The organism is Actinospica sp., from assembly GCF_035552695.1.
Lineage (GTDB): Bacteria > Actinomycetota > Actinomycetes > Streptomycetales > Catenulisporaceae > Actinospica.
Genome location: NZ_DASZKT010000071.1, coordinates 1 through 56,573, shown reverse-complemented (window position 1 = coordinate 56,573; position 56,573 = coordinate 1). Strand labels below are relative to the sequence as shown.

Below are 56,573 nucleotides of genomic sequence, written 5' to 3'. Positions count from 1 at the left end.
CGCTCCAGTCGTCGTTCTTCTCGCACGCCTACGGCAGCGGTGACACGTTCTTCACCTCGCAGACCCAGTACACCAACGGTTCCGGCGGCGCGGTCGGCCACCCGTCCGCCAACCCGCTCAAGGGCACCTGGCTGGACAGCTCGGCCAAGGCGCCGAGCCGCCCGTCGGACGCGCAGCTGGCCGCCGAGGCGGTCAAGGCCGCGGCGCACTTCGGCGTCTCCGGTGACAACATCCAGATCATCGTCGACTCCCCGCACGGCGTGGTGCCGAGCGGCTTCAAGACGCAGTACTGCGCCTGGCACGACGTGACATCGAGCTCGTCCGGCGCCGACGTGCCCTACACCAACATGCCGTACATCACCGACGCCGGCTCCGCCTGCGGCTCCGGCTTCGTCGCCGCGAGCAACGGCGTCAGCTCCACCGACGAGGGCATCACCATCGTCGGCGGCCACGAGTACGCCGAGACGCTGACCGACCCGCAGGCGGGCAACGGCTGGCTCGACGCCAGCGGCGAGGAGACCGGCGACAAGTGCGCCTGGATCTCCAGCGGCCAGGGCGCGTCGACGGTCATCGCCCTCAACGGCTCCTACTACGCGGTGCAGTCGCTGTGGAGCAACAACTTCGGCGGCGGCGCGGGCAACTGCGTCACCTTCTACACGAGCGCGTCCAACCAGCACTAGGAACGGCTCACCCGGACCGGGTCTCGCCACCGTGGGCGGTGGCGGGGCCCACCCGGAGTTCCTGTGCACATCAACCACGGAAGGACCGCGCCGTGATCGCGCCACGTATCAGCACCCACCGATGGCTGGCCGTCGCAGCCTGCTGTCTCGCGCCGCTCGCGCTCGCCGGCTGCTCGCCCGCGTCGGCCACGACGGCGACCGTCACCTCCAGCCCCTCCGCGCTGCCGGCCTGCAAGGCGCCCGCCGCCGACGGCCTGCCGCACAGCGCGGGCAGCATCACCCAGACCGACACCGGCGTGTACTGCCTCGGAGTCGGGAAGCTCATCGACATCTTCCTGACAGCGCCCGCCGGTTCGGCTTCGCGTTGGAGCGAGGTCCAGATCGCCGATACGTCGGTGCTCTCCTACGGCAACAACGGCGTGATGACCGCGATGCGCGACGAGACTCCGGGCGTCGTCGTCGGCCGGGCCCGCGGCGTGAGCACCGTGACCAGCACGCTGCCCAACGGCCAGTCCTGGACCGCCACCATCGTCGTGAGCTGATCTCTGTGAGCTGATCCGTCAGCCGAGCTTGGCCTCGTCGCGCAGCAGCGAGCCGATCCAGATGTCCTCGCGCACACCGCGTTGAATGCTGTGGGAGCGGAGCGTGCCCTCGCGGACGAAGCCGAGCTTCTCCACGACGTGCCAGGACGCCTCGTTGCCGGCGATCGCGAGCCATTCGACGCGCGCGAGGCCGAGTTCGTCGAAGCCCCAGCGGCACACCTCGCGCACCGCCTCCGCCGTGTAGCCGAGGCCGCGCGCGTCGGGTGCGGCCCAGTAGCCGATCTCGCCGACGCCGCCGCAGGGGGCGTCGAGGTCCTTGATCCGGTGCAGGCCGACGGAGGCGACCGGCAGGGCCCTCTCAGCGTCGAAGGCGCCGAACACGACGTCGGTGCCCGCCGCCCGGCCCTTGGGCAACACCCGGCGTACGAACACCTCCGCGTCGGCACGCGAGTACGGCGCCGGGATCGGCACGTAGCGCTGGATTTCCGCGTCCTGGCACACGGCCGTGATCGCGTCGATGTCGGCCTCGCCCCACGGCCGCAGCAGCAGGCGCGCGGTCCGCAGGGTCACGTTCGCGAAACTGCGCGTACCTGCGGTGTCACTGGCTTCGGGCGTCATGGGATCACAGTACACAGCACGCTACACAGCACACCGGGACGTAAACCGAGCCGTGTAGCGTGACGCCCATGGGAGATGCCATGGGATCCGTCGCAGACGACCGAACAGGGCCGGCCGCGGCTCAGCTGACCGAACTACTGCCGGGCGTCTACGCGTGGGTGCAGCCCGACGGCTCGTGGTGGGTGAACAACGCCGGCGCGGTCGTCGGCGACGATGGCGTGCTGGTCATCGACACGTGCGCCACCGCGGAGCGCACGCGGCGATTCCTCGACGCGCTGGACGCGGCGGTGAACGGTTCGCCGGTGCGGATGGCGGTCAACACGCACCAGCACGGCGATCACACGTACGGCAACAGCCTGCTGCCGGCGACGACCGTCCTTTTCGGGCACACGCTCATGCGCGAGGCGCTGCGGGTCGATCCGCTCATCGACGGCTGCCCGCCGGCGTGGAACCCGGTGCCGGACTGGGGGCCGGTCGAACGGCGACTGCCGGACGTCGTGATCGAGGATTCACAGACCCTCTATGTCGGTGACCGGCACGTCCGACTGCTGCACCCGGGACGGCCCGCGCACACGGCGGGCGATCTGATCGCCTGGCTGCCGGACGAGGCGGTGCTCTACTCCGGGGACCTGGTGTTCGCCGGGATCACCCCGCTCGAGCTCATGGGGTCGGTGCCGGGCGCGCTCGCCGCGATCGACTGGCTGGCGGCCTTCGAGCCTGGCATCCTCGTGCCCGGGCACGGACCGGTCCTGAAGGGCGCGGACGTGGCGCGCGTCCTGGAGGAGCAGCGCCGGTATCTCCGCTTCGTGCTCGACGTCGCCGAGCACGGGATCGCCCGCGGGCTGAAGCCGCTCGAGGCGGCGCAGGAGGCCTCGCTCGGCGAGTTCGCCGACTGGCCCGACGCCGAGCGCATCGTGCTCAACCTGCATCGGGTGTACGCCGACCGCGAGGGCCGCGACGTGGATCTCGTCGCGGCCCTGAGCGATGCGGTCACCTGGCTCGGCGGCCCGATGCACACCTCTGTCTAGGCAGCTGTCTGATCAGCTCGTCGACGTGAGGATCGAGGCGGACTTCGACTGCAGGCTGGCGAAGATGCTGTTGCCCGCCGAACCGTCGAAGAACTGGTCGAACATCGGCTGAAGCTCCGAGCCGAGCTGCGAGCCGTTGAGGTAGGCCGTCGCGGTGTAGAGCGAGTTCTGCTGCTCGTACTGCGTGAACACACTGAGGTTCAGACCCTGCTTCGCGAGGGTCGAGCTCATCGCGGTCATCGACGACGGGATCGAGGGGAAGAACGAACCGTTCTTCTCCGAGGCCATGGTCTGGCACTGCGCCGAGCCCATGTAGGACACCCACTTCCAGGTGTCCTCCGGGCTCTTGGTGCCGGCCCAGATGTTGTTGCCGTTCGAGTTGCTCATCACGGCGCGCTTGCCGTCGGGGCCGATCGGCGTCGGGGCTATCCCGGTCGTGACGCCGCTCAGCTTGGCGTACGTGGACGCGCTCCAGGAGCCGTCCATCGCCAGCGCCACCTTGCCCGAGCCGAGCAGGGTCGTGTCGCTCACGCTGCTCTGGCCGTTGGCCTGGGTGTACTCGCCGAACGGCGGGATGTAGCCGTCCGTGGCCAGGCTCTTGATCCAGTCCATCGTCTGGACGAAGCGCGGGTCGTTGTAGTTGAGCTGGGTCGGCCAGTCCGCCTTGTTGCCGAGCGTCCAGCCGGTCGTCGGAGTCAGGTCCGCCCAGGTCATCTGGCCGATGAAGTCGTCCGCGTTCAGCCCGGTCATGCCGTAGACGGCCACGGCGTTCTTGTTGAAGCCCGGCTGGTCTCCGCGCACGCCGTTCTTGTCGACGGTCAGGTGCTCGATCATCTTCTGGAACGTGCCGCCGTCGGTCGGGTTCCAGGTCAGCGAGTCGACGTCCTGCGTGGTGTACCCGGCCTTCTGCAGCAGACCGCTGTTGTAGTAGATCGCCGTCGCGGCCCAGTCCAGCGGCAGGCCGTACTGCTTGCCGTCGGTGAACTTCCACGCGCTCACGCCGACCGAGAACTGGCTGAGGTCGTACTTCGACGCCGAGATGTACGAGTCGAGCGGCAGCAGCTGCCCCTGCTTCGCGTAGCTCGGGTAGTACTGGACGCTGTCCTGGAACGCGTCGGGCGCGTCGCCGGCCACCATGTCCGCGGTGATCTTGGTGAACATGTCGCTGACGTCGTACTGGGAGATGTCCACCGTGATGCCCGGGTTGGCCTTCTCGAACGCGGTCGCGCACAGCTGATACGCCGACGCCTGGTTCGGGTCCCAGGTCCACCAGTGGATTGTCGTGGGGCCGGATGAGCCGCTGCTGCCGCCGGAGCACGCTCCGGCGAGTAACACAGTCGCGGCGGCCGTGGCCAGCGTCGCGAGAATGCGGGTTCTCATGATGTCTGTTCCTCCTTGAACAGTGAATGGAAGGCGGACAGGACGTCGGCTCGGTCTTCTGGACCGCCCGCGTCATGGCCGTTGTAGGTCCAAAGGTTGATGTGCTTTGGTCCGGCGTACGCGTGGTAGGCCCCGAACGCGGTCGACGGCGGGCAGACGCCGTCCATCAGACCTGTGGAGAACCACGCCGGGGCGGTGGCTCGGGCGGCGAACCCGAGCCCGTCGAAGTAGCCGAGCGTGCGGAACACGTCCGTCTCGGCCGTGCGGTGTGTCCCGAGGTACGCGGCGATCTCGCGGTACGGATCGGCGTCGGTGATGCGCGTGGCGCGCCGGATGTCGCACAGGAGCGGAGCCTGTGCGTGCAGCGCGGAGACTTCGTCGGGTACGAGCCCTGCGACGGCGAGCGCGATGCCGCCGCCCTGGCTCGCGCCGACGGCCGCGACACGTGACGCGTCGACCCGGGCGTGCTCGCGCAGCACCTGGACGGCGCGGACGGCGTCGACGAAGACCCGGCGGTAGTAGTAGGTCTCCGGGCTCTCCAGGCCCCTGGTGAGGAAGCCCGGCTGGGTCGGGCCGGCGGAGCCGACGGGGTCGCCGGTGTCGCCTCCCGCGTGGCCGCCGCCCTGGCCGCGCGTGTCCATCAGCAGGTGCGCGTATCCGGCGCTGGCCCACAGCAGGTCGTCCAGCGCGTGGCCGCGTCCGCTGCCGTAGCCGTGGAACTGGACGATGCCGGGCAGCGCCGTCTCGTCGGCCAGGCGGGCCAGGCGGGGCAGCCGCAGCCAGGCGCGGACGGGATGGCCCGCGTATCCGGCGAAGGTGACGTCGTAGACGTCGACGGTGCGCAGGCCGGTCTCGACGGGCTCGATCCGCACGTCGAGGGGCACGTCCGCGGCCTCGTCCAGAGTCTGCTGCCAGAACTCGTGGAAGTCGACAGGGGGCTTATACGTGCTCCGGTATTCCCAGAGGCCTGCTTCATCCAGGTCGGTCAGCATCAGATGTCCTCGAGGGTTGGTCCGAGGCGCACGCTGCTGCCCTGGGCGACGTGGATCGGGCGCAGCTGACCGCCGTACCGCACGCTCACCGGCCGTTCCGGGTCGCCGGAGATCCGGCGCACGGTGAGCTCGGAGAGAGCTCCGCCGAGCCAGACCACGTCCACGGCGAGCCCGCCTCGGCACCCGATCCCGCGGCACGAGCCGTCGGCCCACTCCTCCGGCAGCGCCGGAAGGATGCGCAGCGAGCCGCCGTGGCTCTGCACGAGCATCTCCAGCACGCCGGCCATCAGGCCGTAGTTGCCGTCGATCTGGAACGGCGGGTGCGTGCTGAACAGGTTCGGGAGCAGCCCGCCCCACTTCGAGCCGTCCGGCGGCGCGTCCACGGTCGGGTCACCGTCGTACGGGCGGGTCGCCTCGAGCAGTAGCGAGTGCGCCTGCCTGGCCTGGCCGAGCCGCGCGCGCAGCGCGATCTTCCAGGACCAGGACCAGCCCATCGCGCCGGGCCCGCGCCCGTCCAGCGTCCCCATGGCCGCCGCGGCGAGCCCGGGCGTGGACAGCGGGTCGATCTGGTCGAGCGGGTGGACGGCCACGAGGTGCGACATGTGCCGGTGCTGCGGGTACGCGTCGCGGTGGTCGACGGACCACTCGCGCAGCCGGCCGTCGGAGGTCGCTCGCGGCGGGCGCAGCCGAGGCAGCGCCCTGCGGATCTCGGCGCAGGTCTCGTCGTCGATGTCGAGGATGTCTGCGGCGGCGAGCGTGCGCGTGAACTGTGCGCAGATCAGGGCCATGTCCATGCCGGTGGAGAGGGACAGCGACTCCTCGGTGCCGTGCCGGGAGACGAACTTGTTCTCGGGCGAGGTGGACGGGATGGTGTCGAGCAGGCCGTCCTCGCCCTCGACGAGCCAGTCGAGGCAGAACTCCGCGGCCCCGCGCAGCAGCGGCCAGCCGCGCTCGCGCAGGAAATCAGTGTCCTGTGTGAAATCGTAGTGCTCCCAGACGTGCTGGCACAGCCAGACGCCGCCCATCATCCAGATCGCCCAGGCCGTGTCGCCGTGCCCCATGCCGACCGGCAGCGCCCAGCCCCACATGTCGGTGTTGTGGTGCGCGACCCAGCCGCGCGCGGCATAGAGCTCGCGGGCGACGTGCGTTCCGTTGGCGGCCAGGTGTTCGATCAGCTCGATCAGCGGCTCGTCGCAGCTGCCGAGCCCGGCCTGCCACGCCCCCCAGTAGTTCATCTGGAGGTTGATGTTGATGGTGTAGTTCGACGACCACGGCGGCCGGAGGCTGTCGTTCCAGATGCCCTGCAGGTTCGCCGGCGGCCCGCCGCCGGGCCGCGACGCGCTCGCCAGCAGGTAGCGCCCGAGCTGGGTGATCACGGTGGCCGTCAGCAGCTCGTCCTTGCCGGACAGCACGTCGTCGGCGACGTCGAACGTGCCGCCGTGTCGCGTGCCGATCGTCACGGCCGTGCCGCCGAGTACGCCGCGCAGGTCGGCGTCGTGCTCCGCGAACAGGCGCCGCTCCCCTATCGCCATCGCGGCTTCGGCGATCCCGACGGCACGACTTACGTGCGCGTCGCGGCCGATCGGCTCGTTGCCGAACCAGTAGTCGGCGTTGCTGGTCGAGCTCGCGACGGTGATCAGCACGCGCGACGCACCCCGTACCGCGCACGTCGCGTCGTCGGCGGTCAGCGTCCCGTCGGTGTCTATGGACATTGCGACGGCGCCGTAGGGGTCGTAGTCGCCGGTCGGGCCGTCGGCGTAGCGCAAGGATTCTGCGACGCCCGGCTCGTGCTGCGGCGCGCCGTCCACCGGGATCTCGACGCCCACGGCGGTCGCGGTGCGCCGCTCGACACGCAGCGGCGAAGTCAGCTCGACATCGAGGTCGACGACGCCGTCCTCGACTTCGAGCGCGATGCACAGCACGCCCGCGGGCCGGCTGGCCCAGGTCGTGCGGCGCACGGTCCGTCCGTCGACCTCGAGCCGCTCGGCGACGACGCCGTTGTCGAGGTTCAGGGCGCGCCCGAGCGAGGTCGGCTCGTCGCCGAGCAGGGAGACGTGCAGGTCGGCGAACGCCAGGTACTCCTGCGTGTACCGGCCCTCGAAGGTCAGCATCAGCTGCTCGGCGAGCCGGTAGTCCTCGGCGCGGATCGCGGCGCGGATCTCCTCGAGCCGATCCGGTCCGGCGCCGGCCGCGAGCAGCTCGGCGAGCGCGTCCCCCGGCCCGTCCGGCGTGCCGGACCAGACGGTGGCGTCGTTGATCTGCCAGTGGGCGCGGCGTGCGCCGCCGAAGACCATGGCGCCGAGCCGGCCGTTGCCGACGGGGGCCGCCTCGACCCAGTGCCGGGCCGCTCCCGGCCAGGACAGCACCAGGTCGGTGGCAGGGTGCTGAGCGAAGATTGCGGAGTCGTTCATCGAAGACCTGAGAATCCGATCGAGTTGACGATGCGTCGGCCGAAGACCATGAAAAGGAGCAGCATCGGGAGCGCGGCGACACAGGTGGCGGCCATCAGTCCGGCCCAGTCCGGCTGGGTCTCCGGGGAGGCCTGCTTGAACAGCGCCAGGCCCAGGGTCAGCGGCTCGGTGCTCTGGTTGTTGGCCACCAGCAGTGGCCAGAAGTAGTCGTTCCAGGTGTTGATGAACGTGAGCAGCGTCAGCGTGGTCAGCGGCACGGCCGTCATCGGCAGCACGATGCGGAACAGCACCGTGAGCCGGCCGGCGCCGTCGATGATCGCCGCTTCCTCGATCTCGGTGCTCAGCCCGAGCATGAACTGCCGCAGGAAGAAGATGTCGAACGCGGAGAACAATGCGCCCGGCAGGATCAGGCCGGCGAAGCTGTTGATCAGACCCAGGTTCTTGATGAACACGAAGTTCGGCAGCAGCGTCAGGATGCCCGGGATCATCAGCGCGCACAGGAAGATCGAGAACATCAGGTTGCGTCCGCGCCAGTGCAGCCGGGCGAACGCGTACGCGGCCAGCGCCGAGCAGAGCACCACGCACACGGTGAGTACGGTTGCGTAGATCACCGAGTTGCGGAGGTAGACGGCGATGTCGACGGTCGCGCCGGAACCGCCCTGGGCGAGCGCCGCGGACTGGCCGGAGATGCCGAGCACGCGCTCGAACGCTCCCCAGGTGAAGCCCGTGGGCAGCAGCGAGGACGGGTGCGTGTCGAGCGAGTAGTTGTTCGACAGCGCGGTGCGCAGCACCCAGTAGAAGGGGAAGATGGTGATGAACAGCACGCCGACCAGGTAGGCCCAGGCCAGGATCCGGCCGACCGACAGCGGGCGGCGGCGGGTGTTAGGCGGGGCGCTCCGCGGCGGGGTCAGGGCTATCGCCATTGCAGTTCTCCTCGGGGTGCTTAGGCGAGGTCGGATTCGCTCGCGCGGGTCATCCGCATCTGCAGGAAGGTGATGGCCAGCAGCATCACGAAGAGCGCGATGGACATCGTCGAGGCGTATCCGAAGTCGAACTCCGAGAAGGCCTTCGTGTAGATGTACAGAGGCAGCACGTTCGAGGCGTCCGCCGTCCCGCCGTTCGGGGTGACGACCTGGACGATGTCGAAGACCTGGAACGAGCCGATGACGGTGAGGATGACCACCATCGCGAGCACCGGCCGCAACAGCGGGACCGTGATGCGGCGGAAGATCCGCACTTCGCCGGCGCCGTCGAGCCTGGCCGCCTCGTACACGTCGGGCGGGATCATCTGCAGGCCGGCGAACAGCAGCACGGCGTTGTAGCCCATCGACTTCCAGACGTTGATCAGCGCGACGGTGGGGATCGCCCAGCCGCTCGAGCCGAGGAACAGGAAGTTGTGCCCGGTCAGGTCCTGCAGCCAGATGTTGACGATGCCGAGCTGCGACTGCAGCATCCAGGACCAGACCAGGCCCGCGACGACGCCGGAGATGAGGAACGGCAGCAGGACCATGCCCCGGATGACGGTGGACTTGGTCAGCCGGTGCATGATGACCGCGGTGATCAGCGAGAAGAAGATCCCGATGCCGACCGACAGCACGACGAAGTAGATCGTGACCCGGACCGAGTTCCAGAAGATGCTGTCGTGGATCAGCTCGCGGTAGTTGGCCAGCCCCGTCCACTGCGCCGGGCTGAGCACGTGGAACGTGGTGAAGCTGAGATAGACGCCGCGCACCAGCGGATATACGGCGAATATCAGGAATCCGACCATCGCCGGGGCGATGAGCAACCAGGCCACCCGCCAGTCCTTGCGGTGGATGGGCGAGCTGGACGCGGAACGGCGGGACTTGCGCACGCCCCGCCGTGCGGCGCGGGCGGCCGAGTCGGGTGGAGCCGCGTTCGGTGCGGTGATACGGGGTATGGTGCCGGCCACGGCTCTGTCTCCTTCTCGACTTCCCGCGCCGCCCGGGTTACAGGGCGATCTGGCTGATGTCGGCTGAGTAGTTGGTGGGGTTGGAGAATTCGATGGAGTTGGTGCCCGCCTGCAGGGTCACCGGGACGGTCACCGTCTGGGTGTCGGCCCAGTCGTTGTCGCCGGTGCCGTCGGTGGGCAGGTTGAACGAGTTTCCGTTGACCGTGACGATCGATGTGCGTCCGGTGTCGCCGTCCACGTAGGTCACGGTCATCAGATAGGTGCCTGCGACCGGTACGGAGATGTCCGGATAGGTGAGCGTTCCGCCGCCGCCGAGGTAGCCGACCTTCTGCCCGCCGGGGCAACCCGAGCAGGAGTAGACCGCCGCGCTACCGCCGAGGACGCTGCTGGACGCGGCCGCTGGATACGCGGTCGCCCCGCTTTCCGGTGTCGTCGTCACGGTGATCGTGGTGCTCGCTGCCGAGGATTTGGCGTACGAGCGGTTCGCCACGACCGCGAAGGTGTGGCTGGTGCTCGGCGAGAGCCCGGCGATCACCGCGGAGGTGCCGCTCACGGTGCTGACGGCCTTACCGTCCATGTCGACCGTGTAGCCGGTCGCGTTCTTGGAGGCGTTCCAGCCGAGCGAGACGGTGTCGCCGGTGGCGGCGGTGCCGTGCACGCCGGTCGGGACGCTCGGCGCGGTGGTCGACGAGGCAGGCGTGATCCGCAGCAGCTCCGAGCCGTGCGCGGGCAGACTGGCGCTGACGCTGCCGTTCGCGGTGCCCACGTTCGACTTCGTCCACAGGTTGCGCACCTGCGCCGAGCCGGAGATCCCGATGTCGCTCCAGTTCGCGGTGACCGTCGCGGTGGACGAGCCCATGTTGAACAGCGCGACCGTGTAGCTGCCGTCGCTGTTGCGGGCGTACCACACCTGCTGGTCCGTGTTCTGGCTCACCGGCCGGGCCGGGTTGCCGGCCTGGTCGACGGCGATGACCTCACGGTTGGTCAGCAGCGATCTGCCGTAGCTGTCGAGCTGGGTCAGGTCGTCGCCGGCGAGCAGCGGCGCGGCCTCGATCGCCCAGAACGTCATGTAGCTCTGGCGTTCGTCGTTGGTGATGCCGTCCATCGTGCCGTCGCCGACGTCCAGCGAGTCGAGGTTGTTCCAGTGCCCCGGCCCGGCGTCGGGGATCCACTGGACCACGTCGGTCCAGCGCTGCTTGACCGAGTTGTTCCAGGTGACGAGCGTGCCGCAGTAGCACTCGACGTCGGTGTCGATCCGCCAGCCGTTCGCGTACTGCTGCCACACCGAGGCGTCGGTGTGCGCGAGCGACCAGGAGAGGGTGAACTGGATCGGCCGGCCGGTCGCCTTGAGGGCGCTCGACCACGCGGCCACGTCCGGGGTGTTGTCGTAGTTGGTGCCGCCCTGGTTCGAGCCGGGGCCGACGCCGTCGAGCTTGAGGAAGTCGACGCCCCAGGACGCGAACTCGTTCGCGATCGAATTGATGTAGTCCTGCGCGCAGGGACTCGCGTAGTCGATCTTGTAGGCGCTGTTCCAGCCGTTCGTCAGCCGCAGGTCCGGGTAGACGATGTTGGCGGTGGTGCAGCCGGCCGCGCCGTAGATCGGCGTGTTGCCGTTGTTGTACGCGGCGGGCGCGAGACCGACGGCGAGGTAGATGCCGAGCTTGAGGCCCTTGGCGTGCACGTAGTTCGCGATGTACGCGATGCCGTCGGGGAACGTCGTCGGGTTGGCGATCGGCCGACCGTAGGAGTCGAAGCCGTTCGACCAGCCCGCGTCGATGTTGAGGTAGTTGTAGCCGTAGGACTCCAACTCGCTCGAGAGCGCGTCCGCCTGCTGCAGGATGTGCGCCTCGGTAAGCCAGGACGCGCCACCGGTCGGGTTCACACCCGGATAGTTCGTCGACTCCAGGCTCCAGCTGCTCCAGCCCATCAGCGGGGTCTGGGCCAGAGTCTGGTGCGAACTCGCCGCGGGTGCGGCGGGCACGGCGGATGCAGTCGTTGTAGTGGGCGTAGTGGCGGCGTTCGCGCTGGCGCTGATCGGTCCGGCGAGGACCGCCGAGGCCGCGGCGACCGCGAGTACCAGGGTGGAGTGAAGTAATCTTCGACAGCTGCGTACGGTCATGGACCGCTCCGTCTCAGTCGCGTCGTTGCTGACCAGTGCGGGAAAGGGGCAGTGCGTCGTGGCGTCGCGCGGCGGAGGGCAACCCGGCGGCGCCGACGTGTCGGGAGCGTAGCCGGGTATCTTTCTTCCGTCAACATATCGAGAAGCTCCCGCTGGGATGATTACCTCGGAACCTTCGATCTAGCTGCTCTTCTTTAACTTTCCGAGTGTGGTTATACTTCGGCCGTGCTCCCCACTCAGGCTCCTGCGGTCGCGCAGGTCTTCCACACCGTGCTCGCACACGGGCCGCTCAGCAGGGCGGAGGTGACCCGGCGCACCGGGTTGTCCCCCGGCGCGGTCACCAAGGCCTCCGCCCCGCTCATCGAGGACGCCTGGATCGAAGAGGTCGGACCTCCTCCCGGCGAGCGGGCCGCGGGCCGGCCGGCGACGCTGCTCTCGGTGCGCGCGGCGCGGGCCGGCTTCATCGGGGTGAAGGTGACCGCCGAGGAGCTGTTCTGCGTGCGCACGGATCTGACGGCGCATCCGCTGGCCACCCGCCGCGCCGAGCTGGACTCGCAGGACGTCGGCAGCGTGGTGCAGGCCATAGGCAAGCTGGTGCACCGGCTCACCACCGGCCAGGGCGCGCGTTCCGCACCGCGGGTCGAGGGCCTGGGCGTGGCCATCTCCGGCGACGTCGACGGGCACACCGGCGTGGTGCACCGCTCCCCGTTCCTGAACTGGCGGGGCGTGCCGCTGGCCAGGCTCGTCGAGGAGGCCACCGGGCTGCCGACCGTCATCGAGAACGACGTTCGGGCGCTGACCGTCGCCGAGCAGTGGTCCGGCGCCGGAGCCGGTCTCTCTTCCTTCGCGGTGGTGACCGTCGGCACCGGCATCGGCGCGGGCCTGTCGATCGGCGGCAACGTGGTCACCGGTGCGCACGGCGTGGCCGGCGAGGTCGGGCATCTGCCGGTCGGCGGCGATCGCATGTGCACCTGCGGCAACGTCGGCTGCGTCGAATCGATCGCGGCCACCCAGGCGATCGTCGAGCAGGCGCGGCAGGCCGCGGGCGACCCGAAGCTCACCATGGCCGACGCGGTCCGGCTCGCACGCGGCGGAAACCGCGCGGTGCTCGCCGTGTTCACCAGGGCCGCGCAGGCGCTCGGGCTGGCGATCGCGGCCGTGGCCAACCTGATCGGCCCGGAGCGCATCATCATCTCGGGCGAGGGCGTGGCCTTCTACGACCTCTTCGCCGAGCAGATCCGCGAGACCTTCACCGCGCAGGCCTTCGGGGCGGCGAAGGACTGCGATCTGATCGTGCGTCCGCTGCCGTTCGAGGAGTGGGCACGCGGCGGCGCCGCGGTGGCCGCGCAGAACCTCGTCGTCCCGTCCCGGTCGCGTACCGGAGGAGTCCGCGCATGAGAATCATCGAAGCCGACGCATACCTGGTGGACATCGCCGTCGAGACCGTTCGCACGGACGCGGTGCAGTCCTTCGTCAAACAGGAGACGGTGTTCGTCGACCTGGTCACGGAGGACGGCAACCGCGGGACCGGCTACGCGTACACGATCGGCACCGGCGGCGGGTCCGTCCTCGCCATGCTGCGCGCGCACCTGCTGCCGCGGCTGATCGGCGCCGACTCCCGGCAGATCGAGCATCTGTGGCACGACCTGTTCGCCTCGACGCGGTCCACGACGGTCGGCGCGATCACCTCGCTCGCGCTCGCCGCCGTCGACACCGCGCTGTGGGATCTGCGCTGCCTGCGGGCCGGGGAGCCGTTGTGGCTGGTGGCCGGCGGCTTCAGGCGCGAGGTGCCGCTCTACGACACCGAGGGCGGCTGGCTGCATCTGAGCACTGAGGAACTCGTCCGCGGAGCGCTCGCCGCGCGGGCGGCGGGCTGGCCCGGCGTGAAGCTGAAGGTGGGAAAGCCGCGCGTCGAGCAGGACGTGGAGCGGCTGCGCGCGGTGCGCGACGCGGTCGGTTCAGAACTCGAGGTCATGGTGGACGCGAACCAGTCGCTGACGGCCGCGGAGGCGCGCCGCCGGGCCGCCGCGTTCGAGCCGCTGGGCCTGGCCTGGTTCGAGGAGCCGCTGCCCGCGGACGACGTATCGGGGCACGCGGTCCTCGCCCGCTCGACCTCGATCCCGATCGCGGTGGGCGAATCGCTCTACTCGGTCGGGCAGTTCCGCGACTACCTGCACCGCGAGGCGGCGTCGATCGTGCAGGTCGACGTGGCGCGGGTCGGCGGGATCACGCCGTGGCTGAAGGTCGCGCACCTGGCCGAGGCGTTCAACGTGCACGTCTGCCCGCACTTCCTGATGGAGCTGCACGTGAGCCTCGTCGCCGCGATCCCCAACGGCCGGTACGTCGAACACATCCCGCAACTGCGCGCGGTGACCCGGGGACAGCTGCGCGTCGAGGACGGCCGCGCGATCGCGCCCGACGAGCCGGGACTCGGCATCTCCTGGGACCGCGACGCCGTCGACGACCGCCGCGTCGCGTAGCCCCGGCACGGATCCAGCCCAGATCCGGCCCAGATCCGCCGAAGGTATTGGCCGAATTCTTTTCCTCTGTCAACATATAGCCGGGAGGAAATCGCATGTCCACGATCACGTTCAATCCCGGCAGTCGCACGTGGCTGCTCAGCACGCCGCGCTCGTCCTACGGGCTGCAGCTCGACGCCACCGACGCGCCACGCCACCTGCACTGGGGCGAGCGACTCACGCTCGGTCAGGTCGAGGCGCTGCCGCATACCTACCAGCCCGGGCGCACCGACAGCTTCGGCGGACGCCGCGTCCCCGAGGAGATCGCGGTGGACGGCGGCGACCGCTATGGCGCTCCAGGCCTGCAGTTGCAGTTCGCGGACGGCACCCGCGCGCTCGAATGGGCGTATGAGGGGTACGAGATCGTCAACGACGAGTCCGGCGCCTCACTCCGGCTGCGCATGCGTGACAAGAACTACCCGCTCGGGATCTCGCTTCACTACCGCGTCTACCACGACAGCGACGTGATCGAGCGTCACCTGGTGCTCGATCACTGGAGCGAGGACCGCGCGCTCTCGGTGCTGCGGGCCGACTCGGCCGGCTGGTCGCTCCCGGCGCGCGCGAACTACCGGGTCGGGCACGTCGTCGGCGACTGGGCGGCGGAGACTCAGCTGCGACGGGACGCGCTCGCCTGGGGCGAGACGGTGTTCACCAGTCGGCGCGGCATCACCGGACATCAGGCGAATCCGTGGGTGATGCTCGACGCAGGCGACGCGGACGAGCAGCACGGCCAGGTGTGGAGCGCGGCGCTGGCCTGGAGCGGCAGCTGGCGAATAGCCGTGCAGCGCGGCACGGACAACCGGGTGCAGGTGACCGGGGGCTTCGGGCACGACGGCGTGAGCTGGCGACTCGGTCCCGGCGAATCGCTGACGACGCCGGCGGTCCTCGGGCTCTACAGCGGCGGCGGATTCGGCGCGACCAGCCGAGCGTGGCACGGCCACGTCCTGCGTCACGTGCTGCCGCACCCGCGCGAGGTACGGCCGGTGCTGTACAACTCGTGGGAGGCGACCGGCTTCGACGTGGACGAGGCCGGGCAGCGCAAGCTCGCGGCCCAGGCCGCGGAGCTCGGCGTCGAACTGTTCGTGATGGACGACGGCTGGTTCGGCACGCGCACGAGCGACCTGGCCGGGCTCGGCGACTGGACGCCGAGCGCGGAGCGCTTTCCCGAAGGCCTCGGCCCGCTGGCCGAGGAGGTGCACCGGCTCGGGATGGCCTTCGGCCTGTGGGTCGAGCCGGAGATGGTCAACCCGGACAGCGAGCTCTACCGGCAGCACCCTGACTGGGTGCTGCACTTCGAGAACCGGGAGCGCACGGAGCTGCGCAACCAGCTCGTGCTGAACTTCGCGAGGCCGGACGTTGCGGCGTGGGCGCACGAGTGGCTGGACCGTCTCGTCTCCGAGCACGCGATCGACTTCCTGAAGTGGGACATGAACCGCTCCTTCAGCGAGGCCGGGTGGCCGGAGCACGGCACGGACGGAGAGGCCGATCGGCTCTGGATCGACCACGTCCGCAACGTGTACGCGATCATCGACCGGCTGCGCGCGGACCACCCGAACCTGCGCATCGAGGGGTGCAGCGGCGGAGGCGGCCGCATCGACCTGGGCATGCTGGCGCGGACCGACCAGGTCTGGCCGTCGGACAACACGGACGCCCTGGACCGGCTGACCATCCAGCACGGCTTCACGCAGCTGTACCCGGCGCGCGTGATGTCGGCGTGGGTGACGGACTCCCCGAACCCGACCACCGGCCGCACGATTCCGCTGCGCTTTCGCTGCCATGCGGCGATGAGCGGCGTGATGGCGCTCGGCGGGAATCTGACCGAGTGGAGCGAGCAGGAGTTGCACGACGTGGCCCGCGAAGTGGCGCGCTACAAGGAGATTCGCGACACGGTCCAGCTCGGCGTCCGACACCGGCTGAGCGATCCCGATGATGCCAGTGGCCTGACAGCCGTGCAGTACACGAGTACTGATGACGCGGAGACGGTCGTCTTCGCGTGGCAGCCCATCCGTTCCTTCGGCCGCGAGCCCGGACCCGTTCGCCTCGCCGCCCTCGACCCGGCGGCCCGTTACCGTGACCGCTCCTCCGGCCGCGAGTACGACGGCGCCGTGCTGGCCGAGTACGGCCTCCCGCTCGAGCTGCCCTCAGGCGACTATGCCAGCTCCTTGACGGTCTTGGAACGGATCCCGGCTCGCTGAATCGCGAGGACCGCGAGTCCGCAGACCAGGCCCCAGAACGACGCGCCGATGGAGAGCACTGAGATTCCGGAGGCGCTGACCGCGAAGGTGATCGCCGCCGCCTCGCGGTGGTCCGGGCCGGAGACGGCGGCGGCGAGCGCGGAGCCGAACGTGCTCATCAGCGCGAGCCCGGCGACGGCCTCGATCAGCAGCGGCGGCGTGACCGCGAGCAGCGAGGTCGCGAGCGCGGCGGACAGTCCGAGCGCGATGTAGACGACCCCGGCCGTGACCGACGCGATCCAGCGTCGGCGCGGGTCCGGGTGCGCGTCGGGGCCGGCGGACAGGGCGGCACTGATCGCGGCGAGGCAGACCCCGAACACGCCCAGCGGCGCGCCGGCCGTGGTCGCCGCGCCGGTGCCCAGCAGCGCCGGCCGCAGTTCGACGTCGTACCCGAACCCGCGCAGTACGGCCTGGCCGGGGAGATTCTGCGCGGCCATGGTGATCACGTAGAGCGGCAGCGCTATCCCGACCAGCGCGCCGAGGCTCACCGTGGGGACCGTGAAGTCGAAGCGCGGCAGCAGACCGGCGCCGGAGCCGCCGAGTCGTCCGTTGTGGTGCACGGCGACCTCGACCAGCGCGACGGCCAACGCGGCGGGCGCCGCCCAGCGGCGTGCGATCCGGGAAAGCAGTAGCCATACGGCGATCGGGGCGAGGGCGAGGGCGGGCAGCTGAACCGCGGCCCGGACCGGTGCCAGGCAGAGCGGCAGCAGCACCCCGGCGAGCAGCGCGGACGTGATCGGACCGGGTATTCGCCCGATCCAGCCGACCAGTCGGCCGGAGAGCCCGGTGAGCACGATCAGCAGCCCGGCGACGGCGAACGCGCCGACGGCCGCCGGATATCCGCCGTGCTGCCGTCCCGCCGCGGCGAGCAGCGCGGCGCCCGGCGTGGACCACGCGATGCTGATCGGCTGCCTACGTCGGATGCCGTACCAGATCGCGAGGCCGCCGACGGCGAGACACGAGGCGAGCAGCGCGGACACCGCCTGCCGCTGGTCGGCACCGACCGCCCGCAGCCCGACCACCACCAGCGCGAACGAGGCGCTGAACCCGACGAGCGCGGTGACCAGCCCGGCGATCAGCGGCTGGGCCAGCCCGCGGGCCGTTCCGTAAAGAGAACGTTCCATAAACGGAACGATACGCCGGTCGACCGGCATACTGGTAGCCATGTCTTCGGGACGCACATCGACGCTGGCCCAGGAGGTCGGCCGGCGCATCCAGGCGCTGCGCGCCGACCGCGGCATCAGCCTGTCCGAACTCGCTCGCGGCGCGAGCCTGGGCAAGGCGACGCTGTCCGCCGTCGAGTCCGGCACCCGCAACGCGACGCTCGAGACGCTCTACGCGATCGCCGCCCGGCTGGACGTCCCCCTCGCCGCCCTGCTCGCCCCGCCGACACCGTCGTCCGCGCCGACCGCCGTCCACGGCACGGCCGTGACCGCGGAGCTGCTGGAGGTCTTCACCGACGAAGGCGCCACCACCGAGCTCTACCGCCTGACGATCCACCCGGGCCCGACCCAGACCTCCCCCGCGCACCCCGGCGGCGTCGTCGAGTACCTGACCGTGTTCTCGGGAACCGCGCTGGTCGGACCGCAGGGCGCACCGATCACCGTCGCGGCGGGCGGCCACGTCTCCTTCGCCTCCGACGTCCCGCACATCTACGCCGCCCTGGACGTCGAGGTCCGCGCCTCACTCGTCATCCGCCACCCGGCCCGTCGTCGGTCCGAGGGTCCGGTCCGAGCGTGAGGTAGGCGTAGCCCATCACCTGCCGCGATCCCCGCAGCCAGATGGTGCGGTGTGCGTCGAGTCTGGCGCGCACCGCCTCGGCCTCGTCGTGGTCGCTGTTGGCCAGGAGCCATTCCTCCGCGCCCGCCGCGAATCCGGACTCGAACCTGTCCCACTCGTCGCGGGTGGCCATCCCGATCTCCAGCGGGCGGAAGCCTGACGCCACGGCGTGATCGACGAGGTCCGGCAGGAAGAGGCAGTCCTCGATCGTGGTGCCGGGCCACATGGCTGCCAGCTCTTCGGACGTCGGCGTGCGCTCCCACACCTCGCAGCCGAACAGCAGACGACCACCCGGATTCACGATCGGCCGGATGGCCTTGAGGGCATCGGGAATGGTGCCGAAGGCCTGATACGCCCCCGAGCTGATGACCAGATCCACCGGGCGCAGATGCTCGGCGGCCGGTGCTTCGACGAATGTGGCCCGGTGCTCCAGCCCGCGTTCCACCGCGGCGCGGCGTGCCCGCTGCACGTCGGGTCCGTGTACGTCGACGCCGGTTCCGCGGGCCTGCGGCGCGGCTTGCAGGATGCGCAGCAGCAGTTCGCCCCAGCCGCAGCCGAAGTCGGTGACCGTCTCAGGTCTCTGCGCGGCGAGGTCGGCGACGAGCCTGTCCGCGCGTGCGTCGGACAGCGGAGAGTTGAAGGTGAGGCGGCTGCCGGAGCCGAAGCCTGAGGGGTCGGTCATGCTCCGGACCTTAGTGTCCCGATGCGGCGCGCCTCCAGGGGTTTTCCGCCGGTCCGCCCGCTCTAGGACTCGCGGAGGTCGAGGGCGAGCAGCAGGTCGGCCTGGGTCTCGAGCAGCGAGAGGGGTCGGCCGACGAGCTCCTCGATGCGCGAGATCCTATATCGCAGAGTATTGACGTGCAGGTGCATGGCGGCGGCGCACTTGGTCCAGGAGGACGAGGCGCGCAGGAAGGCTTCCAGGGTGACCTCGAGTTCTGAGTTGTGTGCGCGGTCGTACTCGAGGATGGGGCCGAGCATCCGGTCCCGGTAGGTGCTGCGGACTTCCTCGGGGATGCTGGCGAGCAGCAGGGCGTGCGAGGCGATGTCGGCTTGGCGGACGAGCGTGACCGGCTCGGGCTTCGTGATGGCGACGCGCAGGGCGTGGCGGGCGTCGGTGATCGCTCGCTTGAGGGCGGCCGGGTCGGTGACGTGGTCGGACAGGCCGACACCGACGCGGCGGCCGGCGAGGCCGGGGGTGACCCGGTCGAGCCAGCCGGGAAGCACGGTCTCGGAGTCGGGCGAGGGGTCGCGGGTGAAGGCGACGGCGTGCGCGGGGAGGCCGGACGTCGGGTCCTCGTCGAAGTGCGCGATCGAGGCTGAGCAGGGGCCGAACGCCGCCTCGAGCATTTCCTCGGGTTGCCCGCCCGGATCGGAGACGGCGAGGGCCAGGGCGCGGAGCCCTCCGCCGAGGCCGAGATCCGTCAGGCGGCGGCAGACGTCGTCGCCGGCGGAACCCGTCGCGATCTCGCTGACCAGGCGTTCGGCGTCGGCACGCCACGGCGCGGTCCGGTCGGCCAGGCGCGCACGCTCGGCCTTGAGGACGTCCGTGACCTGGTCGACGACGGCTCGGCGCTGCGGATCCCACTGCCGCCAGTCGCCGTCCAGCACGAGGTACCAGTCGGTGATCCGGTCCTCGCCCTCGATCGGGAAGACGCTGCGGCGGCCGCGGGTGCGACCGTTCGTCGCGGTGGCGGAAACTGCGACGCGCGCGGGCAGCGTCGACGCGGAGAGCGCGGCGCGGGCCAGCTTGCCCCGTTCCTGCTCGGTGAGGGCTTCGCCGCTGGCGGCGACCGCCGTGCCGCTGGAGTCGATCACCCAGCAGGCCAGGCCGAGGTCCGCGGAGATCAGTTCGAGGATCGCGCCGAGCGCCTGCTCCGGATCGGCCGCCGCGACGAGCCGGCGGTGCCGTTCCAGCACACTGCCCAGGTCACTGGCCCGCTGGCCGGAGACCCGGCGCACCACGTACTCGGTCAGCGTCGCGAAGGCGAGCGCGCCGGGCACGCGCAGCAGCGGCAGCCGGTGCTTGCGGCAGGCGGCCAGCAGGTCGGCGGGCAGCTCCTCGTCACCCGCGTTGCCCGCCGCGAGCGCGCTGGCTCCGGACGCGGCGATCGCCGAGACGAAGCGCTCGGCGTCCCGCGGCCCCTTGCGCCAGATCATCCCGGTGACGATCAACTCGCCGCCCTGCAGGTAGCGGCTGGGGTCGGGCATGTCGGTGGTCACCACCCAGCGCACGTCCCGGTCGAGCCCGAGCGTGTCGGTGACCGGGGTCAGGGCGCACGGCGGCCCGAGCAGCTCCCGCACAAGCATCGGCGCTCCTCCTCCGTCCGCCTCGACCGGCTCGACCGGCTCGACCTGTCGAATCGCACCGTAACTCGGGCCTTCGGGCCGTGGGAAGCGATTCGTGCGATCACACGAACGGGCCGGTCCGCAGCGGTCGAGGTTCATGGTTTCCGCCCGTGGCACCGCGGCGCGCCTGGAGGTTCAATCTCCGGCGTCTGCCAGTGAACAACCAGACCAGACGGAGAGGCGGGCGGGTCCGCATGGACGAGGCGGTGGAGGTGGCGTGGCTCGACGCGCTGCCGTTCGACGAGGCCGTGCGAGCGCTGTCCGCGTGCTGCGCGTCGAGCCGGTGGTCGCGGGCGCTGGCCACGGGTCGGCCGTACCGGACGTGGGCCGCGCTGCTCGACGCGGCGAACGAGGCGGCCGCGGAACTGGAGTGGACGGACGTGCTGGAAGCGCTCTGCGCGCACCCCGCGATCGGGAGCCGCGCGGACGGCGAATCCCGAGAGGCGGCGTGGTCGCGCAGCGAACAGTCGGGTATGGACGGCGCGGCGCGGCAGGTCGCGGACCGGCTCGCGGAGCTGAATCTGACGTACCAGGAGAAGTTCGGACACGTCTTCCTCATCTGCGCGTCGGGCCTGCCCGCCGAGGTCATGCTCCGCGCGCTCGAACACCGGCTGCGCAACGACGCGGCGGCCGAGCGGCTCGCGACGCGGGCCGAGCTGACCGCGATCACCCGGCTGCGGCTGGAGCGGCTGCTCGCGGCGGGAGCGCAGGGACAGGCGCAGGCCCCACTCCAGGCCGAGGCCCAGGCTCAGGGAGTTGGCACGGCATGAGCCTTTCGACGCACGTACTGGACGCGACGCGCGGCGAGCCGGCGGCCGGGATGCGGGTGCGGCTGTACCGCGGGGACGAGCAGCTCCTCGAGGCGAGAACGGACACGGACGGACGGATCGGGGACGCGTTCCCGCCGGTGGAGGCAGCCGGGGTGCACCGGCTGGTGTTCGAGACCGGCGCGTACTTCGCCGAGCGCGGCGCCGCCTGCTTCTACCCGGAGGTCGCGGTCTGCTTCGCGATCGAGGATCCGGGGCGCCACTACCACGTCCCGCTGCTGCTGAGTCCGTTCGCTTATTCGACCTACCGAGGGAGTTAGAAGTCGATGCCGATCATTCTGGGCGACAACCGCTACGGCAAGGCCGAGACGCACGTGGTGCGCATCGCCAAGGACGGCGAGCGCCACGAAATCAAGGACCTGACGGTCAGCGTGGCACTGTCCGGCGACATGGCCGATGTGCACCTCTCCGGCGCCAACGCCTCGGTACTGCCCACTGACACGCAGAAGAACACTGTCTTCGCCTTCGCGCAGAAACACGGCATCGAGACGGCCGAGCACTTCGCGGTGCTGCTCGCGCAGCACTTCGTCGACTCGCAGCCGACAATCCAGCACGCCCGCGTCGAAGTGGCCGAATGCACCTGGGACCGGATCGAGCCGTGGGCCGGTCGACGCGGCGCGGGCGAGGCACAGCAGCACGGACATTCGTTCGTCCGCTCGGGCCGCGAGACGCGTACGGTCGTCGTGCACTACGACGGTGAGCAGACGCACGTGGTCAGCGGGCTGCGCGACCTCGTCGTGCTGAATTCGACGGCGTCCGAGTTCCACGGATACATCAAGGACGAGTTCACCACGCTGCCCGAGACGAGCGATCGCGTGCTGGCCACGGCGGTCACGGCGCAATGGCGGCACGCGGAGACGGACAACGCCGAGATCCGCGCGGTGGACTTCGACGGCGAATACGACGTCGCACGTGCCTCGCTCCTCGAGGCGTTCGCCGACACCTACAGCCTCTCGCTTCAGCAGACCCTTTATGCGATGGGCACGCGCGTGCTCGACGAGTGCGCGGGCGTATGCGAGGTCAAACTCGCCCTCCCGAACAAGCACCACTTCGTCGTGGACCTGAGTCCGTTCGGCATGGAGAACCCGAACGAGACCTTCTACGCCGCCGACCGGCCGTACGGCCTGATCGAGGGCACCGTGCTGCGCGAGAACGCGCCGCTGGCCGGACCGGCCTGGAGCTAGGGGCGGCGAGGTCATGGACTTTCTGCATCCCGGCAGTTGGGGCGAGGCGCTGGCGCTGAAGGCCGAGCGGCCCGAGGCGGTGCCGATCGCCGGCGGCACGGACATCATGGTCGAGATCAACTTCGACGTGCGCCGCCCCGCCGCGCTGATGGATCTCAACGGGATCCCCGAGCTCTACACCTGGTCGCGCCAGTCGGACGGCCGGATCCGGCTGGGCGCGAACGTGCCGTACACGCGGATCATCGACGAACTCGGCGACGTGCTGCCGGGCCTGGCGATGGCGTCGCGCACGGTCGGCTCGCCGCAGATCCGCAACCGCGGCGGAGTCGGCGGGAACCTCGGCGCCGCATCGCCGGCCGGGGACACGCACCCGGTGCTGGTGGCGACGGACGCGGTGATCGAGGTCGCGTCCGTGCGCGGTACGCGGCAGATCGCGGCGGTCGACTTCTACAAGGGCGTCAAGCGCAACGATCTCGCCCAGGATGAGCTGATCTCGGCCGTGCTGCTCTCACCGGCCTCAGGCCCGCAGCAGTTTTCGAAAATCGGCACGCGCAACGCGATGGTCATCGCAGTGTGCTCCTTCGCCCTCGCCTTCGATTCGCAGGCGCGCGCGGCGGGCACCGGCATCGGCTCCTCGGCGCCGACGCCGCGCCGGGCGAGGGAGGCGGAGCAGTTCCTGGCGGATGAACTGCCCTGGGAGAGCCGTGCGCCGCTGGATCCCGCGCTGGCCGAGCACTTCGGCGAGCTGGCGTCGGCGGCCGCCTCCCCCATCGACGACGTGCGCGGGACGGCCGCGTATCGCAGGCACGCGCTGAAGGTCATGGCGCGGCGGACGCTGCAGTGGTGCTGGGACGACTACACGCAAGGTAAGGCACTGATATGAGACTGAGGATCGAGGTCAACGGCGAGACCCGGGTCGCCGACGACGTGTGGGAGGGCGAGTCGCTGCTCTACGCACTGCGTGAGCGGCTCGGCTTGCCGGGCTCGAAGAATGCCTGCGAGCAGGGCGAATGCGGTTCCTGCACGGTGTATCTCAACGAAACGCCGGTGTGCTCGTGCCTGGTCGCGGCGGGTCAGGCGCACGGACAGCGGGTGCGCACCGTGGAGGGGCTGGCGGAGGGCACCGCGGACACGGCGCTCGACCCGATCCAGCGCGCGTTCCTCGAGGCCGGCGCGGTGCAGTGCGGATTCTGCACGCCGGGCCTGCTCGTGCAGGCGCACCACCTGGTCGAGACGACGCCCGATCCGTCCGACGCGGAGATCCGCGAGGCGCTGGCCGGGAACCTGTGCCGCTGCACGGGCTACGAGAAGATCCTCGACGCCGTGCGCGCCGCGGTGCGGGAGAAGGCGGGCGCGCGATGAGCAAGGTACTGATCATCGAGAACGCGGCGATCGCGACCGTCGACGTCTGCGATACGGAGTACGAGCGCGGATACCTGGTGGCGCGGGACGGGCTGATCGATGCCGTGGGCGCGGGCGCGGTTCCCGAGGGCGTCAAGCAGAATCCCGCGGACGACGTCACCATCGTCGATGGAACCGATTGCCTGCTGACGCCCGGTCTCATCAACACCCACCACCACCTCTACCAGTGGGTGACGCGCGGCCTGGCGCAGAACGAGGCGCTGTTCGGCTGGCTCACGACCTTGTATCCGATCTGGGCGCGCATCGACGAGCCCTCGGTCGGCGCGGCGGCGCGCGGCGGGCTGGCCTGGCTGGCGAAGACCGGCTGCACGACCTCCGCCGACCACCACTACGTCTTCCCGACGCACGGCGGCGACCTGCTCGCCGCCGAGATCGACGCGGCCGGCACCATCGGCCTGCGCTTTCATCCGACGCGTGGCTCGATGTCGCGCGGGCGCTCGCAGGGCGGCCTGCCACCGGACGAGTGCGTCGAGCAGGTTGACAGCATCCTGCGCGCGAGCCAGGACGCGATCGACCGCTTCCACGACCCGCGTTTCGACTCCATGGTGCGGATCGCGCTCGCGCCGTGCTCGCCGTTCTCGGTGACCGACGAGCTGATGCGGGCTTCGGCGGAGCTGGCCAGGTCCAACGGAGTCCGGCTGCACACGCACCTGTGCGAGACGGCCGACGAAGAAGAGTTCTGTCTCGCCACGCACGGCATGACCCCGGTCGACTACGCCGAATCCGTGGGCTGGCTCGGTGACGACGTGTGGTTCGCACACGCCGTGCACCTGTCCGACGCGGCGATCAAGAAGATGGCCGCGACCGGCACCGGAGCCGCGCACTGCCCGTCCTCCAACGCCCGCCTCGGCGCCGGCCACGCACCCGTCCGCTCCCTGTTGGACGCCGGCGCGCCGGTCGGGCTCGGCGTGGACGGGGCCGCGTCGCAGGAGTCGGGGATGATGGTCGAAGAGCTTCGCCAGGCCATGTATACGTCACGGCTGCGCGCGGGCAACTCGAGTGCCGCGGAGACGCTCGGTGCCCGCGACGCGCTGCGGATCGGCACCATCGGCGGTGCGCGCAATCTCGGCCGACAGGACGAGATCGGCTCGCTGGAGCCGGGCAAACTCGCCGACCTGGCGCTCTGGGACCTGAGCGGCCTCGGCCACGCGGACATCGCCGACCCGGTGGGCGCCCTCGTGTTCGGCCCGCCCGCTTCCGTCAAGCTACTCGCGGTCGGCGGCCGCACCGTTGTGCGCGACGGCGAGCTCGTCACCGCCGACGAGGCGACTCTGGCGCGAGACTGCCGGGCCGCCGCGCGAAGGCTGGTGAGCGGCCGATGAGCGAATCGACCACCGCCACCGCCGCCACCACCACCACTCTCACCCGTGGCCCGCGGCAGGTCACCCAGTCGGCGCGGGACGGCGTCGGCAGCAGCCCGCTGCGCCCGGACGGCACGCTCAAGGTCAAGGGCGAGTTCGCCTACTCCTCCGACCTGTGGATCGACGGGATGCTCTGGGGCGCGACGCTGCGCTCACCGCATCCCAGGGCTCGTATCCACGGCATCGACATCGGAAAGGCGCTCGCGCTCCCCGGCGTCTACGCGGTCCTGACGCACGAGGACGTGCCCGGACACAAGTTCTACGGGCTCGAACACCGCGACCAGCCGGTGCTGGCGGTCGACGAGGTGCGCTACCAGGGCGAGCCGGTCGCGCTCGTCGCCGCGGATCACCCGGAGACCGCGCGGCGTGCGCTCGGGCTCATCGAGGTCGGCTACGAGGTGCTCGAACCGATCACCGACGCCCGCCGCGCGGCCTTCGACCCCGAGTATCCGGCCGTGCACCCGGGCGGCAACGTCGTGCGCCACCAGCCGGTCCGCTTCGGCGGCGACGTGCACGATCCGGCGATCCGGGCGCTCGCGGAGGTGGTCGTCGAGGGCGACTACCAGGTCGGCATCCAGGACCAGGCCTTCCTCGGCCCCGAGTCGGGGCTCGCGATCCCCAGCGAGGACGGCGGGATCGAGCTGTACGTCGCGACGCAGTGGATGCACAACGACCTGCTGCAGATCGGGCCGTGCCTCGGTCTGCCGGACGAGAAGATCCGGATGACGCTGGCCGGCGTGGGCGGCGCGTTCGGCGGCCGCGAGGACCTGTCCATGCAGGTCCACGCCGCGATGCTGGCACTGCGGACGCAGAAGCCGGTGAAGATCGTCTACAACCGGCAGGAGTCCTTCTTCGGCCACGTGCACCGGCACCCGGCGACGATGCACTACGAATACGGCGTGACCCGCGCGGGGAAGATCGTCTACGCGGACGTGGAGATCATCCTGGACGGCGGCGGCTACGCGTCCGCCACACCGAACGTCGTCGGCAACGCCGCGTCGCTCGGCGTCGGACCGTACGAGATCCCGAACATCGAGATCGACGCGTACGGCGTGTTCACCAACAACCCGCCGTGCGGCGCGATGCGCGGCTTCGGCGCGGTGCAGGCCTGCTTCGCGTACGAGTCGATGATGGACAAGATCGCCGACCGTCTCGGCATGGACCCGGTGCGCCTGCGGCAGCTCAACGTCGTGTCGCAGGGTTCGCAGTTGGCGACCGGCCAGGTGGTGGAGGCCGCGGCGCCGCTGCGCGAGATGCTCGACCAGCTCGTCGCCATGCCGCTGCCCGCACCGCTGGATCCGAGCGATCCGCGGAACCTGCCGGGCTCGACGGCCAACACGACGCACGGCGAAGGCGTGCGGCGCGGCGTCGGCTACGGGGTCGGAGTCAAGAACATCTGCTTCTCCGAGGGCTTCGACGACTACTCGACGGCCCGGATCCGCCTGGAGGCCATCGGCGGTGAGCCGGCGGTGCTGGTGCACACGGCCGCGGCGGAGGTCGGGCAGGGGTTGGTCACCCTGGAGGCCCAGATCGCGCGCACCGAGCTGGGCGTGTCCAGGGTGACCATCCACCCCGCCGACAACCAGGTGGGCAATTCAGGATCCTCATCCGCATCGCGGCAGTCGTACATGACCGGCGGCGCGGTGAAGGCGGCCTGCGAGGCGGTGCGCGCGGAGGTTTTCAAGCGGGCCGTCGAGAAAACAGGCCACGCATATACCGACCTTTCGCTGCTGGACGGCAACGTGGTCTCGGCGGCGGACGGCGTCGTCATGAGCCTGGTGGAGCTGCTCGGCGACGAGGCCGTGGATCTCACCCGCGAGTTCCACCACCACCCGACCACGGGGATGGATCCCGTGACCGGCCAAGGGAATTCGCACACGCAGCTGGCCTTCGCCGTGCACAGGGCGGTCGTCGACGTGGACGTCGAGCTCGGGCTGGTCAAGGTCATCGCGCTGGATCTCGTGCAGGACGTCGGCCGGATCATGAACCGGCTCTCGCTCGAGGGCCAGCTGCAGGGCGGCAGCGCGCAAGGCCTGGGCCTCGCCGTCATGGAGGAGATCCAGGTGCGCGACGGCATCGTGCGCAACCCCTCCTTCACCGACTATCTGATCCCCACGATCCTCGACATGCCGCCGATGCGCATGGAGATCCTGGAGAATCCCGACCCCCGCGCGCCCTACGGCCTGCGCGGCGCGGGCGAACCCCCGACTCTCTCGTCCACTCCGGCCGTCGCCGCCGCCATCCGCGCGGCGCTGGGCCGGGACCTGACCAAGGTTCCGATCGGGCCGGAGGACATCACGGGCACACGATAGCCCTTTGACATCAGTACCCGAGAACTCACTCCATCACTACAACGGCGTAATCAGGAGAGAGCAATGACGCAAGTACAAGAGCCGCTGGCGGCGGGTCCGGACACAGAGGTCCGCGCCGCCGGAAGACTCGAGCGGTACTTCCTCCTCGCGGAACGCGGTTCCACCGTGGGCCGAGAGGTGCGCGGCGGACTGACCACGTTCTTCGCGATGGCCTATATCGTGCTGCTCAATCCGATCATCATCGGCAGCGCCGCCGATGTGACCGGAGCCCATCTGTCGATCGGCGAACTGACCACGGCGACGGCGTTCGCGGCGGCCGTGACCACGCTGCTGATGGGCTTCGTCGGCAACGCGCCGCTGGCGCTGGCCGCGGGCCTCGGCACCAGCGGGGTCGTGGTCTCGCAGATCGCGCCGCACATGACGTGGCCGCAGGCGATGGGCCTGATGGTGCTCGAAGGCATCGTGATCATCCTGCTGGTGGTCACCGGCCTGCGCGAGACGATCATGAATGCGATTCCGCTGCCGCTCAAGCACGCGATCAGCGTCGGCATCGGCGCGTTCGTGGCGCTGATCGGCCTGGTCGACTCGGGTGTCATCACCCGGCAGCCGGACGCGGCGCACACCACCGTGCCGGTGCAGCTCGGGGCCGGCGGACACCTCGAGGGCTGGCCGGCGTTCGTGTTCTGCTTCGGCCTGCTGCTGATGATCGCGTTGATGGCTCGCAGGATCCCGGGCGCGATCCTGATCGGCATCGTCGCCTCTACGGTGCTGGCCGTGGCCGTGGAGAAGATCGCGAAGATACCCGACGCGTCCTGGGGTCTGGTGATCCCGAAGGCGCCGACCTCGTTCTTCTCCGCTCCGAAGTTCGGCCTGTTCGGCCGCGTGGACCTGTTCGGCGGCTTCGCCCGGGCGGGCGCCGCGACCGCGACGATCGCGCTGTTCACGCTCGTGCTCTCCGGGTTCTTCGACGCGATGGGCACGATCATGGGCGTCACCAGCGAGGCCGGGCTGACCGACGAGCAGGGCCGGCTGCCCGGCATCTCGCGGATCCTGCTCGTGGACGGCGTCGGCGCGGTGGTCGGCGGCGGCTCGGGGGCCTCGGCGAACACGGTGTTCGTGGAGTCCACGGCCGGCGTCGGCGAGGGCGCGCGCACCGGCATCGCCTCGATCGTCACCGGCCTGCTTTTCGCGGCGGCGCTGCTGTTCACGCCGATCGCCGCGATCGTGCCCGCCGAGGCGACGACGCCCGCGCTGGTCCTGATCGGGGCGCTGATGATGGCCCAGATCCGGCACGTGGACTTCACGAACTTCGAGATCGCGGTCCCGGCCTTCCTGACCATCGTCCTGATGCCCTTCACCTACTCGATCACCGACGGCGTGGGCGCGGGCCTGATCGCCTACACCGTCATCAAGGTCGCGAACGGCAAGTGGCGCGAACCCGGCTGGTTCGTCTGGGGCGTGACCGTCATCTTCGCGATCTTCTTCGGAATCAGCGGCATCCAGCACACCCTCTGAGGGAGGCACACACCATGCAGGACATCGCACAGCGGCTCGCCGAGTGGCACCACCAGCAGGCTCGCGCGTATGCCGTGGCCACGGTCGTCGGCGTACGCGGCAGCGCGCCGCGCCAGCCGGGCGCCGCGCTCGCCGTGAACAGCGAAGGCGAGGCGGCCGGATCGGTCTCCGGCGGCTGCGTCGAGGCGGCGGTGTACGAGCTCTGTCGCGAGGCCCTGCAGCACGGCACTCCGGTGCTCGAATCCTTCGGCTACAGCGACGAGGACGCCTTCGCCGTCGGGCTGACCTGCGGAGGCGAACTGGACGTGTTCGTGCAGCCGGTCACGCCCGGCGGCGCGGCCGACGCGTTCGGAACGATGCTCGAGGCGATCGGCGACGGCACGCGGGTTGCTCTTGCCCGGGTGATCGCCGGGCCGCGAGACCTGCTCGGCCGGGCGCTCGCAATCCAGGCGCCCGAGCCCGAGCAGTTGTTCGGGCCGCCGGGGTCGACCGTCACCCGCGACATGCTGGCTGACGACGAAGGCCCCGGCCGGCGCAGCGTCGGCACGCTCGGTGCGGCGAGTCTGGATCGCGCCGTGGTCGGTCGGGCGGGCGCGATGCTCGATCTCGGCAAGACCGGCACGTTCACCGTCGGGGCGGACGGCAGCGAGTGCGGCGAGCCGTTGACCGTGTTCGTCGAGTCCTACGGGACCGCGCCGCGGCTGCTCGTCTTCGGCGCGATCGACTTCGCCGCGGCGCTGGTCACGGCGGGGAAGTTCCTCGGCTTCCACGTCACCGTGTGCGACGCGCGGCCGGTGTTCGCCACCGCGGCCCGCTTCCCGGACGCCGACGAGGTGGTCGCCGACTGGCCGCACCGCTACCTGGCGACGCAGCACATTGATAGGCGAACCGCTGTCTGCGTTCTGACGCACGACGAGAAGTTCGACGTACCGCTGCTGGAGACGGCGCTTCGGATGCCGGTCGGCTACATCGGCGCCATGGGCTCGCGCCGCACCTGCACGCAGCGCGTGGAGCGGCTGCGTGAACGAGGGCTCGACGACACCGAACTGCTGTCGCGGCTGCACTCGCCGATCGGGCTCGACCTCGGCGGACGTACGCCGCAGGAGACGGCCATCGCCATCGTCGCGGAGATCGTGGCGAACAGGTACGGCGGCTCCGGCCGTCACCTGGCCGCCGTCTCCACGCCTATCCACGCCGCTCACGACACGAAGGATCTGGCATGCCTCTGATATTCCTCAACGGCGGCGCGATGCGCGGCGGCCCACTCAACCATCTGCTCGGCGACTCGCCACTGGTCGGCCGAGTACGCACGGCCCCGCGCTACCGCTTCTACACGGTGCGCGACGAGTTCCCGGCGCTCGACGAGGTCGCCACGGGCGGCGTGTCGGTGATCGGCGAGCTCTACGACGCGGACTGGCCGGTGCTGCGGGAGGTCCTGCTGCCGACCGAGCCGGCCGAGCTGGAGCTCGGCGTCATCGAACTCGACGACGGCACGGGCTGCCTGTCCATGATCCGCCGCCACACGTACCACGAACAGCCCGGCGAACTGCGCGACATCTCCGGCACGCCGGACTGGAACGCCTACCGGCACACCCTGACCGCAACCCATCCCGAGGAACTCCAAGCTTGACCTCCTCCACTCTCTAATCAGAGTGAAGCCCAGCGGTCGCCCGCTGAGGTTCCTGCTTCACCGACAATCGCCCCGCAGGAGTTTTCCGTTGAGGTCTTACACCGTCTCCACAGGCAGCAGCCGCGAGCCCCGCGGCCAGAATATTGCGTGCCGCGTTCGTGTCTCGGTCATGGACCGCTCCGCAAGCACAGGTCCAAGCACGGACGTTCATCGACAGATTCCCCCGCAGCGCCCCGCACGCGGAGCACAGCTTCGTGGAGGGAAACCAACGGTCCACCGTGATCAGCTCGCGCCCGTACCACGCACACTTGTATTCGAGCATCTCGCGCATCCCGGCCCACGACGCGTCGGAGATTGCACGGGCCAATCGCTTGTTCTTAATCATGTTGCGCACAGCCAGGTCCTCGATCACGATCGTTTGGTTCTCGCGAACGAGCCGAGTAGTCAGCTTGTGCAGATTATCCCGCCTGCGGTCGGCGATCCGGGCGTGGATCCGCGCCACCTTGAAGCGAGCCTTCTCCTTATTCGCCGAGCCGGGTCGCTTACGCGCCCACTCGCCCTGCGCCTTAGCCAGCCGCTCCCGGTCACGGCGCTCACAGCGCGGGTTGGTGACCTTCTCGCCAGTGGAGAGAGTCACCAGCGACGTGACACCCGCATCGACTCCGACCGCAGCGTCGACGGCCGGAGCGCGCTCGATGCTCTGCTCGCAGAGAATCGCGACGAACCAGCGTCCAGCCGCATCGCGGGAGACCGTCACAGTCGAAGGCTCGACTCCCTCCGGCAAAGGCCTGGACCAGACAATCGCGAGCGGCTCGCGCATCTTCGCGAGCGCCAACTCACCGGCGCTATAGCGGAACGCAGACCTCGTGTACTCGGCGCTGTCGCGCAACCTCTTGCGCGACTTGAACCGCGGGTATCGCGCTCTCTTGTCCCAGAACGCGCCGAACGCGCCCTGCAAGTGCCGCAGAGCCTGCTGCATCGGCACCGAGGACACCTCGTTCAAGAACGCCAACTCGTCTGTGCGCTTCCAGTCGGTGAGCATCGCCGACGTTTCGGCGTAGTTGACTCGCCGCTGCTCGAGAGTCCACGCAGTCGTTCGCTCCTGCAGCGCCTTGTTGTACACCAGGCGGACGCAGCCGAATGTACGGACCAGGATCTCGGCCTGCTCATCGGTCGGATAGAAGCGAAACTTGAAAGCTCGCTTGACCAGTTGCGTCACATCTCACAGCCTATCAGTTTCATTTATGAGCAACAGAATGGAGGAAGCGGTTCTCTCCTCACCCGGAGTGTTGGAGAGTCCACCGCAAACAACGAATGACCCTGCGCTACGACATTAACCTGTCGATCCTGTTCACCGAGCTCCCGCTGCTGGAGCGCCCGGCCGCGGCGGCGGCGGCGGGCTTCACGGCGGCCGAGTTCTGGTGGCCGTTCGGTACCGAGGCCCAGCCGGCCGGCTCCGCGGTGGACGAGTTCATCGCGGCCCTGGACGCGGCCGGAGTACGGCTCGTCGGCCTGAACCTCCTCGACGACCTGTCGGTCGGCTCGCGCGGTCTGGTCTCAGTGCCCGAACACGCCGGCCGGTTCCGCGACGCGATCCCGGTCGCCGTCGAGATCGGGCGGCGCACCGGCTGCCGGAACTTCAACGCCCTGTACGGCAACCGCATCGAGGGCGTGGACCCGGAGTTCCAGGACCAACTCGCGGTCGCGAACCTCGATGCCGCGACCAAGGCGGCCGCGATCATCGGCGGCACGGTGCTCATCGAGGCGCTGAACGCGATCGAGTCTCCGCTCTACCCGGTCACCTCGACGCGGGCCGCGCTCGACGTCATCGGGCGGACGGAGGAGGTCACCGGCGCGACGAACCTCGCGCTGCTGCTCGACCTCTACCACATGGCCCGGATGGGCGAGGACCTCGAGACCGTCATCGGCAAGCACGCCGGACGCGTGGGCCACGTGCAGATCGCCGACGTGCCCGATCGCGGCGCGCCCGGCACCGGCGGCCTCGACTACCGCGCGCTCTTCGCGGCGCTGGAGGCGGCGGACTACCGCGTCGAGGAAGGGCTCGGATCCATCGGGCTCGAATACAAGGCCACGAATGGAGTCAGCGCCGACTCGTTCGCCTGGCTGCCGGCCGAAGAACGCGGCTGGCGCAGCTGACCTGCAACTCCGAACCAGTTAGGCAATCAATGACTCAGAAGATCGGATTCATCGGACTCGGGATCATGGGCTCGCCCATGGCCGGCCACCTCGCCAAGGCAGGGTACGAAGTCGTCGGCTTCGACCTCGCCGAGCCCGGCCTGGCGAAGCTCGAGGCAGCCGGAGGACGCCGCGCCTCGTCGATCGCGGAGGCGGTCGAGGGCGCGCCGATCGTCATCACGATGCTCCCGGCCGACCCGCACGTCGAGGCCGTGGTGCTCGGCGAAGGCGGCGTGTTCGAGCACATCAAGCCGGGCACGCTGTTCATCGACTTCTCCAGCATCAAGCCCGGCACCTCGCAGAAGGTCGCCAAGGCGGGCGAGGCCAAGGGCGTGCGCGTCCTGGACGCCCCGGTCTCCGGCGGCGAGAAGGGCGCGATCGACGCCGTGCTGTCCATCATGGTCGGCGGCAACGCGGCGGACTTCGAGGCGGCGCGGCCGATCTTCGAGCTCGTCGGAAAGACGTGCGCGCTCTGCGGCCCGCACGGCGCCGGCCAGGCCGTGAAGGCGGCCAACCAGCTCGTCGTCGGCGGCACGTACGCGCTGGTGGCCGAGGCGATCGTGCTCATGGAGGCGCTCGGCGTGGACGCCAAGGCGGGCCTCGACATGCTGGCCGGCGGGCTCGCCGCCTCGCGGATCCTGGACCTCAAGCGCGACTCGATGCTGGCCCGCGACTTCAAGCCCGGATTCCGCATCGACCTGCACCACAAGGACATGGGCACCGTCCTCGACGCGGCCCGGCAGGCGGACGTCGCGCTGCCCATGAGCCTGCAGGTCGCGGCGCTCATCCAGGCCGCTCGGGCGCAGGGCCTCGGCGACCGGGACCACTCGGCGCTGCTCGCCGTCATCGAATCTCTGAATGGAAAGGCATGACCATGACCGCAAAGAAGATCCCCGTCATGTCGGCGGTCGTGGAGGTGCTCAAGTCTGAGGGCGTCGACACGGTCTTCGGCTGCCCCGGCGCCGCGATCCTCCCGCTGTACAAGGCCTTCGAGCAGGACGGCAGCTCGATCGAGCACCTGATCGTCCGGCACGAGGAGGGCGCGACGCACATGGCCGACGGCTGGGCGCGCACCACGGGCAACGTGGGCGTGGCCATCGGCACGTCGGGCCCGGCGGGCACGAACATGATCACGGGTCTCTACACGGCGATGGCCGACTCGATCCCGATCATCTGCATCACCGGCCAGGCCGCCTCCAACAAGCTGCACCAGGAGGCGTTCCAGGCCGTCGACATCGTGGAGATCGCGCGGCCGGTGACCAAGTGGGCCGTGCAGGTGAAGGAGGCGGCGCAGGCGCCGTGGATCTTCCGCGAGGCCTTCCGGATCGCGCGCAGCGGACGGCCGGGTCCGGTGCTGATCGACCTGCCGATCGACGTGCAGCGTCAGGAGATCGTGTGGGACGCCTCGATCGACGCGCCGCTGCCGCTGGCCAAGGTCGAGCCGCAGCTGCCGCGCGTGGAGCGCGCGCTGGACCTGCTGCTGGCGGCCGAGCGTCCGCTGCTGCTGTCCGGCGGCGGTGTGATCATCGGCGAGGCGCACGAGGAGCTGGTGGAGCTCGCCGAGTACCTGAACATCCCCGTGCAGGTCACGCTGATGGGCAAGGGTTCGATCGACGAGTCGCACCCGCTGTTCGCGGGCATGACCGGGATCCAGACCTCGCAGCGCTACGGGAACGCCTCGTTCCTCGAATCAGACCTCGTGCTCGCGCTCGGCGCCCGCTTCGGCGACCGGCACACCGGCGACCTCGACACGTACCGCGGCACGCGCAAGTTCATCCACGTGGACATCGAGCCGACGCAGCTCGGCAGGGTCTTCGAGCCCGATCTCGGCATCGTCTCGGACACGAGGCTGTTCCTGCGGGCCCTGCTCGACGCGGCGAAGCGTCGCGGCACACGGCGTGCGCCCGGAGCGTGGACCACCCGAGTCGCCGAGCTCCGCAGCACGCTGACGCGCCGGGACGACTTCGACGACGTGCCGATCAAGGCGCCGCGCGTCTACCGGGAGATCAACGCGGCCTTCGGTCCGGACACGTACTTCGTGACCGCGATCGGCCTCTACCAGATCTGGGGCGGCCAGTTCCAGCGCGGCGGCCACCCGCGCCGCTACCAGGTGTGCGGCCAGGCCGGCCCGCTCGGCTGGGAGATCCCGGCGGCGATCGGCGTCAAGAAGGCCCTCAAGTCCGCGGACCCGGACGCCGAGGTCGTCGGCGTGGTGGGCGACTACGGCTTCCAGTTCCTGGTCGAGGAGCTGGCCGTGGCCGCGCAGTACAACATCCCGTTCGTGCTGATCATGCTGAACAACGAGTATCTGGGCCTGATCCGGCAGGCGGAGATCGGCTACGACATGAACTACGAGGTCGACATCCACTACGACGCGTTCGGCTCGGACAACGTCAAGATCATGGAGGCGTACGGCTGCCAGGGCCGCCGCGTCTACGAGCCCGGTGACATCGCCGACGCGATCGAATGGGCGCGCAAGGAGGCCGCGGCGAGCTCGCGGCCGGTGCTCGTGGAGATCATGATCGAGCGGGAGGCGAACACCGCGCACGGGATCCGGATCGACGCCGTCAAGGAGTTCGAGCCGCTCCCGGAGCCCGCGGAGGCCTGAGGTGCTCGCCTCGATCGAATCGTCCGCGGGCCGGGTCATCCTGGCCCCGGACAAGTTCAAGGGCTCGCTGTCCGCGGCCGAGGCGGCGAGTCGGCTCGCCGCCGGGCTGCGGCGGGCGGTGCCCGGAATCGCCGTCGCCACGGTGCCGGTGGCCGACGGCGGGGAGGGCACCGTGGACGCGGTCGTCTCGGCGGCCGGATTCCGTCGGCTCCGCGCGCTGGTCGGCGGGCCGACGGGCCGGGCGGTCGCCGCGAGCTTCGCCGTGCGCGGCGATACCGCGGTGATCGAGTCGGCGCAGGCCTGCGGCCTGTGGCGGCTGCCGGGCGGCGAGCCTGCTCCGCTGACGGCGACGTCTTACGGCGTGGGCGAGTTGATCGGCGCCGCGCTGGACGCCGGATGCACGCGGATCGTGCTCGGCCTCGGCGGCAGCGCGTGCACCGACGGCGGCGCGGGTCTTGTCCGGGCCCTCGGCGCGCAACTGACGGATGCGAATGCCAAGCCCTTGCCCTCTGGCGGCGCCGTGCTGACCGGCATCTCCGGCCTCGATATCACCGACCTTTCGCTGCGCCTCAAGGGGATCGACGTCACCGTGGCCTGCGACGTCGACAACCCCTTGCTCGGCGCCAACGGAGCCGCGGCGGTCTACGGCCCGCAGAAGGGCGCGTCCGAGGACGACGTGCAGGTGCTCGATGCCGCGCTCGCCGCCTGGTCGGCGGCCGTGGCACGGGAGATCGGGACCGAGGAGTTCGCGACGTATCCCGGTGCGGGCGCGGCGGGCGGCATGGGCTTCGCCGCTCTGGCGCTGCTGGGTGCGCGGCTGCGGCCGGGCATCGAGCTGATGCTGGAGCTCGCCGGTTTCGAGGAGCGGGCGCGCGGCAGCCGGCTCGTGATCACCGGCGAGGGTTCGCTGGACGCCCAGAGCCTGCGCGGCAAGGCGCCCGCGGGCGTGGCACGTGCGGCGAGCGCGCTGGGCGTGCCGGTGGTCGCGGTATCAGGCATCTGTGACCTCGGTCCCGAGCAGCTCAGCGAGGCCGGTTTCACGGCCGCGTACCGGCTGACAGACATCGAAGACGACGTGGACCGGTGCATCGCGCACGCCGGTCCGCTCCTCGAACTGCTCGCGGAGCGCATAGGCCGCGCACACCTGGCGAATGGAGGACGGTCATGACCGTGGACCTGGTATTTCGCTCGCGGCGCACGGTGCTCCCGGACGGCGAGCGTGCGGCCGCGGTGGCAGTCCGGGACGGGGTGATCAGAGCGGTCGCCGCGTACGACGCACCGCTCTCCGCAGCGCGAGACCTCGACCTCGGCGGCCTCGCCCTGCTGCCCGGACTCGTCGACACGCACGTGCACGTGAACGAGCCGGGCCGCACGGAGTGGGAGGGCTTCGCGTCCGCGACCCGCGCGGCCGCGCTCGGCGGCGTCACCACGCTGATCGACATGCCGCTCAACTCGCTGCCGCCGACGCTCGACCCCGACGCGCTCGAGGTCAAGCGCAAGAGCGCGCGCGGCCAGTGCTTCGTCGACGTCGGCTTCTGGGGCGGTGCGGTACCTGGGAACGCGCAGCAACTGGCCCCGTTGCACGAGCAGGGCGTGTTCGGCTTCAAGTGCTTCCTCGCCGACTCGGGTGTGCCGGAGTTCCCGCCGGTCAGCCGCACGGAGATGGAGGAGGCGCTGCGCATCGTCGCGGTGCTCGACAGCCTGCTGATCGTGCACGCCGAGGACGCCGAGACGCTGGAGCACGCGCCCGGCGCCGACGGTCGCACGCGGTACGCCGACTTCCTCGCGTCGCGCCCGCCGGAGGCCGAGACCACCGCCATCGCCGCCGTCATCGAAGCCGCGCGTCGCACCGGCGGCCGCGCCCACATCCTGCACCTGGCCTCAGCCTCCGCGCTTCCGCTGATCGCGCGGGCGAAGGCCGAGGGCGTCAGGGTTTCGGCCGAGACCTGCCCGCATTATCTGACGTTCGCCGCGGAGGCCATCCGCGACGGAGCCACGGACCACAAGTGCTGCCCGCCGATCCGCGGCGCCGAGGATCGCGAGCGGCTTTGGGCGGCGCTCGGCGAGGGGCTGATCGACTGCGTCGTCTCGGACCATTCGCCGTGCACGGCGGACCTGAAGCGCCAGGACACCGGCGATTTCGGCGCCGCATGGGGCGGGATCGCGTCGCTGCAGCTGGGCCTTTCCGCGGTGTGGACGGCGGCGGCGGAACGAGGCTTCACGTTGCGCGACGTCGTCGAATGGATGTCGCGGGCGACAGCGGATCTCGTCGGCCTGCGCACGAAGGGCCGCATCTCCGTGGGCTGCGATGCCGACTTCGTGGTCTTCGATCCCGACGCCCGCACGACCGTCGACGCCGCGCACCTCGCGCACAAGAACCCTGTCACGCCGTACGACGGGCTCGTCCTGCGCGGCGCCGTGCGGACCACGTACCTCGCCGGAGCGCCGGTCGACCTCGACGCGCCCGCCGCCGGACGACTTCTCACCAAGGAGACGGAACGATGACGGATTATTCAGCAGACCTCGACCTCGCCTCACGCGCCCTAGGCGGCGCGGTCGTCTGGGCGAACGACGAGTTCTTCGGCATGAGGGAGAACCTGGTAACGCCCGCGCCGCCGACGTTCAGCCCGCACACCTTCGACCTCAAGGGCCAGGTCGTCGACGGCTGGGAGACCCGGCGCCGCCGGCCGGGCGCGCCGAACGTGGAGGGCAGGCCGTACGACTCGGCGATCATCCGCCTCGGCGCCCCCGGCCTGATCCGCGGCGTCACCGTGGACACGTCGTTCTTCGTCGGGAACTACCCGCCCGCATGCTCGATCGAGGCCGCGGATGTGCCGGGCTACCCGAACCCGCGGGAGCTCCTAGCCGCCGATTGGGTGACGATCGTCCCCGAGAGCAAGCTCAACGGCGACACGCAGAACCACTTCGAACTCGTAGACGGCGGGCTGCGCCGCAAGCGGTTCACGCACGTTCGCCTCAACAACATCCCCGACGGCGGCATCGCCCGCCTGCGCGTGTACGGCGAGGTGCTGCCCGATCCCGAGTTCACCGTCGGCGTGCAATGCGACCTCGCCGCGGCCCGCAACGGCGGCCTGGTCACCGCGAGCAGCGACGCGTTCTTCTCCCCCGCCACCGCGGCCCTGATGCCCGGCGAGTCCCGCGTCATGGGCGACGGCTGGGAGACCGCCCGCCGCCGCGACAGCGGCAACGACTGGATCGAGGTGCGGCTCATCGGCGAGGGCGAGGCCCGCGTCATCGAGATCGACACCGCGAACTACAAGGGCAACGCCCCCGACCGGATCCGCCTCCGCGGCCGCGCAGGCGACAGTGGCGGCAACGGCGACAGCGAGTGGTTCGACCTCATCGCCGAGACCCGCGTGCAGCCCGACACCCTGCACCGCTTCCGTTTCGACTCCACCCGCCCCGCGACCCACCTGCGCCTGGACACCTACCCCGACGGCGGCGTAGCCCGCTTCCGCGTCCACGGCGTCCTGACCGCCCGAGGCGCCGCGGAAGTGCGGGCCCGCTGGACCGCCGCGGACGAATGAGGGCACCGTTGTCGATGGTTCGATGGTGCTCCGAGCCGCAGACCGAACCGGTCACCCGCCGGCGTGGATGACGTTCATGGCGTGCTCGCGGGCGGGGCCGCTGAGGGCGTGGTTCAGGTCGTCGAAGAGGACTCGGGCGGTCTCGCCGCTCCAGCCGGGTGGGAGTAGGCGCAGCGGCAGGCCCGGGTCGCGGTACGGGAGTCGGCGCCATTGGGTCAGCATCGGGATATAGGTGCGGTACGCGTCGAGCGGGGGCGTGCCGTGCGTCGCCACGCGTTCCAGCAGCGGGCGGTGTTGGCGGAGGAAGTCGGCGTAGAGGCCGGTGAGCTCGTCCAGGTCCCACCAGGCGCGCACCTTCGAGCGCAGCTCGCCGAAGGCGAAGTGCTGTCCGGTGAATATTTCTACGTACCCTGACAGGCCGCGTCGTTCGAGGGTGCGGCGGGTCTCGGCGGCGAGGGTCGCGGGGGCGATCCAGATTCCGGGGGCCGCGGTGCCGAATCCGAGGTGGGTCAACGTCGCGCGCAGCTCGTGCCGCTTTTCGCGCTCGGATTCGGGCACGGAGAAGACGACCAGCAGCCAGCCGTCCTCGATGTCGGCGCGGGCGTGCTCGAAGATGCGGGTGTCGCCCTCCGCGAGCAGTTCGAGGGTCGTCGGCCCGAGCGTGTAGCCCGCCGCCTTGCCGTGCCGCTCGGGGCTCAGCACGCCGCGCCGCTTGAGGCGGGACACCGCGGAGCGCACCGCGCGGTCGTCGAGTCCGAGGTCTGACATGAGGCGGATGAGCGCGGCCACCGAGAGCCAGTTGTCCTCGCTGCGCGCGTAGAGGGCGAACAGGGTCAGGATCAGCGGTCCCAGACGCGAGGACGGCTGCTGGTCCGCCGCGATCGGCCCCGGCGCGGCTCCCGTCTCCGTCTCCGTCGCGCTTTCCGTCTCCGCCGTCCTCTCCGTCGTCACGGTCGCCAACCCTACTGGCCGGGGACGCGCAGCCGGTCCTCGGGGATCTCGGCCACGCCCAGGATCTCGATCATCGCCTCGGGCTGCCAGAGGGCCGTGCAGCCGATCCCCGCCATGGCCGGATACACCGGTCCGGCCAGCTCCCGCCAGACCCGGCCGATCTCCTTGCCGTGGGCCTGGTAGTCCGGGATGTCGGTCAGGTAGATGGTGATGCCGACCAGGTCCTCCGGCTCGCCGCCGGCCTCGCGCAGGGTGGTGAGCACGTTGCCGAAGGCCTGCCGGAACTGCTCGACGATGCCGCCGGGCACGATCTTCATCTCGGCGTCGAGCGCCGTCTGGCCGCCGAGGTACAGCGTGGTGCCGCTGAGCGTGCCGTGCGAGTAGCCACTGGGGGTGGGCAGGGACGCGGGATTCACCGGGATGGCGGTCATGTGTATTGACTTTACCTGACGGTCGTGAAAAATACGAGATATGGAACCCGACTTCAGCAAGTACCGCCTGGAGGGCGACAACTCGATGTACCGGCTGCCCGGCGGCCCGGTCGCGCCGGTCGTCACCCGGGCCGGCGCCGAGCACGGGAACACGGCGGACTCCGGCGGCGCGGTGCGGGTGTCGGGCGTGAGCATCCAGCACACCCCCGCTCGCCGGCTCTGGTACGGCAAGGTCAGCAACGAGCCCGGCTACCGCTCCGTGTCGCATCACCACGGCGAGGCCGAGACCGGCGGGTACGTGCTCTCCGGCCGCGCCCGCATCTACTTCGGCCGGAAGTTCGAGGACTACCTCGACATGGCGGAGGGCGACTGGGTCTTCGTCCCGCCGTTCATGCCGCACGTCGAGTGCAACCTCTCCCGGAACAAGCCGCTCGTCTGGCTGACCACCCGCACGCCGGAGAACATCGTGGTCAACCTGCCCGACGTCCCCGACGCCGAACTGCGCGACTGGACGGACCGCGCGTGACCTCGGAGATCTTCACCGCCGCGGTCACGCTCAAGGCCGTCGAGGCCGAGCACTTCGACCTCGCGTTCAGCGGGGTCACGCAGCCGTGCCCGTGGCCCAAGGCGTACGGCGGCGACCTCGTCGCGCAGGCCGCGGCCGCGGCGCTGCGCTCGGTCACCGACGGCAAGACCCTGCATTCGATGCACAGCTACTTCATGCGCCCGGCCGAGATCGGCGCCGAGGTGCGCTACGAGGTGGAGATCCTGCGCGACGGACGCGGCTACAGCACCCGGCAGGTGCGCGGCTACCAGAACGGCAAAGCGGTGTACGTCTGCCTGGCCAACTTCGCCGCGGGCGAGGAGGGCGCGTCGTACGCCGCCGACCTCACCGAGGCCGTTCCCGGCCCCGAGGGCCTGCCGAGCTCCGCGGATTATCTTGACGGGCGTCACGGTGGCACGATGACCGAGGTGTCCAAGGCCTACTGGTCCGGCGGACGCGGCTTCGACATGCGACACGTGCCCGGCCCGGTCTACCTCGAGGTCGAGGGAGGGCGGGATGCGCCGCAAGCTGTGTGGATCAAGCCCTTTGATCCGCTGCGGCCGGTCGCCGGGCTCAGCGATGCTCAGCGTGACCAGGCCGCGCTCGCGTACGTGTGCGACTACACGATCCTCGAACCCGTACTCCGCGTGCTCGGCCTGGCCTGGGCCGATCCGGGACTGGTCACCGCCAGCCTCGACCACGCGATGTGGTTCCACCGGCCGGTGCGCCTCGACGACTGGCTGCTCTACGTCCAGGTCCCTGCCAGTGCCGAGAACGGGCGCGGCCTGGGCACCGGACGCTTCTTCACGCGCGACGGCCGGCACGTGGCCACCGTCGCGCAGGAGGGCGTGATCCGCCCCGCTTGAGAAGGGTACAAACGCTGATGCACCTCTCACCCTCCGCCCACATGGACTCGTTCACCCGCGATCACCTGCCACCCGAGCAGGAGTGGCCGACGATCGAATTCACCACTCCGGAACTGCATTATCCGGACCGGCTCAACGCCGGCACCGAACTGATCGACGTGCCCACCGCGGCTTTCGGCGCCGACCGCACGGCGCTGCGCACCCCGGACGGCGAGGCGTGGAGCTACGGCCGGCTGCGCACACGTGCCAACCAGGTCGCCCAGGTACTCACCGAGGATCTCGGCCTGGTGCCAGGCCAACGCGTGATACTGCGCTCGCCGAACAACCCGTGGACGGTCGCCGCGTGGCTCGGCGTGCTCAAGGCGGGCGGCGTCGTGGTCACGACCATGGTGGCGCTGCGCGCACGCGAACTTGCCCCGATCGTCGAGCGGACTCGGCCCACGATCGCGCTTGTGGATCATAGATTCGCCGGTGACCTGAAAGACGCGGCGCCCTCCTTGCAGATCATTGAGTACGGCGGCACCGGGCCGGATGATCTGGTCGCCCGCGCGGCCAAGAAGTCGGGCGAGTTCGCCGACGTGCCGACCGCCGCTGACGACGTGGCTCTGCTCGGCCCGACGTCCGGCAGCACCGGCGTCCCGAAGATCACCATGCACTTTCACCGCGACCTGCTGTCGATCGACAACACCTTCGGCCTGCACACCCTGCGTCTGCGACCGGACGACGTGGTCGCCTGTACCGCCCCGCTGGCCTTCACCTTCGGCCTCGGCATGCTGCTCGTCTTCCCACTGCGGGCCGGTGCCTGCTCGCTGCTGATCGAGTCGTGCACGCCCGAACAGCTTGCGCAGCACGTATCAGACCTCGGCATTACCGCTCTCGCCACCGCCCCGACCGCGTACCGGGCGATCGTGCGCGCGGGCCGCGATCGACTGCTGTCGGGTCTCCGCGTCGCCGTATCAGCGGGCGAACACATTACGGAGGACGTCTGGCGCGCGCTGCGCGACGACCTCGGCCTGTCAGTGATCGACGGCATCGGTGCCACGGAACTGCTGCACATCTTCATCTCCGCGGCCGGGGACGAGATCCGGCCCGGCGCCACCGGCAAGCCGCTGCCCGGCTACCGCGCCGTCATCCTCGGCCCGGACGACGGCGAACTCGGTCCCGACGAACCCGGGCGGCTCGGCGTGATCGGCCCGGTCGGCTGCCGATACCTGGACGACCCGCGGCAGAAGGACTACGTCGTCAACGGATGGAACGTCACCGGCGACATCTTCCACCGGGACGAAGCCGGCTACTTCCACTATCACGCCCGCGGCGACGACATGATCGTCTCCTCCGGCTACAACATCGGCGGTCCCGAGGTCGAGGCCGCCGTCGAGACCCATCCCGACGTCCTGGAATGCGCCGTCGTTCCCCGCCCCGACCTCGAACGCGGCTCGGTGGTGTGCGCCTTCGTCGTCCTCCGGCCGGGCGTGACGGACGGCCCGGACAAGGCCAAGGAACTGCAGGACCACGTCAAGCAGACCCTCGCCCCCTACAAGTATCCGCGCGACGTCCGCTTCGTCACGCACCTGCCGCGCAACGCGAGCGGGAAGCTGCAGCGTTTCGCGCTGCGCCGGATCGTCGAGGACGAGCACGAGAAGAGGAACCATCCGTGAAGATCGCGATCATCGGCGGCGGCCCCGGCGGCCTGTATCTCGCCGCGCTGCTCAAGCAGCTCTCCCCCGGCCACGAACTGACCGTCTGGGAGCGCAACGCGCCGGACGACACGTTCGGCTTCGGCGTGGTCTTCTCGGACGAGACGCTCGGCGGCATCGAGAACGCCGACACCGAGTTCGCCGGGACCATGGCGCGGCGGTTCGCGCGCTGGACGGACATCGACATCCACTACCGAGGCGAGCAGCACACGATCGGCGGCCAGGGTTTCGCCGCCATGGGTCGCAAGGATCTGCTGCACCTGCTCCAGGAGCGCTGCCGCGACCTCGGTGTGCGGCTGCTGTTTCGCACGATCGCGCCGGATCTCGAGGAGCTGCGTGCCACGCACGACCTCGTCGTCGCGGCCGATGGCGTCAATTCACTGACCCGGGCCGCGCACGCCGAGGTGTTCCGGCCCAGCCTGGACCGCCGGAGCAACAAGTACATGTGGCTCGGCACCGACCGGGTGTTCGAGGCCTTCCAGTTCTTCATCAAGCAGACGCCGTGGGGCACGATGCAGGTCCACGGCTATCCCTACTCGGATCAGGGCTCGACGTTCATCGTCGAAATGCACGAAGACGTCTGGCACGCGGCCGGATTCGACGCCACCGCCGACGCGCAGCTGCCTCCGGGCGCGTCCGACGAGCAGGCCGTCGCGCGGCTGCGCGAGCTGTTCGCGGAGGAGCTCGACGGCCACAAGCTGCAGGCCAACAACTCGAAGTGGCTGAGCTTCACGACCGTGCGCAACGAGCGTTGGCACGACGGGAACCTCGTGCTGCTGGGCGACGCCGCGCACACCGCGCACTTCTCCATCGGCTCGGGCACCAAGCTCGCGATGGAGGACGCGCTGGCTCTCGCGGCCTGTCTGCACGAACACGACGGGCTCGAGGCCGCGCTCGACGCGTACGAGACCGAGCGTCGCCAGGTCGTCGAATCCACCCAGCGTGCCGCGCAGGCGTCGCTCGAATGGTTCGAGAACATCGGCATGTACGCTCACCAGGACCCGACCCAGTTCTGTTTCAACCTGCTGACACGATCGCGACGCATCACGTACGCGAATCTGCGCACGCGTGACCCGGAGTTCGCCGATCGGGTGGACGCAGCGTTCGCGAACTCGCAGGGTCTTGAGAACGTGGCGCCGGCGATGTTCCAGCCGTTCCGGATCGGCGCACTGGAGTTGAAGAACCGCGTCATCGTGTCGCCGATGGACATGTATTCGGCGGTCGACGGTGTGCCCGGCGACTTCCACCTCGTGCACCTGGGCTCGAAGGCGATGGGCGGCGCCGGGCTGGTGATGACGGAGATGGTCTGCGTCTCGGCGGAGGGCCGGATCACACCCGGTTGCGGCGGCCTGTGGACGGACGAGCAGCGCGATGCCTGGGCGCGGATCGTCGAGTTCGTACACGCTCAGAGCTCGGCCCGAATCGGTTTGCAGCTCGGCCACTCCGGCCGCAAGGGCTCGACGTGTCTCATGTGGGAGGGCATGGACGATCCGCTGCCCGAGGGCGGCAACTGGCCGTTGATCGCTCCGTCGCCGGTGCCCTACGGACCGGACGCGGCGACGCCGCGCGAGATCACCCGCGCCGAGATGGACCAGGTCATCGCCGATTTCGTCGCCGCGGCGCGGCGCGGCGCCCAGGCGGAGTTCGACCTGCTCGAACTGCACTGCGCGCACGGATATCTGCTGTCTTCCTTCCTCTCACCGCTTTCCAATCAGCGCACTGACGAGTTCGGCGGCGAGTTGGCGAACCGGCTGCGCTTCCCGCTCGAGGTCTTCGACGCCGTACGCGCGGCGTGGCCCGCCGAACGCCCGATGCTCGTGCGCATCTCCGCGACCGACTGGCTCCCGGACGGGAACACGGAGCACGACGCGGTCGAGATCGCCCGCGCCTTCATCGCGCACGGCGCCGACGCGATCGACGTGTCCTCCGGCCAGGTCTCGAAGGAGGAGAAGCCCGCGTTCGGCCGGTCGTACCAGACCCCGTTCGCCGACCGGATCCGGCACGAGGTCGCCACCGCTACCGGCACCGCCGTCATCGCCGTGGGCGCGATCGCCTCGTACGACGACGTGAACTCGATCCTGCTCGCCGGGCGCGCCGACCTGTGCGCCCTGGGCCGTACGCACCTCTACGACCCGCACTGGACGCTGCACGCGGCGGCCGAGCAGGAGTACCGCGGCGCGGCGGCGCAGTGGCCGCTGCCCTACCAGGCGGGCCGGCGCAAGCCGCCGACCGCCCGTACCGACGCCGTGCGCCCGCGGCTCGAACTGCTGCGGCCGGAGAGTCAGGATGCGTACAAGACCCAACACCTGCGCTGGAGGCCCACTCATGAGCACGCAGCAGCCTGAGACGGCGGCGGCGGACACTGTGAACGACGATGGCCCGGTCGTGGCCCGCGCCGTCCACCGCGGCCGCGTGGAGTGGATGGACACCGACGCCGCCGGCCACCATCACCACACCTCCATCACCCGATTCGTCGAGGCCGCGGAGGCGACGATGATGCGCGAGCGCGGCGTATCAGGGTACTTCGGGGCCTCGCCGCGCGTGAAGTACGAGGTCGAATTCTCCTCGCGGCTCTGGTTCGGCCAGGAGGTGACGACCACGCTCGTCCTCGAACGCATCGGCACCTCGTCGTTCACGTTCCGCTTCGAGGTCTGGGGCGAGCAGCACGAGGAGCATCCGCGCGCGCCGGCCGCGCACGGCCGCTTCGTCGCGGTGTACGTTCCGCGCGGCGGCGACCGGAGCGAGCCGTGGCCGGAGGACTGGCGCAGACGGCTCAGCTCGGAGAGCTGAACATCATCTCGGCGTTGCGGAGTGAGAGGTCGATGCTGTCGAAGCCGCGAGGCAGCATCACGCGCTCGTAGGCAGCGATCGCGTCGATGAGCGGCTTCTCGCCGTGCGCGGCGGACAGCAGTTCGCGGGCCAGCGTCGCAGCGTCCTGAAGCGCGGTGCCGGCGCCGATCCCGCCGGTGGGCGGCATGGTGTGCACGGCGTCCCCGAGCAGGGTCACCGGGCCCGTCTGCCACGCCTCGACGCGCTCGCCGGCCCGAACCGTGATCGGGAAGAACGAGTCGGCGTCGGCGCTCTGGAGCAGCCCCTTGAGCACCGGGTGCCATTTGCCGGTGGCCTCGACGGTGAGCTGCCACAGTTCGCGCGGCGTGAGGGCGAACAGGCGCTCGTCCGGCACGCCGAGCCGCTGCCTCGTGGCGACGAGCGCGGTCATCAGGTAGTCGGCGTCCTGCGGGTGTTCGCGGAACCGCATGGGCGCGAATCCGATGCCGCAGCCGTTCTCGTCGGCGACCCAGCAGAAGCCGCGGTCGAAGTCGTTCGGGATGAGGGACTCGGTGGCCGCGGTGATCGGCATCCGGCCCTACACGCACCGAAGCCCGAGATCCCGTACGGTGGCATCGGGCAGCAGCCCGCGGCGTACCGCGGAACCGATGCCGTCCGCGCCGACGAGCACGTCGCCCTCGTCGCTGCCGCCTTCCGCGAACAGAACCCGGACCCGGCCGGCGTCGGTCATCTGATAATCCGTCACGGTTCGGTCGAGGTGCACGTCCTCGCCCAGCTCGGCCAGCAGGGCATTGCGGAACGCGCGGCGATCGACGTGCGTGATCTCGTCCGTCGAGTCGCTCGGGAAGGTCTGCGCCATCACCTGCTGCAGTTGGTCGGTGTACGCGGCCAGCAGGTCGTTGGGCACTCCGCTGGTCCGGCGCACGAGGTCGAGCACGTGCGCGGGCAGGCACTCGCGCAGCGCGGCATCGCCGTCCGCGTCGAGGTGGATGCGGTAGCCCTGTGCCCGGCTCTCGGGCTCGGCCACCTTCTCGAAGACGGCCACGTCCAGGCCGCCGCGCCGCAGCGCGTGGGCGAGCGCGAGCCCGCCGATGCCGCCACCGGCGATGAGTATGCGCGGCCGCTCCGACATGTCCGTACCTCCGTTTGACAGCACCGCCCCGTGCGGCGTACCTCCATAGTCAAACGAGAGACTGATTCTGTCAAGAATTATTTTGATTAGCCGAGGAGCTCGATGACCGGGGCGAACTGCTCGGCGAACATCGCATTCACCGACACGTACGACACGCCTGTGCGGTCTCGGCGGCGCAGCAGCGTGTCGGCCATCTCCCTCGGGGTGCCGCGCAACGCCGTGATCGAGCCGACGCGGAACAGCTCCTTCGGATCGGCGCCGAACCAGGACGCGGCGTGCGGCGGCGCGTCCTCGCCGACCAGCGCGATGTTCACGTTGAGCTCGAGCCCGTCGAACTTCTCCCCCGCGATCGCCCGCAGTTCGCGCACCTTCGCGTCGAGGTCGTCCTCCGTGCTGAGCGGCGGCAGGCCGAGGGCGACCGAGTCGGCGTGCCGCGCCGCGAGGGCGAGCATGCGAGGGCCGGATCCCGCCACGAGGATCGGCGGATGCGGGCGCTGGACTCCGCGCACGGCGTCGTGCTGGGCGGCCGGGTCCTCACCGGAGTACCGCGCGCGTACTGCGGCGAGTGTCGCCTCCATCTGGGCGATGCGCTCGCCGGCCCGACCGAACGGCAGGCCGAGCCGTGCCGCGTCACGTTCCGAGTCGGGACGGCCGGCGCCGACGCCGAGTTCGAACCGGCCATCGCTCAGTACGTCCAGACTGGCCGTCTCCCAGGCGACCGCGGCCGGAGCGCGCAGCGGTGACGCGAGCACGTACGTACCCAGGCGCAACGTGCCGGTGGCGACAGCGGCGGCGGACAGCGCGGCGAAGGGAGCGAGCGTGCCCGTCGTGTCCGGGCAGAGCAGCGTAGAGAATCCGAGTTCTTCGACGCGCCGCGCGGTCGCGCTCCACTCCCCTCCGCCGCGCGCGAACGCCGCCACCGCGCCGAATCGGAACTTGCGGCTCAGGTCCATGGCCGTACCTCTCGGTTCCAGCGCCGACGTCGGCGGCTGAGGATGAATATCAGCGGGATGAGCGGGAACGGCGGCAAGCCGTGCAGCACGGCCACCACCGCGAGCGCGAGCAGCACCGCGAGGAGCACGGGCACCGGCGGCAACGGCGGGCGCACCCGCCTCGGACGCTCGGGAGCGGCTGCCCGTTCTCGCGGCAGGTCGGCGAAGAGGCCTCGCAGCTGGTCGCGGGTGACGGCCACGAGTGCGGCATCGGCGCGTCGGTCGAATTCGGGCTGGTCGAGCCTGCCGTCCGCGTAGTGCGCGGCGAGCGTACGCAGGGCGTCGTCGCGCTCCGCGTCCGAGGCGCGCACCCGCGTCGCAGGCTCCTCGGAATATCGTTCCATGTCGAGTACTATACCTCTATCGGAACAATATCGCCGGGAAACGGTCCTGGGATAATCCTGTGAGTCGCCCGCCGCCCGAACGAGGAGAATCAGTCGTCATGACGCCACCCGCTCCGCGCCCTCCCGTCGTCGCCGTCGGCGAGCTGCCGCCGAGCGTGGCGTTCCTGCTGTCCAGGCTGGGTTATGAGGTCAGCCGGGAGTTGGGCGAAGCGCTTGCCGAGCTCGACCTGGAGCACCGCGAGTTCGGGCTGCTGCGCCTGCTGGCGGACAAGGAGGGCCATTCGCAGCGTGCGCTCGGGGCGATGCTGCAGATCCCGCCGAACCGCATGGTGACGCTGGTCGACGGGCTGGAGAAGAAGGGCTTCGTCGAGCGCCGTACGCATCCGGACGACCGGCGCGCTTATGCCCTGGCCCTCACCGAGGACGGCAACGCGGCACTAGGACGGGCGTTCCAGGCGGCGTTCGGTGTCGAGGCGCGTACGTGCGAGCCGTTGGACGCGGCCGAGCGCGAGCAACTGCTGACACTCCTGCGCAAGATCGCGGAGGCCGGGATCGAGCGCGGCGGCACTCCGCCCGGGATGCACCCGGGCATGGTGGAACGCTGATACGTGCGATTCAGCGGCGGTGGTTCAGTGGAACGCGGCGCCGCTGGTCGCAGGGGTCTGGGGGCGGGTGATGTGCGCGACGAACGAGTAGCGGTCGCCGCGGTACCACGTGCGCACCCACTCGACCGGCTCGCCGTCGGCCGTGTGGCTGTGCTGACTCACCAGCAGCATCGGCGTGCCGATGTCGGTGCCGAGCAGGGCCGCTTCGCGCGGCGCGGCGGGCGCGGTCTCGATCGTCTCGACCGCGTGCGCGACGCTGACACCGAACTTCTCCCGCAGCGCCTCGTACAGGGAACCCGTCCTCGCGACCGCGGCCTCGAGCCCCGGGAAGCGGTGCGCTGAGACGTACACGCACTCCACGGCCATGGGCGCGTCGTTCACGGATCGCAGCAGTTCCATGGACAGGATTCGGGCGCCCGGCCGCACGTTGAGGCGCTCGGCGAGTTCGTCCGTCGCGGGAAGATACTGCGCGCCGAGGAAGGACGTGTGCGCGTTCAAGCCCTCGGACTCGGCGTGCTCGGTGAAGCCGGAGACCATGAGCGGCCAGGCGAGCTTGGGTTCGGCGACGTACGTGCCCGAACCCTGCCGGCGCACCAGCCGCCCCTCGGCGACCAGTTCGGTCACGGCCTTGCGCACGGTCGTGCGCGACGTGCTGCACTCGACCGCGAGGTCGCGCTCCGGCGGGATGGAAACGCCCGGCCGCAGCTGCGCGATCCGCTCGACGATGTGGTCCTTGACCTTGAGATACCGCGGCTCGCGCAGATCCTTTACCAGAGTCTCCATGTCTCTCCCCTGTTCACGATTCGATCATGGACCACAGCAGGCCGAGTTCCTTGTGCGCGGCCAGGGCTGCGGCGCCGAGCAGGGTGCCGTTCCAGCCGAGCCGCGAGTAGTCGACGGTGAGATGTCCGCCCAGGTAAGGCTCGTAGTCGGCGAGAGCGCCGCGGACGTGCGAGAGCAGCCCGGGTCCCAGCGTGCACACCGGACCGCAGATGACCGCGCGGCGTACGTCGATGAGCTCGTAGACCAGCTCGAGCAGCGCGGCGATGTTGCGTCCCGCGCGCTCGGCCGCCGCGTCGTCGATGTGTCCGACGGGCTGCTCGCCGCGCGGCGTCAGCTGCAGCGACTGGTGCTTGCCCGTCAGGACGCTGATGCGCGCGGCGGCCTCGATGCAGCCGGTGCGTCCGCACTCGCAGCGCAGCTGGTGCGTACGCAGGTTCAGGTGGCCCACTTCACCGGCGCCGAAGCTCTCGCCCTGGAAGAGCGCGCCGGACAGGATCAGGCCGGCGCCCACACCGTCGCCCAGATAGAGCGCGATCAGGGTCGGCGACTTCTCCTCGTCGAGCGCCGCCTCGGCCAGCGCGCACGCGTCGCTGTCGTTGATCAGGTGCACCGGGTAGCCGAGCCGTTCGCCGAGCCAGCCGCCGAGGTCGTAGTCGTTGCGGCCGAGCAGCACCGAGCGCGCGACCACGCCTCGGTGGTCGACGATCCCGGGTACCGCGACGCCGACGGCGAGCACGGTGCGGCCGAGGCTCTCGGCCATCTTCTGCACCGCCGGGACCAAGGCTTCGATCATCGTCCGCGGGTCGCCGACCTCGTCGTGCTGCTCGATGATCTGTCCGCGCAGCGACACCGCCGCGATCCGGAACCCGTCGCGGATCAGCTGCACGCCGAGCACGGCGAACAGCCGCTCGTCGAGGTCCAGGAGTGTCGGCGGCTTCCCGCCGACGGAGGGGCCGAGCCCGACCTCTCGCACGAGGCCCTGCTCCAGCAGCTCCGCGACCAGCCCGGACACGGTCGCCGTGTTCAGTCCGGCCAGCCGCACCAGGTCCGCACGGGAGATGCGTCCGCGCCCCTCGCTGATGCGCTGGAGCAGCAGCCGCCGGTTGACGGCCCGCACATCGGCCGGGGTGGCCTTTCCGGTGGTGCGCAGTGATTCCATCATCCGTCTTCGGTCGTCGGGTGGCCGCGAGGCTTTCCTTGGAAAGTAGCGTTAGCCTCCAACGGAAGTCAATGGTCTCGACCAATTGGCGCAAAGGCGCCGCGAGGCCGGCCCGGACGAGCAGGGCGTCCTGGCCCGGGCTCGCGGTCTGATTCAGCCTGATTCAGCCTCCGTTCGGGGCGCCTGCCGGGGCGGGGGCGAGGGCCGGGAAGGTGTAGATGTAGCCGCCGCCGGGGCCGGAGGCGGTGACGAAGGCGCGGCGGGTGCCGGGCTCGATCGCGACGTGGGTCACGTTCGGGACGTCGCCGGGGATGACGACGCGGCCGATCTGGATGCCGGAGGGATCGAACTCGAGGACCTCGCCGGCGCCGTAGACGGCCATGTAGATGTTGCCGCGGCCGTCGACGGTGAGCGAGTCGGTGTAGGCGTTCGCGCCGAGGCTGAGGTAGGACGCGGTGTGCAGGGTGACTGTCGTCGTCGAGGAGGCGGGCGACGAGAGCTGGTGGGCGACGTGGTCGAGCGTGCCGGAGAGGTCTTCGTCGATCCACACGGCGGTCTGATCGGGCGTCAGCACGATGCCGTTCGGGTGCGACAGACCGGTGAGCACGGGCACGGCCGATCCGTCGGCTCCGCGCACCACGATGCGGCCGGTGGGCGAGGTGGGTGTGCCCTGGTAGTCGGCGACGTACATGTCGCCGGACGTGTCGATCGTCATATCATCCGGCACGAACGCCGAACCGCCCACGCTGGTCAACACGTCCGCGATCTCGCCCGTGGCGGGGTCGTAGCGGACCACGCGTCCGCCGCCGTTGACCCCGTTCTCGAGATCACACAGGTACATCGTGCCGTCCGGGCCGAAGCCGATGCAGTTGAGCATGCTGTTGGGATCCGAGTAGAGCCCGCTGACCTTACGAGTGCCCAGGTCAAGGCTCATCAGCTTCGGCTTCGGCTTCTGAGCCGTGGTGTCGACGAAGTAGAAGTGGCCGTGGCTGTCGAACGCCGCCCCTTCGAGGCTCGTGCCGAAGACCCCCGGATCGGGCGTGGCGACGGTCGCGAACCATTCGGCCGTGACCACGTGCGATACCGGCGCCGAGCCGGAGCCCGACGCCGCCTGTCCTACCCCGACCCACAACGCCCCGACCGCAAGCCCGGTGACCGCTACGACCAACCATTTTGCGCGCAATGAGAGAACCATTCCGCAAGGATTCCATCTCGGGGTTCTTCTGCGATCTACAGGAGCGATCTTCAGGCGAAGTGTCGGACTGCCGCCGTGGGCTCGCCGAGCATGGGGCTGTCGGGCCAGGCGTCGATGGTGTTGAAGAAGAAGGGGAGTTCGACGCAGTGCGCTGCGCCGAGGTGCAAGGGGTCGTCGGCCGGGACGTAGTCGAACTGGTAGACGTACGTCTCGTACCCGGCGGCGGCCTGGTGGTCGGCGATGGCGAGGGTGCCGTACGCCGCCGCCTGGTCGGCGGGCTGTACGCCTTTCTGGCCAAGACGGTCGGCGCGACCGAGGACATTCGCAACCTCGAGGTGACGCGGATCCTCAGTGCGGTCAAGCGGACCGGCCGCGTGCACCGCTCACCCGATCGTGCGGTTTGACCGCCCGGCACGAGACGCGCGGGAGCCGGTTTGCTGTCATGACGGTGAACCGGGGACGGCGAGTCGAGAGGGTGGCGGATCATGGCGAGCGCATTTCAGCGGCGCAAGGTCGTCGGCGTGTTCGACGCGATGGACCCGGAGGGCCGGGGATTCCTCGTCGAGGGCGACTTCGCGAACCTGGCCGCGCGGTGGACGACGCTGCGCGGCCTCCAGCCGGAATCGGCTCAGTACACGCAATTGCGCGACATCATGCTGGGTTGGTGGGAGTCGTTGAGCGCGGTCGCACTCGATCCCCGGCAGGTGCACCTCGACGACGTGATGGCGGTCGTCGACGTGCTGCCGAGCATGTCCGACGCGGTCACCGCAACCGCCGACGCCATGTTCGCGGCCATCGACGAGAACGGCGACGGCCTCATCTCCGGCGCCGAGTACCGCCAGCTCCTCGAGGCGTGGAACGGCCGCCCGTCCGACACCGACGAGGTCTTCGCCCTGCTCGATCTCGACGCGGACGGCTTCATCCCGCGCGGCGAGTTCCGGCTGCTCTGGTACCAGTTCTGGGCGGGCAACGACCCGCACGCCCCGGGCACCTGGGTGTTCGGCCGCTTCGAGGGCTAGGCCGTCGGATTCGTCGGACGCTTCTTCGAGGGCCCGCCGCCGAAGCTCGGAATGTCGCCGCCGCCCCACGCCAGCACGAGAATCAGCGCGATGATGATCGCGGCGGCGCCGAGCACCAGTGCGCCGCACACCGCCGCGAGCGGCACGGCCAGCAGCAGCGTGACGCGGCTCTTGGCGTAGGGCCGCGCGAGCAGCACGCTGCCGATCGCGAACACGATCGCGCCCGCGGCCAGGATCGCGATGCCCGCCTTCGCGTGCAGTGATTCGTGCCAGGCCAGGCGCACGGTGGCGACGGTCAGCAGGCCGCCGATGTCCTCGTGCTTCGCCTTCGTGATGACGTACCCGAGCGGCCCGCCGATGCCGACGAGCTGCAACGCCAATCCGCCGCTGATCCAGCGCCCGCGGTGCGCGACGGGCCGCACCGATGCTGTCGCCGCAACTGATGACGTCTGTGTATTTGTCTCGCCCCCGAATGACATGCGGGTCACGGTACATCAAACGCCGCGAACGCGAAGCGCCGCGGCCGGAGACCGACCGCGGCGCTCTGCGTACATGTGCTTTCAATCCGTGCTTTGAATCACTGCCTTAACTCAGCACTTTGAATCCTTGCCTTGCTCAGCCGGTGGTGCCGACCACCTGCAGTTCGGAGACCTGAGCGCCGTTCTGCACGCTGTTGGCCGTGAAGCTGAGCCTGACGTACTGGTCGCTCGTTCCGCTCGGCAGCGTGATGGACACCGAGTTGCCCGTGGACGGGTTGAAGGTGTAGGTCGCCGAGGCCGCGAGCGTTGTCCAGGTGCTGTTGTCGGTGCTGCCGAGAACGGACAGCGTCTGCGTCCTGGTCTGCCAGGCGCTGGACGGCGGCAGGTCGACGACGAGCGAGCTGAGCGAGTCCACCGCGCCCAGGTTCGCGGTCAGGGTGGCCGGCCAGGAGCCGTTCGCGCTCTCCCAGTAGGTGCTGGTGTTGCCGTCGTCCGCGTTGGCCGCCGCGTAGTTCTGCGTGGTGCTGCTCGCGGTGATCGGCGCGTTCAGCGCCAGGTTGCCCGGGGTCGTGCCGCCTCCGCCGTTGTTGCCGGAGGTGGCTCCCGGGAAGATCTGGAACTCGGAGATCTGAGCCGCGGTCCAGCCGGTGTTGCCGGTGAACGACAGCTCAAGGTACTGATCCGTCGTGCCGGACGGCAGGTTGAAGCTGACCGTGTTGCCGGTGGACGGGTTGAAGGTGTACCCGGCCGAGGGGACCAGCGTGGTCCACGAGCTGCCGTTGGTCGAGCCGAGCACGGAGAAGGTCTCGGTGCGCGTCGACCAGGCCGAGGACGGCGGCAGGTCCAGCGTGGCCGAGCCGAGCCCGTAGGACTGGCCGAGGTTCGCGGTCAGCGTCTGCGGATAGGCCGACCCGTCCAGGCTCTCCCAGTAGGTACCGGTGTTGCCGTCGTTCGCGTTCGTCGCCGGGAAGCCGGAGGCGCTGCTGCTCGCGGTCAGCGTGCCGGACGCCGCGAGGTTCGTGGTCGAGCCGATGCCGCTGCCGCTGAGGCCGACGGTGGTCGGGCTGTTGTTGGCGTTGCTGGTCACGGTGAGCGTTCCGGTGCGGCTGCCGGCGGCCGTCGGCGTGAACGTGACGGTCGCGGTGCACGAGGCGTTGACCGCGAGCGTGCCGCAGTTGTTCGTCTGGGTGAAGTCACCGCTGACGGAGACCCCGGAGACGGTCGCCGAGGCGGTGCCCGTGTTGGTCACGGTCACCGACTTGCTCGCCGCCGAGGAACCGACGACCGTGCCGTCGAAGGACAGCGCGCCCGGGTTGGTGCTCAGGACCGGGCCGGGAGCGGTACCGGTGCCCGAGAGGCCCACCGTGTCGGTGACGCCGCCCGCGGTGACGGTCAGCGAGCCGGTGCGGTTGCCGCTGGCGGTCGGTGTGAAGGTGACGCTCGCCGAACAACTGCCGTTCGCCGCGATCGACGATCCGCAGTTGTTCGTCTCGGCGAAGTCACCGCTGGCGGTGATCGAGGAGACCGAGGCGGCCGAGCTGGTCGGGTTGCTGATCGACACGGTCTGCGCGGCGCTGGTCTGGCCGGTCACTTCCGAGCCGAAGTTCAGCGCGCTGGGACTGGCCTGCACGCCGGACGCCGGGTATCCCGGGAAGACCGGGGTCGGATTGTCGCTGACGCACTGGGTCGGGGTGATCCCGGAGTTGCCGCCGTTGTCGGTGATGGTGAATCCGGAACCCTCACAGCTGTAGCTGGGGGCGTTGCCGAGGCCGGCTTGGCCGACGCCGGTCGCGGTCACGTTCGTGGCCGAGGCGGTGCCGCCGGTCTGCTCCTGCAGGGCGAACGTGCCGGTGCCCTGGATGCTCACGCCGTTGAGGTTGACGCCGTTGACCGTGCCTTCGACCCATTGGATCGCCTCATACGGGCTCTGCTCGATCAGCGTGTTGCTGACGTTGATCGGTCCTGCGATCGTGCCCTGGCTGCCGTCGAACCAGAGCGCGCCGACGCCGAACTGCCAGTTCGGGTCGAGCGATCCGTCACGGATCAGGGTGTTGTTCGAGATCGTGTACAGGCCGACCGGGGTGGAGCTGAAGCGCTGGCCGACCTGGATCCCGCCGCCCTGGGTGATGCCGGTGTCCACGACGCGGTTGCCGGAGATGGTGTTGTTGTTGCCGCCGTAGCCCGCGATGCCGTTGGCCAACTGCTGCAACTGCACGGTGTTATTCGAGATGGTGTCCTGGGAGTCGGCGCCGATGCCGGAGTCGGCCCAGAGGGCGATGCCGTCGTCGCCGGTGTTGCGGATGTCGTTGTTGGTGATGGTGGAGCTGGTGACGCCGCCGTGGAGGTTGATGCCGTCGGCGGTGGTGTCGCGGATGCGCATGCCGCTGAAGGTCAGGTTGGTCATC

Annotated in this window: 53 protein-coding genes (1 of these 53 running past the window's edge); 30 read left to right on the top strand and 23 right to left on the bottom strand. The window is 70.1% G+C overall.

The annotated features are described in order from the left end of the window. Positions 1-680 carry the 3' portion of a hypothetical protein gene (locus VG296_RS09915; RefSeq protein WP_325565332.1) on the top strand. Its footprint begins 268 nt before the window's first position, so only the last 680 of its 948 coding nucleotides appear in the window; the start codon falls outside the window, past its left edge; the stop codon is at positions 678-680. Between the two features lie 92 nt (positions 681-772). Beyond that, positions 773-1,222: a hypothetical protein gene (locus VG296_RS09910; RefSeq protein WP_325565331.1), complete on the top strand. Its 450-nt coding sequence runs from the start codon at positions 773-775 to the stop codon at positions 1,220-1,222. An 18-nt stretch (positions 1,223-1,240) separates the two neighbouring features. On the opposite strand, the gene VG296_RS09905 is transcribed toward VG296_RS09910, so the two are convergent. Beyond that, positions 1,241-1,840: a GNAT family protein gene (locus tag VG296_RS09905; protein WP_325565330.1), complete on the bottom strand. Its 600-nt coding sequence runs from the start codon at positions 1,838-1,840 to the stop codon at positions 1,241-1,243. Positions 1,841-1,920: 80 nt separating this feature from the next. Here VG296_RS09905 and VG296_RS09900 point away from each other — a divergent pair, with 80 nt between their 5' ends. Then, positions 1,921-2,868 (top strand): MBL fold metallo-hydrolase, encoded by a 948-nt coding sequence (locus VG296_RS09900; RefSeq protein ID WP_325565329.1) that lies wholly within the window; start codon positions 1,921-1,923, stop codon positions 2,866-2,868. A 12-nt stretch (positions 2,869-2,880) separates the two neighbouring features. Here VG296_RS09900 and VG296_RS09895 read toward each other — a convergent pair whose 3' ends face one another. The 6 genes from VG296_RS09895 to VG296_RS09870 are packed head-to-tail and all read right to left on the bottom strand — an operon-like array spanning position 2,881 to position 11,562. Next, positions 2,881-4,248 (bottom strand): sugar ABC transporter substrate-binding protein, encoded by a 1,368-nt coding sequence (locus VG296_RS09895; RefSeq protein WP_325565328.1) that lies wholly within the window; start codon positions 4,246-4,248, stop codon positions 2,881-2,883. Continuing rightward, positions 4,245-5,240: an acetylxylan esterase gene (locus VG296_RS09890; RefSeq protein WP_325565327.1), complete on the bottom strand. Its 996-nt coding sequence runs from the start codon at positions 5,238-5,240 to the stop codon at positions 4,245-4,247. Before VG296_RS09890 ends, VG296_RS09895 begins: the two co-directional genes overlap by 4 nt. Continuing rightward, positions 5,240-7,651, bottom strand: coding sequence for a glycosyl hydrolase family 95 catalytic domain-containing protein (locus VG296_RS09885; RefSeq protein WP_325565326.1), 2,412 nt, complete (start codon positions 7,649-7,651; stop codon positions 5,240-5,242). The genes VG296_RS09890 and VG296_RS09885 overlap by 1 nt, the downstream gene beginning before the upstream one ends. Then, positions 7,648-8,574: a carbohydrate ABC transporter permease gene (locus VG296_RS09880; RefSeq protein WP_325565325.1), complete on the bottom strand. Its 927-nt coding sequence runs from the start codon at positions 8,572-8,574 to the stop codon at positions 7,648-7,650. Before VG296_RS09880 ends, VG296_RS09885 begins: the two co-directional genes overlap by 4 nt. A 20-nt stretch (positions 8,575-8,594) precedes the next feature. Beyond that, complete coding sequence (locus VG296_RS09875) at positions 8,595-9,581, bottom strand: sugar ABC transporter permease (protein ID WP_325565324.1); 987 nt, start codon at positions 9,579-9,581, stop codon at positions 8,595-8,597. A gap of 37 nt (positions 9,582-9,618) precedes the next feature. Continuing rightward, on the bottom strand, positions 9,619-11,562 hold the full coding sequence (locus tag VG296_RS09870; protein WP_325565323.1) for a carbohydrate-binding protein: 1,944 nt from the start codon (positions 11,560-11,562) through the stop codon (positions 9,619-9,621). Between the two features lie 363 nt (positions 11,563-11,925). Between VG296_RS09870 and VG296_RS09865 the strand changes: the two genes are divergently transcribed. The 3 genes from VG296_RS09865 (at position 11,926) to VG296_RS09855 (ending at position 16,414) form a co-directional block, all read left to right on the top strand. Further along, positions 11,926-13,098, top strand: a complete 1,173-nt coding sequence (locus VG296_RS09865) for an ROK family transcriptional regulator (protein WP_325565322.1) — start codon at positions 11,926-11,928, stop codon at positions 13,096-13,098. Beyond that, complete coding sequence (locus VG296_RS09860) at positions 13,095-14,180, top strand: mandelate racemase/muconate lactonizing enzyme family protein (RefSeq protein ID WP_325565321.1); 1,086 nt, start codon at positions 13,095-13,097, stop codon at positions 14,178-14,180. The genes VG296_RS09865 and VG296_RS09860 overlap by 4 nt, the downstream gene beginning before the upstream one ends. A 95-nt stretch (positions 14,181-14,275) precedes the next feature. After that, complete coding sequence (locus VG296_RS09855; protein ID WP_325565320.1) at positions 14,276-16,414, top strand: alpha-galactosidase; 2,139 nt, start codon at positions 14,276-14,278, stop codon at positions 16,412-16,414. On the opposite strand, the gene VG296_RS09850 is transcribed toward VG296_RS09855, so the two are convergent. Further along, complete coding sequence (locus VG296_RS09850) at positions 16,369-17,577, bottom strand: benzoate/H(+) symporter BenE family transporter (protein WP_325565319.1); 1,209 nt, start codon at positions 17,575-17,577, stop codon at positions 16,369-16,371. The genes VG296_RS09855 and VG296_RS09850 overlap by 46 nt on opposite strands. A gap of 40 nt (positions 17,578-17,617) precedes the next feature. Here VG296_RS09850 and VG296_RS09845 point away from each other — a divergent pair, with 40 nt between their 5' ends. Continuing rightward, positions 17,618-18,193, top strand: a complete 576-nt coding sequence (locus VG296_RS09845; protein WP_325565318.1) for an XRE family transcriptional regulator — start codon at positions 17,618-17,620, stop codon at positions 18,191-18,193. Here the strand turns inward: VG296_RS09845 and VG296_RS09840 are convergent. Together VG296_RS09840 and VG296_RS09835 are read right to left on the bottom strand one after the other, a co-directional pair. Next, a complete protein-coding gene (locus tag VG296_RS09840; protein ID WP_325565317.1) occupies positions 18,144-18,914 on the bottom strand; it encodes a methyltransferase in 771 nt (256 codons plus the stop codon). The genes VG296_RS09845 and VG296_RS09840 overlap by 50 nt on opposite strands. 62 nt (positions 18,915-18,976) lie before the next feature. Continuing rightward, the gene (locus tag VG296_RS09835) at positions 18,977-20,539 is read right to left on the bottom strand and encodes a PucR family transcriptional regulator (protein WP_325565316.1); all 1,563 of its coding nucleotides are present in this window, start codon (positions 20,537-20,539) and stop codon (positions 18,977-18,979) included. 233 nt (positions 20,540-20,772) lie between these two features. Between VG296_RS09835 and uraD the strand changes: the two genes are divergently transcribed. The 10 genes from uraD (at position 20,773) to VG296_RS09785 (ending at position 30,829) form a co-directional block, all read left to right on the top strand. Next, the gene (gene uraD, locus VG296_RS09830) at positions 20,773-21,348 is read left to right on the top strand and encodes a 2-oxo-4-hydroxy-4-carboxy-5-ureidoimidazoline decarboxylase (RefSeq protein WP_325565315.1); all 576 of its coding nucleotides are present in this window, start codon (positions 20,773-20,775) and stop codon (positions 21,346-21,348) included. Continuing rightward, the gene (gene uraH, locus VG296_RS09825) at positions 21,345-21,665 is read left to right on the top strand and encodes a hydroxyisourate hydrolase (protein WP_325565314.1); all 321 of its coding nucleotides are present in this window, start codon (positions 21,345-21,347) and stop codon (positions 21,663-21,665) included. Before uraD ends, uraH begins: the two co-directional genes overlap by 4 nt. A 6-nt stretch (positions 21,666-21,671) precedes the next feature. After that, the gene (pucL, locus tag VG296_RS09820; RefSeq protein WP_325565313.1) at positions 21,672-22,589 is read left to right on the top strand and encodes a factor-independent urate hydroxylase; all 918 of its coding nucleotides are present in this window, start codon (positions 21,672-21,674) and stop codon (positions 22,587-22,589) included. Between the two features lie 13 nt (positions 22,590-22,602). Next, a complete protein-coding gene (locus VG296_RS09815) occupies positions 22,603-23,472 on the top strand; it encodes an FAD binding domain-containing protein (protein ID WP_325565312.1) in 870 nt (289 codons plus the stop codon). Beyond that, positions 23,469-23,951: a (2Fe-2S)-binding protein gene (locus VG296_RS09810; RefSeq protein ID WP_325565311.1), complete on the top strand. Its 483-nt coding sequence runs from the start codon at positions 23,469-23,471 to the stop codon at positions 23,949-23,951. Before VG296_RS09815 ends, VG296_RS09810 begins: the two co-directional genes overlap by 4 nt. Further along, on the top strand, positions 23,948-25,333 hold the full coding sequence (locus VG296_RS09805; protein WP_325565310.1) for an 8-oxoguanine deaminase: 1,386 nt from the start codon (positions 23,948-23,950) through the stop codon (positions 25,331-25,333). The genes VG296_RS09810 and VG296_RS09805 overlap by 4 nt, the downstream gene beginning before the upstream one ends. Beyond that, positions 25,330-27,684, top strand: a complete 2,355-nt coding sequence (pucD, locus tag VG296_RS09800; protein ID WP_325565309.1) for a xanthine dehydrogenase subunit D — start codon at positions 25,330-25,332, stop codon at positions 27,682-27,684. The genes VG296_RS09805 and pucD overlap by 4 nt, the downstream gene beginning before the upstream one ends. A gap of 63 nt (positions 27,685-27,747) precedes the next feature. Then, positions 27,748-29,199: an NCS2 family permease gene (locus tag VG296_RS09795; RefSeq protein WP_325565308.1), complete on the top strand. Its 1,452-nt coding sequence runs from the start codon at positions 27,748-27,750 to the stop codon at positions 29,197-29,199. A 14-nt stretch (positions 29,200-29,213) separates the two neighbouring features. Continuing rightward, positions 29,214-30,428 (top strand): XdhC/CoxI family protein, encoded by a 1,215-nt coding sequence (locus VG296_RS09790; protein ID WP_325565307.1) that lies wholly within the window; start codon positions 29,214-29,216, stop codon positions 30,426-30,428. Continuing rightward, positions 30,419-30,829, top strand: coding sequence for an allophanate hydrolase-related protein (locus tag VG296_RS09785; protein WP_325565306.1), 411 nt, complete (start codon positions 30,419-30,421; stop codon positions 30,827-30,829). The genes VG296_RS09790 and VG296_RS09785 overlap by 10 nt, the downstream gene beginning before the upstream one ends. A 13-nt stretch (positions 30,830-30,842) precedes the next feature. On the opposite strand, the gene VG296_RS09780 is transcribed toward VG296_RS09785, so the two are convergent. Further along, entirely contained in the window at positions 30,843-32,048 is a 1,206-nt protein-coding gene (locus tag VG296_RS09780; protein WP_325565305.1) for an RNA-guided endonuclease TnpB family protein, read from the bottom strand. Positions 32,049-32,143: 95 nt separating this feature from the next. On the opposite strand from VG296_RS09780, the gene VG296_RS09775 reads away from it, so the two are divergent. From VG296_RS09775 to alc, 6 genes are read left to right on the top strand one after another with little or no spacing between them, the layout of a single operon-like run. Further along, a complete protein-coding gene (locus VG296_RS09775) occupies positions 32,144-32,986 on the top strand; it encodes a hydroxypyruvate isomerase family protein (protein ID WP_325565304.1) in 843 nt (280 codons plus the stop codon). Continuing rightward, complete coding sequence (locus VG296_RS09770) at positions 32,983-33,897, top strand: 2-hydroxy-3-oxopropionate reductase (RefSeq protein WP_349259510.1); 915 nt, start codon at positions 32,983-32,985, stop codon at positions 33,895-33,897. Before VG296_RS09775 ends, VG296_RS09770 begins: the two co-directional genes overlap by 4 nt. 2 nt (positions 33,898-33,899) lie before the next feature. After that, positions 33,900-35,633, top strand: coding sequence for a glyoxylate carboligase (gcl, locus tag VG296_RS09765; RefSeq protein WP_349259509.1), 1,734 nt, complete (start codon positions 33,900-33,902; stop codon positions 35,631-35,633). A 1-nt stretch (position 35,634) separates the two neighbouring features. Then, complete coding sequence (locus tag VG296_RS09760; RefSeq protein ID WP_325565302.1) at positions 35,635-36,801, top strand: glycerate kinase; 1,167 nt, start codon at positions 35,635-35,637, stop codon at positions 36,799-36,801. Beyond that, positions 36,798-38,138 carry an allantoinase AllB gene (gene allB / locus VG296_RS09755; protein WP_325565301.1) on the top strand — a complete coding sequence of 447 codons (1,341 nt, stop codon included), beginning with the start codon at positions 36,798-36,800 and terminating at the stop codon, positions 38,136-38,138. Before VG296_RS09760 ends, allB begins: the two co-directional genes overlap by 4 nt. After that, the gene (gene alc, locus VG296_RS09750; RefSeq protein ID WP_325565300.1) at positions 38,135-39,181 is read left to right on the top strand and encodes an allantoicase; all 1,047 of its coding nucleotides are present in this window, start codon (positions 38,135-38,137) and stop codon (positions 39,179-39,181) included. Before allB ends, alc begins: the two co-directional genes overlap by 4 nt. Before the next feature lie 51 nt (positions 39,182-39,232). Here the strand turns inward: alc and VG296_RS09745 are convergent, their stop codons facing one another. Together VG296_RS09745 and VG296_RS09740 are read right to left on the bottom strand one after the other, a co-directional pair. Continuing rightward, positions 39,233-40,063 carry a PaaX family transcriptional regulator C-terminal domain-containing protein gene (locus VG296_RS09745; RefSeq protein WP_349259508.1) on the bottom strand — a complete coding sequence of 277 codons (831 nt, stop codon included), beginning with the start codon at positions 40,061-40,063 and terminating at the stop codon, positions 39,233-39,235. 80 nt (positions 40,064-40,143) lie between these two features. Beyond that, the gene (locus tag VG296_RS09740) at positions 40,144-40,563 is read right to left on the bottom strand and encodes a RidA family protein (protein ID WP_325565298.1); all 420 of its coding nucleotides are present in this window, start codon (positions 40,561-40,563) and stop codon (positions 40,144-40,146) included. A 40-nt stretch (positions 40,564-40,603) separates the two neighbouring features. Here VG296_RS09740 and VG296_RS09735 point away from each other — a divergent pair, with 40 nt between their 5' ends. The 5 genes from VG296_RS09735 to VG296_RS09715 are packed head-to-tail and all read left to right on the top strand — an operon-like array spanning position 40,604 to position 46,460. Beyond that, positions 40,604-41,089, top strand: coding sequence for a cupin domain-containing protein (locus VG296_RS09735; RefSeq protein ID WP_325565297.1), 486 nt, complete (start codon positions 40,604-40,606; stop codon positions 41,087-41,089). After that, positions 41,086-41,973 carry an acyl-CoA thioesterase gene (locus tag VG296_RS09730; RefSeq protein WP_325565296.1) on the top strand — a complete coding sequence of 296 codons (888 nt, stop codon included), beginning with the start codon at positions 41,086-41,088 and terminating at the stop codon, positions 41,971-41,973. Before VG296_RS09735 ends, VG296_RS09730 begins: the two co-directional genes overlap by 4 nt. Positions 41,974-41,990: 17 nt before the next feature. Next, entirely contained in the window at positions 41,991-43,631 is a 1,641-nt protein-coding gene (locus tag VG296_RS09725) for an AMP-binding protein (RefSeq protein ID WP_325565295.1), read from the top strand. After that, on the top strand, positions 43,628-46,015 hold the full coding sequence (locus VG296_RS09720) for a bifunctional salicylyl-CoA 5-hydroxylase/oxidoreductase (protein WP_325565294.1): 2,388 nt from the start codon (positions 43,628-43,630) through the stop codon (positions 46,013-46,015). The genes VG296_RS09725 and VG296_RS09720 overlap by 4 nt, the downstream gene beginning before the upstream one ends. After that, the gene (locus VG296_RS09715) at positions 45,996-46,460 is read left to right on the top strand and encodes an acyl-CoA thioesterase (RefSeq protein ID WP_325565293.1); all 465 of its coding nucleotides are present in this window, start codon (positions 45,996-45,998) and stop codon (positions 46,458-46,460) included. Before VG296_RS09720 ends, VG296_RS09715 begins: the two co-directional genes overlap by 20 nt. Here VG296_RS09715 and VG296_RS09710 read toward each other — a convergent pair. The 4 genes from VG296_RS09710 to VG296_RS09695 form a co-directional block, all read right to left on the bottom strand. After that, on the bottom strand, positions 46,444-47,031 hold the full coding sequence (locus VG296_RS09710; protein ID WP_325565292.1) for an FAD-dependent oxidoreductase: 588 nt from the start codon (positions 47,029-47,031) through the stop codon (positions 46,444-46,446). The genes VG296_RS09715 and VG296_RS09710 overlap by 17 nt on opposite strands. A gap of 6 nt (positions 47,032-47,037) precedes the next feature. Continuing rightward, positions 47,038-47,592: an NAD(P)-binding protein gene (locus VG296_RS09705; RefSeq protein WP_325565291.1), complete on the bottom strand. Its 555-nt coding sequence runs from the start codon at positions 47,590-47,592 to the stop codon at positions 47,038-47,040. A gap of 86 nt (positions 47,593-47,678) precedes the next feature. Then, positions 47,679-48,545 (bottom strand): TIGR03621 family F420-dependent LLM class oxidoreductase, encoded by an 867-nt coding sequence (locus VG296_RS09700; protein ID WP_325565290.1) that lies wholly within the window; start codon positions 48,543-48,545, stop codon positions 47,679-47,681. Continuing rightward, on the bottom strand, positions 48,536-48,928 hold the full coding sequence (locus tag VG296_RS09695; RefSeq protein ID WP_325565289.1) for a DUF1707 domain-containing protein: 393 nt from the start codon (positions 48,926-48,928) through the stop codon (positions 48,536-48,538). Before VG296_RS09695 ends, VG296_RS09700 begins: the two co-directional genes overlap by 10 nt. A 98-nt stretch (positions 48,929-49,026) precedes the next feature. On the opposite strand from VG296_RS09695, the gene VG296_RS09690 reads away from it, so the two are divergent. Beyond that, positions 49,027-49,533: a MarR family winged helix-turn-helix transcriptional regulator gene (locus VG296_RS09690; RefSeq protein WP_325565288.1), complete on the top strand. Its 507-nt coding sequence runs from the start codon at positions 49,027-49,029 to the stop codon at positions 49,531-49,533. 24 nt (positions 49,534-49,557) lie between these two features. Here the strand turns inward: VG296_RS09690 and VG296_RS09685 are convergent, their stop codons facing one another. The 4 genes from VG296_RS09685 to VG296_RS09670 all read right to left on the bottom strand — a co-directional run bounded on the left by VG296_RS09685 (position 49,558) and on the right by VG296_RS09670 (position 53,050). Further along, on the bottom strand, positions 49,558-50,316 hold the full coding sequence (locus VG296_RS09685) for a GntR family transcriptional regulator (RefSeq protein ID WP_325565287.1): 759 nt from the start codon (positions 50,314-50,316) through the stop codon (positions 49,558-49,560). Positions 50,317-50,329: 13 nt separating this feature from the next. Continuing rightward, positions 50,330-51,478 (bottom strand): ROK family protein, encoded by a 1,149-nt coding sequence (locus VG296_RS09680; protein ID WP_325565286.1) that lies wholly within the window; start codon positions 51,476-51,478, stop codon positions 50,330-50,332. 160 nt (positions 51,479-51,638) lie between these two features. Beyond that, positions 51,639-52,550, bottom strand: coding sequence for an SMP-30/gluconolactonase/LRE family protein (locus tag VG296_RS09675; RefSeq protein WP_325565285.1), 912 nt, complete (start codon positions 52,548-52,550; stop codon positions 51,639-51,641). A gap of 170 nt (positions 52,551-52,720) precedes the next feature. Continuing rightward, entirely contained in the window at positions 52,721-53,050 is a 330-nt protein-coding gene (locus tag VG296_RS09670; RefSeq protein ID WP_325565284.1) for a hypothetical protein, read from the bottom strand. 105 nt (positions 53,051-53,155) lie between these two features. Here VG296_RS09670 and VG296_RS09665 point away from each other — a divergent pair, with 105 nt between their 5' ends. Continuing rightward, positions 53,156-53,689: an EF-hand domain-containing protein gene (locus VG296_RS09665; protein WP_325565283.1), complete on the top strand. Its 534-nt coding sequence runs from the start codon at positions 53,156-53,158 to the stop codon at positions 53,687-53,689. On the opposite strand, the gene VG296_RS09660 is transcribed toward VG296_RS09665, so the two are convergent. Both VG296_RS09660 and VG296_RS09655 read right to left on the bottom strand, forming a co-directional pair. Continuing rightward, entirely contained in the window at positions 53,686-54,069 is a 384-nt protein-coding gene (locus VG296_RS09660; RefSeq protein ID WP_325565282.1) for a hypothetical protein, read from the bottom strand. The two genes, VG296_RS09665 and VG296_RS09660, sit on opposite strands and share 4 nt — an antisense overlap. Before the next feature lie 235 nt (positions 54,070-54,304). Beyond that, on the bottom strand, positions 54,305-56,573 hold a 2,269-nt coding region (locus VG296_RS09655), incomplete at its 5' end, for a discoidin domain-containing protein (protein WP_325565281.1).

What these genes read in the sequence shown, in the direction of transcription:
- VG296_RS09860 (WP_325565321.1), top strand. Translation starts at nt 13,095, where the DNA reads ATGAGAATCATCGAAGCCGACGCATACCTGGTGGACATCGCCGTCGAG.
- VG296_RS09790 (WP_325565307.1), top strand. Translation starts at nt 29,214, where the DNA reads ATGCAGGACATCGCACAGCGGCTCGCCGAGTGGCACCACCAGCAGGCT.
- VG296_RS09880 (WP_325565325.1), bottom strand. Translation starts at nt 8,574, where the DNA reads ATGGCGATAGCCCTGACCCCGCCGCGGAGCGCCCCGCCTAACACCCGC.
- VG296_RS09665 (WP_325565283.1), top strand. Translation starts at nt 53,156, where the DNA reads ATGGCGAGCGCATTTCAGCGGCGCAAGGTCGTCGGCGTGTTCGACGCG.
- VG296_RS09890 (WP_325565327.1), bottom strand. Translation starts at nt 5,240, where the DNA reads ATGCTGACCGACCTGGATGAAGCAGGCCTCTGGGAATACCGGAGCACG.
- VG296_RS09855 (WP_325565320.1), top strand. Translation starts at nt 14,276, where the DNA reads ATGTCCACGATCACGTTCAATCCCGGCAGTCGCACGTGGCTGCTCAGC.
- VG296_RS09805 (WP_325565310.1), top strand. Translation starts at nt 23,948, where the DNA reads ATGAGCAAGGTACTGATCATCGAGAACGCGGCGATCGCGACCGTCGAC.
- VG296_RS09775 (WP_325565304.1), top strand. Translation starts at nt 32,144, where the DNA reads ATGACCCTGCGCTACGACATTAACCTGTCGATCCTGTTCACCGAGCTC.
- pucD (WP_325565309.1), top strand. Translation starts at nt 25,330, where the DNA reads ATGAGCGAATCGACCACCGCCACCGCCGCCACCACCACCACTCTCACC.
- VG296_RS09895 (WP_325565328.1), bottom strand. Translation starts at nt 4,248, where the DNA reads ATGAGAACCCGCATTCTCGCGACGCTGGCCACGGCCGCCGCGACTGTG.
- VG296_RS09900 (WP_325565329.1), top strand. Translation starts at nt 1,921, where the DNA reads ATGGGATCCGTCGCAGACGACCGAACAGGGCCGGCCGCGGCTCAGCTG.
- VG296_RS09715 (WP_325565293.1), top strand. Translation starts at nt 45,996, where the DNA reads ATGAGCACGCAGCAGCCTGAGACGGCGGCGGCGGACACTGTGAACGAC.
- VG296_RS09740 (WP_325565298.1), bottom strand. Translation starts at nt 40,563, where the DNA reads ATGACCGCCATCCCGGTGAATCCCGCGTCCCTGCCCACCCCCAGTGGC.
- VG296_RS09885 (WP_325565326.1), bottom strand. Translation starts at nt 7,651, where the DNA reads ATGAACGACTCCGCAATCTTCGCTCAGCACCCTGCCACCGACCTGGTG.
- uraH (WP_325565314.1), top strand. Translation starts at nt 21,345, where the DNA reads ATGAGCCTTTCGACGCACGTACTGGACGCGACGCGCGGCGAGCCGGCG.
- VG296_RS09810 (WP_325565311.1), top strand. Translation starts at nt 23,469, where the DNA reads ATGAGACTGAGGATCGAGGTCAACGGCGAGACCCGGGTCGCCGACGAC.
- VG296_RS09735 (WP_325565297.1), top strand. Translation starts at nt 40,604, where the DNA reads ATGGAACCCGACTTCAGCAAGTACCGCCTGGAGGGCGACAACTCGATG.
- VG296_RS09680 (WP_325565286.1), bottom strand. Translation starts at nt 51,478, where the DNA reads ATGATGGAATCACTGCGCACCACCGGAAAGGCCACCCCGGCCGATGTG.
- gcl (WP_349259509.1), top strand. Translation starts at nt 33,900, where the DNA reads ATGACCGCAAAGAAGATCCCCGTCATGTCGGCGGTCGTGGAGGTGCTC.
- VG296_RS09845 (WP_325565318.1), top strand. Translation starts at nt 17,618, where the DNA reads ATGTCTTCGGGACGCACATCGACGCTGGCCCAGGAGGTCGGCCGGCGC.
- VG296_RS09705 (WP_325565291.1), bottom strand. Translation starts at nt 47,592, where the DNA reads ATGTCGGAGCGGCCGCGCATACTCATCGCCGGTGGCGGCATCGGCGGG.
- VG296_RS09850 (WP_325565319.1), bottom strand. Translation starts at nt 17,577, where the DNA reads ATGGAACGTTCTCTTTACGGAACGGCCCGCGGGCTGGCCCAGCCGCTG.
- VG296_RS09700 (WP_325565290.1), bottom strand. Translation starts at nt 48,545, where the DNA reads ATGGACCTGAGCCGCAAGTTCCGATTCGGCGCGGTGGCGGCGTTCGCG.
- alc (WP_325565300.1), top strand. Translation starts at nt 38,135, where the DNA reads ATGACGGATTATTCAGCAGACCTCGACCTCGCCTCACGCGCCCTAGGC.
- VG296_RS09840 (WP_325565317.1), bottom strand. Translation starts at nt 18,914, where the DNA reads ATGACCGACCCCTCAGGCTTCGGCTCCGGCAGCCGCCTCACCTTCAAC.
- allB (WP_325565301.1), top strand. Translation starts at nt 36,798, where the DNA reads ATGACCGTGGACCTGGTATTTCGCTCGCGGCGCACGGTGCTCCCGGAC.
- pucL (WP_325565313.1), top strand. Translation starts at nt 21,672, where the DNA reads ATGCCGATCATTCTGGGCGACAACCGCTACGGCAAGGCCGAGACGCAC.
- VG296_RS09695 (WP_325565289.1), bottom strand. Translation starts at nt 48,928, where the DNA reads ATGGAACGATATTCCGAGGAGCCTGCGACGCGGGTGCGCGCCTCGGAC.
- VG296_RS09835 (WP_325565316.1), bottom strand. Translation starts at nt 20,539, where the DNA reads ATGCTTGTGCGGGAGCTGCTCGGGCCGCCGTGCGCCCTGACCCCGGTC.
- VG296_RS09785 (WP_325565306.1), top strand. Translation starts at nt 30,419, where the DNA reads ATGCCTCTGATATTCCTCAACGGCGGCGCGATGCGCGGCGGCCCACTC.
- VG296_RS09725 (WP_325565295.1), top strand. Translation starts at nt 41,991, where the DNA reads ATGCACCTCTCACCCTCCGCCCACATGGACTCGTTCACCCGCGATCAC.
- VG296_RS09795 (WP_325565308.1), top strand. Translation starts at nt 27,748, where the DNA reads ATGACGCAAGTACAAGAGCCGCTGGCGGCGGGTCCGGACACAGAGGTC.
- uraD (WP_325565315.1), top strand. Translation starts at nt 20,773, where the DNA reads ATGGACGAGGCGGTGGAGGTGGCGTGGCTCGACGCGCTGCCGTTCGAC.
- VG296_RS09690 (WP_325565288.1), top strand. Translation starts at nt 49,027, where the DNA reads ATGACGCCACCCGCTCCGCGCCCTCCCGTCGTCGCCGTCGGCGAGCTG.
- VG296_RS09685 (WP_325565287.1), bottom strand. Translation starts at nt 50,316, where the DNA reads ATGGAGACTCTGGTAAAGGATCTGCGCGAGCCGCGGTATCTCAAGGTC.
- VG296_RS09905 (WP_325565330.1), bottom strand. Translation starts at nt 1,840, where the DNA reads ATGACGCCCGAAGCCAGTGACACCGCAGGTACGCGCAGTTTCGCGAAC.
- VG296_RS09815 (WP_325565312.1), top strand. Translation starts at nt 22,603, where the DNA reads ATGGACTTTCTGCATCCCGGCAGTTGGGGCGAGGCGCTGGCGCTGAAG.
- VG296_RS09710 (WP_325565292.1), bottom strand. Translation starts at nt 47,031, where the DNA reads ATGCCGATCACCGCGGCCACCGAGTCCCTCATCCCGAACGACTTCGAC.